Origin of the sequence: Aminobacter anthyllidis, assembly GCF_018555685.1 — a bacterium.
GTDB lineage: Bacteria > Pseudomonadota > Alphaproteobacteria > Rhizobiales > Rhizobiaceae > Aminobacter > Aminobacter anthyllidis.
Genome location: NZ_JAFLWW010000009.1, coordinates 53371 through 108473 on the forward strand (window position 1 = coordinate 53371; position 55103 = coordinate 108473).

Sequence of the window (55103 nt, forward strand, 5' to 3'; positions counted from 1 at the left end):
GCCGGTCGACAGGAATGCGCGGAAATGCCCGTCCGGCCACGGCAGCGGCCCGCCAAGCGCTGCCAGTTTCAGCTCGCCATAACACTGGCGGCTCCCGGCGATGTCGAGCATCTCCTGCGACAGGTCGAGGCCAGTGAGGTCGTCATAACCGAGCGCCTTGAGCGAAGGTCCCGAAAGCCCGGTGCCGCAACCGGCGTCGAGCAGTGGCCCTTCTCCCTTGGGCACATGTCGCGCCACCCAGGCCGCGATCAGGAAGGGCAGCAGGTAGCCAAGTGCCGCCGTCTCGCTGTCATAGGCCGCCGCCCATGCCGCATAGGCGTCGGCCAGCTCCGTTTCCGTCTCCGCCGCATAGACCATGTCGAGGGCGGTCTTGCCGGCGTCGTGGGTCATGGCGTGAAGTCCCTGCGCAGTCGCCTCTCCAGCGCGCGCAGGACCAGCGACAGCCCCAGCGTCAGGATCAGGTAGACATAGGCCACGATGGAATAGGTCTCGAAGAAGCGGAACGAGCCCGAGGCATAGACCTTGGCCATCTGGGTGATGTCGGCGACGCCGAGCACCGAGACCAGCGAGGAATCCTTCACCATGGCGATGAAGTCGTTGCTGTAGGGCGGCAGGATGGTCCTGAACGCCTGCGGCCAGACGATAAGTCGGAACCGCTGGGTGCGGGAAAGCCCCAGCGCCTTCGCCGCCTCGATCTGGCCGACGTCGACGGCCTGGATGCCGGCCCGGAAGATCTCGGCGATGAAGGACGAATAGGCGATCATCAAGGCGATGATCGCCCGCCACAGCAGCGAGAAGTCGCGCACCTGCATCGGCTCGACCAGTCCGGCGGACTGCAACGGGATGGTTGCCCAGTTCCATGCCACGACGAAGGCCGGCGCGCCGACGAAGGCGATCCAGAACAGCAGTACCAGGATCGGCAGCCCGCGAATGATCTCGACATAGAAGCGCGAGACCTGGCGCAGCACTTTTGAATTCGACAGCCCGAGCAGTGCGATGAACAGGCCGAGTGCCGACGCCATGGCGAAGGCGACGATGGTGACGAAAAGCGTCACCCAAAGCCCTTTGGCCAGCGTCGACAGGATCTGGCCGTAGACGTCGCTGGCCGCGATCGTCACCGCCGAAACAACCCCGATCGCCACGGCGGCCACCAGCCACCACGGAAAATCGTCCTTCTTGACCCGGGGGCTCATGCTGCGGCTGGCATCTGTCGCGCGAAAACCGAGCGGCCGGCCTGATCTCCCCCCTTGTGGGGGAGATGGGCGGCAGCCCAGAGCGGGGCAACGTGGAGCACGGACACCGAAGAGTATCCCAGGCTACTGGCCCATCTTGTAGTCGAGGAACCACTTCTTGTTCAGCTTGTCGAAGGTGCCGTCCGCCTTCAGCGCAGCGATCGCCGCGTTGATCGGGTCGACGAGGTCCGAGCCCTTCTTGAAGATGAAGCCGAAATCCTCGCTGCCCAGCGGCTCGCCCACCACCTTGAGCTTGCCTTCAGAGGCGTCGACATAGCCTTGCGCGGCAACGCTGTCGGTCAGCACCAGGTCGACGTCGCCGGCCTTGAGCGCCTGCACGGTGGCGCCGAACGTCTCGAAAAGCTTGATGCGCGGGTTCTGCTCGTTGCCGTCGAGGATCTCGTAGACGGCGGTGTAGAAGGGCGAGGTACCCGGCTGCGCCGCGATCAGGCCGTCCTTGAGTGCACCGAAGCTCTTGGCGTCAGTGAAGCGGCTCTCGTCGGCGCGCACCAGCATGAACTGCTGCGAACGCATGTAGGGATCGGAGAAGTCGACCTTCTCCTTGCGCTCGTCCTTGATGGTGATGCCGGTCATGCCGACCTGATACTGGCCGTCCGAGACCGCCTGGATCATCGCGTCCCAGCTGGTGTTCTGGTACTCGATCTTGAAGTTCAGCCGCTTGGCGATCTCATCCATGGCGTCATATTCCCAGCCGATCTGCTTGCCGGTCTTGGGGTCGATGAACTGCAATGGCGGATAGGCGTTCTCGGTCACCACGACGACCGACTTGCCGCCGAGATCCGGCAGGCTCTGGGCCATGGCGGCAAAGGGCAGAAGCACGACAGCCAGCGCGCCGGCCAGCGACAGTTTGAAATTCGACATGATGCGTTCCCCGAAAACACAAGACCGGCGGCGCCGGTCGATTTGCGCCAGACTTTAGCCGTCCCAAGCGTGCTTGCAAGCATGGACGATGCGCCAGCACAGCTGAATGCACTGTATCTGTTTCGCTTTTGGCGCGTTTGCGAAACAAACTCGGGCGTCAGCCGCCCCGCTGGTAGATCAGCAGCTGCTCATCGTAAAACACCCCGTCGACCAGCAGCGCTCTCGGCTCCACGCCATAGCTGACGAAGCCGAGACTGAGATAAAGCCTGAGGGCCGGCGCATTGTCGGCGATCACATGGGCATGCACCGCAAGGCCATGCTCGCTGGCGTGGTCGATGACCTGCCGCACCAGCGCTTGGGCGGCACCCGTGCCACGCCATTCGGGATCGACATAAACGCCATACATCGCGCCCTTGTGCCGCGTCTTGCGCCGCTTTTCAGCAATGAACGTCGCCACGCCGACGAGTTCGGCGCCGCCAAACACGCCAAACACCGCATCGGGCTCTGCCAGGCTTATCCGCGCCTCGAAATCGGCATCGCCCAGATGCGCCTCGTCTTCCGGGCTCGAGCTGAAAGCGAGCGGCGCGTTTTCAAGTGCCGCAAGCCGCAGCCTGCGATAGGCAGCGCCCTCGCCCGGCACCAGCTTGCGAACGACGAAATCCCGCATGAAAACCCTCCCCCAAAACGCAAAAGGGCGGCCGAAGCCGCCCTTTCGAAAACCAGTGTGCCAGAAATTACTCGGCTGCAGTCTCAGCGGCTGCTTCAGCTGCCTTGGCGGCCTCGGCTGCTGCCTTCTTCTCGGCGGCTTCCTGGGCGGCCTTCTCGGCGGCCAGCGCCTGGGCTGCGGCAACCTTCTCGGCTTCGATACGGGCCTTCTCGGCGACCAGCGCAGCGCGCTCGGCGTCGTTCAGCTTGCGGGCGCGCACGCCGGTGTTCTCGACGATACGAGCCGACTTACCGCGACGATCGCGCAGGTAGTACAGCTTGGCGCGACGCACCTTGCCGCGACGGACGATCTCGACGCCCTCGATCATCGGCGAGTAGACCGGGAACACGCGTTCCACGCCTTCGCCATAGGAGATCTTGCGGACGGTGAAGTTTTCCTGGAAGCCCGAGCCGGCGCGGGCGATCACGACGCCTTCATAGGCCTGGACGCGGGTACGCGTGCCTTCGGTGACGCGCACCTGGACACGCACGGTGTCACCGGGCTGGAATTCAGGCAGGGTGCGCTTGGCTTCGATCTTGGCGGCCTGTTCGGCCTCGAGCTGGCGGATGATATCCATCTCAAAAATCCACTTCTTGTTCTTCCGACAGCCAGAGCGCCCAACGCTCGCCTTGCAGTTCAAATGACCGCTCGGTTATGCCTTCTTCCCTCGCGGGTCTTCTGGCAGGGGCGACTACACCGTCACTGTTGACGGGTCCGGTCGATTATTCTTCCGGTTCGGGCGGGCACATACCGCTATTTCGGCCATTTGTCACGCCTTTGCCGCTTCTTTTTTACGGCCACGGCTTGCTGGCAGGACTTTCCATGCTGCCGACAAGACCTTGGACCACATGGCGGGCAACGGCAAGCCATGGCTTGCATCGTTCGTTCGGGCTTCCTACAGACCAGACTAACGTACCAGCAAGGCAGGCAGCCATCGTGTCCCTCCTCACAGCCGGCATTCTTTTTCTCGCAGGCTTCCTGTCGGGCGTCGTCAACGCCATTGCCGGGGGCGGCACCTTCCTGACCTTCGGCGCCATGACCATGCTCGGCGTCCCGCCGATCTCGGCCAACGCCACCTCCTCCATCGCCCAGTTCCCCGGCTACATCACCTCGACCTGGGCTTACATCGACGACATCAGGCTGATGTGGCGCGGCGCCATCGCCTTCGCCGTCATCTCGGCGTTGGGCGCGCTGGCCGGCGCGCTGATCCTGCTTTCGCTCGACAACGTCGCCTTCGGCGCCCTCGTCCCCTGGCTGCTGCTGGCTGCGACAGCCCTCTTCGCCGCCAGTCCCTGGCTGCGCCCCAAAAAGCTGGCCGAACGCGCCCCGGACGCGCCGGCCTCGCTCGCCGGGCGCCTCGTCCAGCTCTTCACCTCGATCTATGGCGGCTTCTTCGGCGCCGGCATGGGCGTGATGATGCTGGCCACCCTCGGCCTCACCGAAGGCGGCGACTACCACCGCCTCAACGCGCTGAAGAACCTGCTGTCGATCGTCATCGCAGCCGTCGCCATCGTCATCTTCGCTTCCGGCGGCGTCGTCGCCTGGACCCATGCCGCGATCATGGTGCCGGGCGTAGCCCTCGGCGGTTATGCCGGCGTCTGGACCGCGCGCCGCGGGCCGCAAGCCATCGTCCGCGCGCTGGTCGTCGCGGTTGGGCTGTTTTTGGCGTTTTACTATTTCACCAAAAGTTGAGCGGCATGATCATGCCAACAGCTCGTCATGATAGATATCAAAGTCGATCGATATTCTTCGCTGTGACAGCAACTTCAGCGTTTCCTTGCCAAGGTTGAAACCTTGGTTGTAGCCGGAAAGCCAAAGGCCACATGAGACCTGCACAGTGCATCTATCGGCAAGTGCAAGCCAGTCGACATCAGGGAGCAGCTTATCAAAAAGAGCGACGATAGCATGCTCGATGTCTTCGGCTGCTTCTACCGAGATGTGCCAGTGACCGGTCTTACTTTTGGTCGGCGTGAGCTTTTCCGAAATCCTGACGTTCTCACCTTTCTTCCAAGCTACCTTAGGCTCACAACCGAGCAGTGATGTGATCTCCTTGGGATCAAAGTCGCCACGGACGGTCAAACTCACTCGTGAGTGAATGTGACCGACATAGGTGTCGGATATGCCGCGCATCAAATCCGGCCGCCGCGCCTGGGTCAGCTTCTCCGCTTCGGTCCGACGCCATTTGGCGATCTTGCCGTGGTTGCCCGAGGTCAGAACTTCGGGGATAGCGAGACCCTCGAACTCCTGCGGCCGCGTGTAGTGCGGGTGCTCCAGCAACCCGCCTTCAAAACTCTCTTCCTCGCCCGACACCTCGTTGCCCATCACCCCGGGCAGAAGCCTGACGACGGCATCGAGCAACACCAGTGCTGCCGGCTCGCCGCCCGACAGGATGAAGTCGCCGACGGAAATCTCTTCCAGCTCGCGCGTATCGATGACGCGCTGGTCGACGCCTTCGAAACGCCCGCACAAGATCACCGCGCCCGGGCCTGCCGCCAGCTCGCGCACACGCTCCTGCGTCAGCGGCTTGCCGCGCGGGCTCATCAGGATGCGCGGGCGCGTATCGCCCTCGGGCGAAGCATTGTCGATCGCCTTCGCCAAAATGTCGGCGCGCATCACCATGCCGGCGCCGCCGCCTGCCGGCGTGTCATCGACGGTGCGGTGCTTGTCGGTGGCAAAGTCGCGAATCTGCACCGCCTCCAGCGCCCAGTCGCCGCGCTCCATCGCCCGTCCCGCCAGGGATACTCCCAGCGCGCCCGGAAACATCTCCGGATAGAGCGTGAGCACGGTTGCGCGGAACATCAGCGATTGCCCCCGGCATCCTTCGGTCCGCGCGGACGCGTGTCGAATTCGCCGTCGGAGGGCGCGTCATCGTCGTCTTCGTTCTCGACAAGCCCGGCCGCGACCGTGTCGATGCCGACGAAGCCACCTGGTACATCGACAACCGGCACCGCGGCCTGCGTGAACGGGATCAGCACGCCCTTGCGCCCCTGGTACTGGATTTCCAATATGTCGCCGCCGCCGAAATTCTGCACGGCAAACACCTTGCCGACCGGCTCGCCATTTTCGTCACGCACCGCAAGGCCGACGAGATCGGCGTGATAGAACTCGCCCTCGTCGCCATCGTCGGGCAGCGCCGAGCGGTCGACGAACAGCTCGGTCCCCGTCAGCGCCTCGGCCGCGTTGCGGTCGGCAACACCCTTGAAGCGCACCACAACAACCTCGTTGGCCGGCCGGATCGCGGCGATCTCGAAGGCGCGCCCGTCCTTGGCGTAAAGCGGGCCGTAGTCGGCCAGCGCCAGCGGGTCGCCGGTAAAGGTCTTGACGCGCAATTCGCCCTTGATGCCGTGGGCGGCGCCGATCACGGCCATCTGGATAGGATTTTGGGGTTTGGCCATCGCCTGCTTCACTGCTTGCTAACTTCACTCGTTCAACACTGCCATATTCCAATCGGACACCCGCTGCCAATGCAGGAATTCCTCATCGCCGCAAAACCCGACCTGCAGTCGGCCCGCGAGGGCTGGCTGAAGTCGCTTGCCGGCGAGCGTCGCCTCTCTGCGTCGACGGTGGATGCCTATGAGCGCGACACGCGCCAGTTCCTGCAGTTCCTCACCGGCCATAACGGCGGTCCGCCCGGCATTTCGGACATACGTGACCTGCGCCCCGCCGATCTGCGTGGCTTCCTTGCTTCGCGCCGCGCCGACGGCGCCGGTGCCCGCACGCTGGGACGCGGCCTTGCCGGCGTGCGCTCGCTGCTGCGCTTTCTCGAACGCCAGGGCCTGGTCAATGCCGCCGGCTCGTCAGCGCTCAGGGCGCCAAAACAGCCGAAGTCGCTGCCCAAGCCGCTCACAGCTGTCGATGCCAAGCGTGTCGTCTCGGCGGGCGAGCAGCTCGCCGAAGAGCCATGGATCGCCGCGCGCAACGCCGCCGTCCTGACCCTGCTCTACGGCTCGGGCCTGCGCATTTCCGAAGCGCTCAACCTGTCCGGCGCGGAACTGGCGTCGCCAGGTGACACCGTACTGCGCATTTCGGGCAAGGGCGGCAAGACCCGCCTGGTGCCAGTCCTGCCGGTGGCGCTCGCCGCAGTCGCCGAATACCGCAAGCTCTGTCCCTACCATCTCGACGCCAAAGGCGCCTTGTTTCGCGGCGCCCGCGGCGGCCAGCTCGACCCGGCGATCATCCAGCGCGAGATGCGCAAGATGCGTTCGGTCCTGAACCTGCCCGACACGGCGACGCCGCACGCCCTGCGCCATTCCTTCGCCACCCACCTGCTTGGGCGTGGCGGCGACCTGCGCACCATCCAGGAATTGCTCGGCCACGCCAGCCTGTCGACGACCCAGATCTACACCGGCGTCGACACCGCGCGGCTGCTCGAGATCTACGAGGCGGCTCACCCGCGCGCCTAGCATCTGCGACCCGACAATTGTCACCACGGCATTAACCGTTTTGCCGCTTTTGGCCGCTACACCAAGGCCATGACACGTCTCGTTGCCTTTGCCGATCGCGCCTCGCTATTGTCGCTGAAGCTGCTTGCAGCGCTCAACGTGCTGTTCTTCATCCTGTTTTTCGCTGCCGCCTTCCTGCTCGCCTCCAAGGCGCATGCAGAAGCGCCTGTGTGCACCGGCTCCGACATGCTGGCCGAACTGCAAAAGAGCGATCCCACGCTGCTCGGCAAGATCGAGGCCGAGGCCAAGAACACACTCAACGGCCAGGGCCTGTTGTGGAAACTGGAGAAGGCCGGCCAGAAGCCGTTCTGGCTTTACGGCACCATGCATGTCACCGACCCGCGCGTCACCAGCCTTCAACCCGCGGCGCAAAAGGCTTTCGACGGTTCGCACACACTGGTCATCGAAACCACCGATGTGCTCGACCAGCAGGCGATGGTCGCCAGCCTGATGAAGCAGCCCGAACTGATGATGTTCACCGATGCCACCACGCTGCCATCGCTGCTGTCGCCGGAAGACGCCAAGGTCGTCAACGCCGCGCTCGAAGCGCGCGGCATCCCACCTGCCAGCGTCACCAAGATGAAGCCGTGGATGCTGTCGGCGATGGTCGCACTGCCGGCCTGCGAACTCGCCCGCAAGTCGGGCGGCGCACCGGTGCTCGACATCCTGCTTGCACAGCAGGCCAAGGCTGCAGGCAAGGAGGTCAAGGGCCTCGAAAGCGCTGCCGACCAGCTCTCGGCCATGGCTTCGCTGCCGCTCGAATTCCACATCAAGGGTCTTGTCGAAACCCTCAAGCTCGGCGACCGCATGGACGACGTCATCGAAACGATGGTGGTGCTCTACCAGCGCGGCGACACCGGCATGTTCTGGCCGCTGTTCCGCAATGCGCTGCCCAGTGCCGCGGGCGACGAATCGAGCTACGCCGCCTTTGAAGAAGCGATGGTGACGACGCGCAACAAGACCATGGTCGAGCGTGCCGAAGCGCTCGTTGGTGCCGGCGACGCCTTCATGGCCGTCGGCGCGCTGCACCTGCCCGGCCCCGCCGGGCTGGTAGAGCTGTTCCGCAAGGCCGGCTACACCGTGACAGTGGCCGACCGCTGACTGCATCTACGGCTTGGCGGCCCGCGCCAGCATCGCCGGCACGATGATCTTGTGGAACGGCATCACGGCGCAGAGATAGGCCCGCCCCAGCATATTGTGCGGCCTGACCAGCGTCGTTGCGCTCACCTCCTGCCGGCCCCCGCCAAGTTCCTTCAGTTCGACAAGCAGGCGGAAATCGAGATGGCGGTCGTCCAGCCCGAGCACCATCTGCCGCTCCGACTGGCTCAGCACCGGGAACATTCCCTTCCGCTCCAGCTCCGGCGCAAGGTCTTCGTCGCGCGTCTTCAGCCCGAACGGCCTGACCAAAAGGTTGCGCAGCGCCATCAGGGCGCCGATCCAGCTCGGCCGATGACGGAACACCCGTTCGGCCGCGGTCCCCACGTCGAGGCGTTCACCACTGACCACCACGGCGAATCTGTCGGTGAAACTCGCGCCCGGCAGAATTTGCTCGGCATTGGAAACGACAGGCACCACGGGCATGTTCTTGGCCTCGGCTCGTTGCAACCTTGCCGAGCCTATTCCTCTTTCTTGGCCTTGGCGGCGTGGCGAAACGCCGCCGCTGGACGTTCGTTTCGAAAATTTCACGTCAATGTGAAACCGAAACGCCCTTCGCGCGTTGATTGCGATGTTCACGCAATGATTGCGGAGCGCAGCTGAGGGAGATCTCAATGGTGAACAATCCAGATCCAGGACGCCCAGCCGGCCAGTCGAGCATGGGCAGCACGTGGCTGATAGCCATCATCGTCGTGCTGCTCGCAGCGGTGGCCTACTACATCTTCGGTCCCAGGACCGCGGAAGCCCCGGCACCGGCAGAACCGCCGGCAGCAACAGAACCGGCCCCGGCACCCGCTCCGGCCGAGCCTGCCCCGGCACCTTCGGGTACGATGGCGCCTGCACCTGCCGAGCCCGCGCCCGCACCAGCTCCGGCTGAGCCCGCACCCGCCACTCCGGCTCCGGCCGAACCCGCGCCTTCGGGCGGCGGCACCACGGCCCCGGCACCGGCACCTTCCGGCGGCTAACGGCGACAGCTGAAAAGCAAACGGCCCGCTCATCGAGCGGGCCGTTTCACTTTGGTTCGAAGCGAAAAGCGGATCGAAACGATCCGCTTGCTCACATGTGGATCGGCTTGAAGAAGGTGGCGAGTGCTGCTTCCTTCACCGCTTCCGACATCGTCGGGTGCGCATGGCAGGTGCGGCCGAGGTCTTCCGACGAACCGCCGAACTCCATCAGCACCGCCGCCTCGTGGATCATCTCGCCGGCGCCGAAGCCGACGATGTGCACGCCCAGCACCTTGTCGCTGTCCTTGTCGGCCAGAACCTTGACGAAGCCGTCGGTGTGCAGCATGGCGCGTGCCCGCCCGTTGGCCGTGAACGGGAACTTGCCGGCCTTGTAGGCGATGCCGGCCTTCTTGAGCTCTTCCTCGGTCTTGCCGACCGAAGCGACCTCGGGGCTGGTGTAGACCACGCCGGGGATGACGTCGTAATTCACATGTCCGGCCTGGCCGGCGATGATCTCGGCAACCGCCACGCCCTCGTCCTCGGCCTTGTGCGCCAGCATCGGACCGACGACGACGTCGCCGATGGCATAGATACCGGCAACGTTGGTGCGCAGGTGGCCGTCGGTTTTGACCCGGCCGCGCTCGTCCATCTCGACGCCAGCTTCCTTGAGGCCGAGGCCGTCAGTGTAGGGCCTGCGGCCGGTGGCGACCAAAACGACGTCAGCCTCGATGGTCTCGGCGGCACCGCCCTTCACCGGCTCGAAGGTCACTGTCGCGCCCTTCTTGGCCTTGGCGACGCCCGTCACCTTGGAGCCGAGCTTGAACTCGAAGCCTTGCTTGGCCAGCATGCGCTGGAACTGCTTGGCGACGTCGCCATCCATGCCGCCCAGGATGGTGTCGAGATACTCGACGACGGTCACCTTGGCGCCGAGGCGCGCCCACACCGAGCCAAGCTCGAGGCCGATGACGCCGCCGCCGACAACCACCAGGTGGCCCGGCACCTTCTCCAGCGACAGGCCGCCGGTCGACGAGATGATCACCTTCTCGTCGAAGGCGACGTCGACTCCCGGAATGCCGGCAACGTCCGAGCCGGTGGCGATGACAATGTTCTTGGACTCGATTTCCTGCGTCTTGCCATCCGCGCCCACGACGCCGACCTTGCCGGCGCCGAGCACCTTGCCGGTGCCCTGGAAGCTGTCGATCTTGTTCTTCTTGAACAGGAACGACACGCCGTTGACGTTGGCGGCAACCGTCGCGTCCTTGTGCGCCATCATCTTCTTCAGGTTCATCTTCGGCGTGCCGACCTCGACGCCGAGCGCGTCGAACGAATGCTGCGCCTCGGCCAGCATTTCGGACGCATGAAGCAGCGCCTTGGAGGGAATGCAGCCGATGTTAAGGCAGGTGCCGCCGAAGGTCGCGTTCTTCTCGACCACGGCGACCTTCAATCCGAGCTGCGCTGCCTTGATGGCGCACACATAGCCGCCTGGGCCCGATCCGATTACGACGACGTCATATGCCATTGTCCTGTCCTTCTCCTGGGGCGCGCGCTCAGCGGCCGCCGCTCACGTTCAAAATCGAGCCCGTCGTATATGATGCCTCGGCCGACAAAAGCCAGATGACGGCATGGGCAACTTCTTCAGCCTTGCCTTCGCGCTTCATCGGCACGAGGCCGCGAATGGCGGAGATCCGGTCCGGCTGGCCGCCGGAGGCGTGGATTTCGGTGTCGATGATGCCGGGCCGCACCGCATTCACCCGCACGCCCTCGGTCGCAACTTCCTTGGCAAGTCCGATGGTGAAAGTGTCGATCGCGCCCTTGGAGGCGGCATAGTCGACATATTCGCCGGGCGAACCGAGCGTCGCGGCCGCCGAAGAGATGTTGACGATGGCGCCACCCTTGCCGCCATGCAGGGTCGACATGCGCTTCACCGCCTCGCGGGCGCACAGGATCGAACCCACGACATTGATGCGCATCATGCGCTCGAGCCGCGCAACACTCATCTCGTCGACCCGCGCTTTCATGTCGACAACGCCGGCATTGTTGACGAAGGCGTCGAGCCGGCCATAGGCGCGGTCGACCTCGGCGAACATGGCAAGCACATCGGCCTCGTTGCCGACATCGCCCTTGATGGCAATCGCCGCGCCACCTGATACCTTCAGTTCCGCCACCAGCGTCTTGGCCGCGGCATCGTTCGACACGTAGCTGAACGCCACGCGATAACCGGCCCTGGCCGCCAGCCGGCAGATGGCGGCGCCAATGCCACGGCTGCCGCCGGTCACCAGAAGAACTTTTCCCTGAGCGCTCATTCCTGGCACCCCTTCAGCTCGAACACGTCCCACGGCACTTTGGAAAAGCCTTGGGGACCATAGGCGGCGGATGTCCTGAGCCCGTGGCCCAGGTCGGAGAAGATCAGCTTCTTCGGTGCTGCCGCCGCGATGCGCTCACGTGGAAGCAGCCCGACATTGCCCTGCTCGTCGACGCTGTAGACCACGCCCTGCCACACCGTGCAGGCCTCGATCTCCTCGCCGGTCACGTCGCCCTCGGGGCATTGGTGCATCAGCATGCCGTTCGGCCGCGCCACGTCCTGCGACCACATCACCACGCCGTCGAGCACGACGGAATTGTCCAGCACCATCTTGAAGCTGTTGGTCACGGTTGCCGATTCCAGCGTCGGCCGGAAGTCGATCTCGGCGGCACCATCACGGTCGCCATAGACGGCAAGTTCGATCGGGCACGCCGCTTCGGCCGTCGTCGCCGACAGCACCGCAACCACCGCGATCAGCGCCTCAATTCGCATCAGCCGGCCTGCACCGTGGCGAGCTTCACGCCAAGCCCGATGAAGATCATGCCGGTTGCCTTGTTGAACCAGCGGCCCCAGGCAACGAAGCGCTCGCGCACCGAGGCCATGGTGAAGAACATCGACACGCCGACGAACCAGGTGATCAGCACCACGGCCATCAGCAGGCCATAGACGCCCTTCACAGCGGCCGGTGTCTCGTGGCTGACCATCGCCGTGAACAGCGGCAGGAAAAACAGCACCGCCTTGGGGTTGAGCGCGTTGGTCACGAACCCCGTCAGGAAGCAGCGCATGGCCGAGATCTTCTTGGCCTCGCCGCCATCCTGCACGTCGACAGGTGCCAGCTCCATCGGCCCGGCGCGCAGCGCCATGACACCGAGATAGAGCAGGTATGCGGCACCCGCCCACTTGATCAGCGAAAACAGCAGCAGCGACTTCGACACGATCAGCCCGATGCCCAGGATCGTGTAGCTGACGTGGAACAGCAGTGACACGCCGATGCCGAAGCTGGTGATGATCGCGGCGCGGCGGCCATGCACAACGCTCTGGCGCACCACCATCACGAAGTCGGCGCCCGGCACGACCATCAGCACCGAAAACACGGCCAGCAGGCCGGCAAATTCGAATGCATATTGCGTCATGCCTTGTCACTCCCCACCGACACGTTGCCCAAAGGCGCATTGAAAGCCCAGACATGGCCGAACGGGTCCTGGATCTTGGCGTAGCGGGCGCCCCAGAACATGTCGTCGGGCTGCATGGTGATCTTGGCGCCGGCCGCGACGGCGCGCTCGACGATTTGATCGACCTCGCCAGGCAGCTTCATGTTGATGTTGACCGTCATGCTGGCGCCGCCGCGCGTCAGCGGCGACAAGACATCGCCGCCAAACTCGGGAAACTCGTCATGCAGCATCACTTCGCTGCCGAACATGGCAAGGTTGGCATGCAGCACGCGCACCCCGTCATCGGCCATCTGCTCGAAAGTCTCGACCGCATCGAACGCCTTTTCATAAAAGGCGATAGCCTGCTTGCCGTCCTTGACGCACAGATGCACCTGGATTGCGGGAATGTCTGGTTCAAAAGCCATGCGACCGTCTCGTTTCGGTTTCTTCAGGCGGCGATGTTACGTCATCAGGCGCACGACCATCAGGACCAGCCCGATGATCGAAACGAACCAGACGATGGTGCGTAAAATGGGAACGCCGGCGACATAAAGCACGGCATAGGCCACACGCGCCAGGATCCAGGTAATGGCGCCGATGGCACCCAGCTCGCCGGTCTTGCCCGTCACCGCCAACGCTAGCGCAAGGCCGATGAAGGCGGGATAGGTCTCCAGCATGTTATTGAGCGACCGCAGCAGCCGTCCGGCTACCAGGCCTTTCGAGATGCGGCCCTCGTCACGCGGGCTGAGCAGGTATTTGATGCTGAGATCGCCTGACAGGTCGAGCGACAACGCCTGCACAAGGATGTGCACGATCAGCAGCACGACACTCCAGCCCAGGACCCAGATTTCAGTCGACGCTGCCGCGGCTTCCATCGCCCCTCGCATTTTGAGGCTCTAGACCTTGGCCGACCAGAGCAGGTGCCCGGTAGCCCGGGCACCTTTCCTCGGTTGGATCAGAGATCGAGAACCAGACGCTCCGGATCTTCCAGGCTGTCCTTGACGCGGACCAGGAAGGTCACGGCTTCCTTGCCGTCGACGATGCGGTGATCGTAGGACAGCGCGAGATACATCATCGGGCGGATGACGATCTGGCCGCCGACCACGACCGGACGGTCCTGGATCTTGTGCATGCCCAGGATGCCCGACTGCGGCGCATTCAGGATCGGCGTCGACATCAGCGAACCGTAGACACCACCATTGGAGATGGTGAAGGTGCCGCCCTGCATGTCGGCGACCGACAGCTTGCCGTCGCGCGCGGCGAGGCCGAGGCGGCCGATTTCCTTCTCGATCTCGGCGATCGACATCTGGTCGGCATCGCGCACGACCGGAACCACCAGGCCCTTTTCGGTGCCAACGGCAACGCCGACATGGGCGAAGTTCTTGTAGATGATGTCGGTGCCATCGATCTCGGCGTTGACGGCCGGGATTTCCTTCAGCGCATGCGTCACCGCCTTGGTGAAGAAGCCCATGAAGCCGAGCTTCACGCCGTGCTTCTTTTCGAAGATGTCCTTGTACTTGGTGCGCAGCGCCATCACGGCGCTCATGTCGACCTCGTTGAAGGTGGTCAGCATGGCAGCGGTCGACTGCGCTTCCTTGAGGCGACGCGCGATGGTCTGGCGCAGCTTGGTCATGCGCACGCGCTCTTCGCGCGGGGCATCGACGACACTGGACGGAACGCGGGCGACAGCCGGAGCGGCAATCGGAGCTGGAGCTGCCGTTGGCGCGGAAATGCCCTTGGTGATGGCGTCGAGCACGTCGCCCTTCAGCACCTGGCCGCGCTTGCCCGAGCCGGCGACCTGGTCGACCGACAAATTGGTCTCGGCGAGCAGCTTGGCGGCAGCCGGTGCCGGCGGCATCTTGCGTTCTTCGATCGCCGGGGCGCCGGCAACCGAGGCGGTCTGCGCCACGGCTTCCTTGACGGTCGAGGCCGTCGCCTGGGCGACAGCTGCGGGCTTTGCAGCAGCAACGGCGCCGTCGCCGGCACCGATCGTGCCGAGCAATGCGCCGACGCCGACGGTCTCGCCTTCCTTGACGGTCAGCTCGACCAGCACGCCTGCGGAAGGTGCCGGTACTTCGATGGTGACCTTGTCGGTCTCGAGTTCAACCAGGGGCTCGTCGGCGACGATCACGTCGCCAGCCTTCTTGAACCACTTGCCGATGGTTGCCTCGGACACGGATTCGCCGAGGGTAGGGACACGGATTTCGGTAGCCATTTTTTGCCTGTCCGTTCTTTGTTTATTCGCCGAGGGCGTCGTCGAGGAAGGCCTGGAGTTGCGCCAGGTGCTTGGACATCAGGCCCGTCGCCGGAGAGGCGGCAGCCGGACGGCCGGTGTAGCGTACGCGCTGGTGCTTGGCGTCGATATGAGCGAGCACCCATTCCAGATACGGGTCAATGAACGACCACGCACCCATGTTCTTGGGCTCTTCCTGGCACCACACCATCTCCGCGTTGCGGAAACGGCTGAGTTCGGTGATCAGCGCCTTGGCCGGGAACGGATAGAGCTGCTCGACGCGCAACAAATAGATGTCGTCGATGCCGCGCTTCTCGCGCTCCTCATAGAGGTCGTAATAGACCTTGCCGGTGCACAGCACGACGCGGCGGATCTTCGAATCCTTGACCAGCTTGATCGGCTCGTTGCCGAGATACTGGGCGTCGTCCCACAGCAGGCGGTGGAACGAGCTTTCGCCCGAGATCTCCGACAGCGAAGACACCGCCCGCTTGTGGCGCAGCAGCGACTTCGGCGTCATCAGGATCAGCGGCTTGCGGAAATCGCGCTTCAACTGCCGGCGCAAGATGTGGAAGTAGTTGGCCGGCGTCGTGACGTTGGCCACCTGCATGTTGTCTTCGGCGCAGAGCTGCAGGAAGCGTTCGAGTCGCGCCGACGAATGCTCCGGACCCTGGCCCTCATAGCCGTGTGGCAAGAGGCAGACGAGACCCGACATGCGCAGCCACTTGCGTTCGCCCGACGAGATGAACTGGTCGAACACCACCTGGGCGCCGTTGGCGAAGTCGCCGAACTGCGCTTCCCAAAGCGTCAGCGCCTTGGGCTCGGCCAGCGAGTAGCCGTATTCGAAGCCGAGCACGGCTTCTTCCGAGAGCATCGAGTTGATGACCTCGTAACCGGCCTGCGCCGCCGACAGGTTGTTGAGCGGAATGTAGCGCGTCTCGTCCTTCTGGTCGTACAGCACCGAATGGCGCTGCGAGAACGTGCCGCGCTCGGAATCCTGGCCCGAAAGACGGATCGGATTGCCATCGAGCAGGATCGAGCCGAACGCCAGCGCTTCCGCCGTCGACCAGTCGATGCCTTCGCCCGATTCGATCATCTTGCGGCGCGTTTCGAGGAAACGGCTGATCGTCTTGTGCGCCTCGAAATCGGCCGGCACCTCGGTCAGCTTCTTGCCGATTTCCTTCAGCGTCTTGACCGGCATCGCGGTCTTGCCGCGACGCTGTTCGTCCTGGTTGTCAGCCGTGCGCAGGCCCGACCAGGCGCCGTCCAGCCAGTCGGCCTTGTTGGGCTTGTAGGCCTGTCCGATCTCCCACTCGGTTTCGAGATGCGCACGCCAGTCGGCGCGCATCTTGTCGAGCTCGGCCTGGGCCATCTGGCCTTCCGCGATCAGCTTGTCGGCATAGATCTGCACCGTGGTCTTATGGGTGCGGATGTTGCGGTACATGATCGGCTGCGTGAATGCAGGCTCATCGCCTTCATTGTGGCCGAAGCGGCGGTAGCAGAACATGTCCACGACCACCGGCTTGTGGAACTTCATGCGGAACTCGGTCGCAACCTTGGCCGCGAACACCACCGCTTCCGGATCGTCGCCGTTGACGTGGAAGATCGGCGCTTCGATCATCTTGGCAACGTCCGACGGGTACGGCGACGAGCGCGAGAAGCGCGGGTTCGTCGTGAAGCCGATCTGGTTGTTGATGATGAAATGCAGCGTGCCGGCGACGCGATGGCCACGCAGGCCCGACAGGCCGAGGATTTCGGCGATCACGCCCTGGCCGGCAAATGCCGCATCGCCATGCAGCAGAAGCGGCATCACCTTGGCGCGCTCTTCCTGCGGCACGATCTCGCCACGCGCACGGCCGAACAGCTGGTCCTGCTTGGCGCGCGCCTTGCCCATCACCACGGGATCGACGATCTCGAGATGCGAGGGGTTGGCGGTCAGCGACAGGTGCACCTTGTTGCCGTCGAATTCGCGGTCCGAGGAGGCGCCGAGGTGGTACTTCACGTCGCCCGAGCCTTCGACGTCGTCAGGCGCGTAGGAGCCGCCCTTGAACTCGTGGAAGATGGCGCGGTGCGGCTTGGCCATCACCTGGCTCAGCACGTTGAGGCGGCCGCGGTGGGCCATGCCGAAGACGACCTCCTGCAGGCCGAGCGCGCCACCGCGCTTGAGGATCTGCTCGAGTGCCGGGATAAGCGCTTCGCCGCCGTCGAGGCCGAAACGCTTGGTGCCCTTGTACTTGACGTCGATGAATTGCTCGAAGCCTTCGGCCTCGATCAGCTTCTGCAAGATCGCCTTCTTGCCGACGGGGGTGAATTCGATCGCCTTGTCCGGGCCCTCGATGCGAGCCTGGATCCACGCCTTCTCCTCGGGATCGGAGATGTGCATGAACTCGACGCCGAGCGTCGAGCAATAGGTGCGCTTCAGGATTTCGAGCATGTCGCGGATGGTCGCGTATTCGAGCCCGAGCACATGGTCGATGAAGATCGGCCGGTCGTAGTCGGCCGCGGTGAAGCCATAGGCCTCGGGCGACAGCTCGTTATAGTCTTCGAGCGGCTTGGCGATGCCGAGCGGGTCGAGATTGGCGTGCAGATGGCCGCGCATGCGATAGGCGCGGATCATCATGATGGCGCGGACGGAGTCGCGCGTCGCCTGCAGCACATCGGCCGGAGACGGGGTGGCGCCGACGGCGACAGCCTTGTCCTTGACCTTCTTTTCGATGAGCTTTTCGACCATGCCCCAGTTGCCGTCGAGCGCGGAAACCAGTTCGCCATTGGCCTGCAGCGGCCAGCTCGGCGTCGACCACGAGGCGCCCTTGGCGTTCTTGCGGATGTCGACGGCGTCGTCCTTCAGCGCGCCAAAGAAGTCGCGCCACTCCGGATCGACCGATTCAGGGTCGTCGAGATAGGCGGCGTGCAGCGCCTCGATATAGTCGGCATTGCCGCCATAGAGGAACGAAGTGAGGGAAAATTGGTCGTTGGCCTGATCTGATCGTGCCATCTTTGTCCTGCGGAGCCTCTGGCTCCTCTCCTGTTTTGAAGGGAGTAGGGCAGTAAGGCAGTAGGGCAATGATCTGGAATTCCCTGCTGCCTTACTGCCCTACTCCCTATTCACTTGGCCTTAGCCCTTGATCGCCTCGACCAGCGTGGTGCCGAGACGTGCCGGCGACGGCGACACGCGGATGCCCGCTGCCTCCATTGCCGCGATCTTGTCTTCCGCGCCGCCCTTGCCGCCCGAGATCACGGCGCCTGCGTGACCCATGGTGCGTCCTTCCGGTGCGGTGCGCCCGGCGATGAAGCCGGCCATCGGCTTCCTGCGGCCGCGCTTGGCTTCGTCGATGAGGAACTGCGCTGCGTCCTCTTCGGCCGAGCCGCCGATTTCGCCGATCATGATGATCGACTTGGTCTCGTCGTCGGCCAGGAACATCTCGAGCATGTCGATGAATTCCGTGCCCTTGACCGGGTCGCCGCCGATGCCGACGGCGGTCGACTGGCCGAGACCGGCATTCGTCGTCTGGAACACTGCTTCATAGGTAAGCGTGCCGGAGCGCGAAACAACGCCCACCGAACCCTTGCGGAAGATGTTGCCCGGCATGATGCCGATCTTGCACTGGTCGGGCGTGACGATACCCGGGCAGTTCGGGCCGATCAGGCGCGAGGTCGACCGGTCGAGACGCGCCTTGACCTTGATCATGTCGGAGACCGGGATGCCTTCGGTGATGCACACGATCAGCGGGATCTCGGCGTCGATCGCCTCGATGATCGCGGCGGCAGCGCCCGCCGGCGGCACGTAGACCACCGACGCGTTGGCGCCGGTCTTTTCCTTGCCCTCGGCAACCGTCGAGAAGATCGGCAGCGGCACGGAGCCGTCCCACTTCTCGCCGCCCTTCTTGGGATGGATGCCGCCGACCATCTTGGTGCCGTGATAGGCCAAAGCCTGCTCGGTGTGGAACGAACCGGTGTTGCCGGTCAGGCCCTGCACCAGGATCTTGGTGTTCTTGTCGATGAGAATGGACATCTAAAGTCCTCTATACGAGTAAGTTTGAATTTTGTTCGATCAGGCTGGCTCAAAATCGTCAGCTAACCGGTTTCCTGCTGGGTACGTAGTTGAACTTGCGAAAGAACGGTGCTGATGACGCCCCTTCTGGTCTTTCGTCGCCAAGGAACTGAATCAGCTCGCAAGAGCCAAAAAACTCAGACGCCTCTGCACATTCGCGGCTGACGAAAGTCCGGACTACCAAGCCCTCGGAGATCTGCCCCACGGCCTTTTCCTTGGGAACCTCAACCAGTCCCTTTGACAAGGCAACGTCGGCAATCGCCCCTTCAGCGACGGTTTCGCCAGCGACTGCGCACCGGTCATGCATGTTGCCATCGCCTGTAGGCGTGAGCATGACAATTGGCCATCCCTTCGATCCTGCAATTCGGCCATAGCTGCCATCGAATTCGAAGCCGCGCCCCTGCGCTCGTTCCTTCGCAACGACCAGATCACCCTCACTCGCGATGCATATGTCGCGAAAGAGGGCTGCCGCGTCTGTCGCCTCGCCCGCAAACGAAGGCGACGTCAGCGCGAAGGCTGACAGCACCGACATTTGCGCGGCCCGAAGCATGCTCGTTGTTACCCCTTCACCGCGGCGACGATCTTCTTCGCCGCATCGTCGAGGTCGTCGGCGGAAACGACGTTCAGCCCGCTCTCGTTGATGATCTTCTTGCCGAGTTCCGCATTGGTGCCTTCGAGGCGAACCACCAGCGGCACCTTGAGCCCGACTTCCTTGACGGCCGCGATCACGCCTTCGGCGATGATGTCGCACTTCATGATGCCGCCGAAGATGTTGATCAGGATGCCCTTCACGGCCGGATCGGCGGTGATGATCTTGAACGCCGCCGTCACCTTCTCCTTGGAAGCGCCGCCGCCAACGTCGAGGAAGTTGGCGGGCTCGGCACCGTAGAGCTTGATGATGTCCATCGTCGCCATGGCGAGACCGGCACCGTTGACCATGCAGCCGATGTTGCCGTCGAGCGCGACATAAGCGAGGTCATACTTCGACGCCTCGATTTCCTTGGCGTCTTCTTCGGTGGTGTCGCGCAGCTCGAGCACGTCGGGGTGGCGGAACAGCGCGTTGTTGTCGAACGACACCTTGGCGTCGAGCACGCGCAGGCGGCCGTCCTTCATGACGATCAGCGGGTTGACCTCGAGCAGGCTCATGTCCTTGTCGACAAACGCCTTGTAGAGGATCGGAAACAGGCTCTCGCCGTCCTTGGCCGCGTCGCCCGAAAGCTTCAGCGCGCCATTCAGCGCCTTGAGGTCCTCAGCCGTCACGCCCTTTTCCGGGTCGATCGCAACGGTGATGATCTTTTCCGGCGTGTCGTGCGCAACCGCCTCGATGTCCATGCCGCCTTCGGTCGAAACCACGAAGGCAACGCGGCCGACGGAGCGATCGACGAGGATCGACAGGTACAGCTCGCGGTCGATGTCGGCGCCGTCCTCGATATAGAGGCGGTTGACCTGCTTGCCGGCCGGACCGGTCTGCTTGGTCACCAGCGTGTTGCCGAGCATTTCCTTGGAAAACGCCACGACCTCTTCGATCGACTTGGCCAGGCGCACGCCGCCCTTGGCGTCGGGCGAAAGCTCCTTGAACTTGCCCTTGCCGCGGCCGCCGGCGTGGATCTGGCTCTTCACGACATAGAGCGGACCCGGCAGCGCCTTGGCCGCTGCTTCCGCTTCCTCGATCTTGAACACCGGCACGCCGTCAGCGACGGGAGCACCGAAACCCTTGAGCAATTGCTTGCCCTGATATTCGTGGATGTTCATGCGCGTGTCCCTTACTTCTTGCCGAGGTTCGGCGCGATCGCGACGCAGGCTTCGCACAGGCCCTTGACGGCTTCGACCGACTTTTCGAACATCTTCTGCTCGGCCTTGTTGAAGTCGATCTCGATGATGCGCTCGACGCCACCGGCACCAATCACCACCGGAACGCCGACATACATGTCCTTGACGCCATACTGGCCCGACAGGTGCGTTGCGCAAGGCAGCACGCGCTTCTTGTCCTTGAGATAGGCCTCGGCCATGGAAATCGCCGAGGATGCCGGCGCGTAGTAGGCCGAACCGGTCTTGAGCAGGCCGACGATCTCGCCGCCACCCTTGCGGGTGCGCTCGACGATGGCGTCGAGCTTGTCCTGGCTGGTCCAGCCCATCTTGATCAGGTCCGGCAGCGGAATGCCGGCAACCGTCGAATAGCGCACCATCGGCACCATGTCGTCGCCGTGGCCGCCGAGCGTCATGGCGCTGACGTCCTCGACCGAAACCTTGAACTCTTCGGCCAGGAAGTGGCGGAAGCGCGCCGAGTCGAGCACGCCGGCCATGCCGACGACGTGGCTCTTGGGCAGGCCCGAAAACTTCTGCAGCGCCCAGACCATGGCGTCGAGCGGGTTGGTGATGCAGATGACGAAGGCCTTGGGGGCATACTTCTTGATGCCGGCGCCGACCTGTTCCATGACCTTGAGGTTGATGCCCAAGAGGTCGTCGCGGCTCATGCCGGGCTTGCGCGGCACGCCTGCGGTGACGATGCAGACATCGGCGCCTTCGATGCCGGCATAGTCGTTGACGCCGGTGAAGCGCGAGTCGAAGCCGTCGACCGGCGAAGACTGGGCGATATCGAGGCCTTTACCCTGCGGGGTGCCTTCGGCAATATCGAACAGGACCACGTCGCCGAGGTCCTTGAGGCCGATCATATGGGCGAGCGTGCCGCCAATCATGCCGGAGCCGATGAGGGCTATCTTGTTACGTGCCATGAAGGAATTTCCCTTTGCCTTTAACGACGCCGTGGCGGCGGGGTGGAGTAGGTTTGGGCCAGAGAGGCCGCGAGAATGCAGCCAGAAATAGCGGCTCGCAATAGCTCCGTGGCCAGAAAAATTCAACCGATTATTTCAACCTCAACTTTTTCAATCGGTTAGAAACAATGGGATTTACGTAAACGTCAAAATTTTGTGACGGCTTTACGAAGAAAAGGTGAAGACCACGATGCCATCCATCGAGATCCGCAGGCTCCGGTCGGGCGACGAGCACCTGCTCGACACCGTCGCCGACGATGTCTTCGACGAGCCGGTCGATCATGCCCGCCTGACGGCCTGTCTCGCTTCCCCTGGCCACCTTCTCTTCGTCGCCCTCGATGAGGGCCAGGTTGTGGCGCAGGCGGCCGCCATGGTTCACCGCCATCCTGACAAGCCGAGCGAACTGTATGTCGATGAGGTCGGCGTCTCGCCCGCCTGGCAGCGCCGCGGCATCGCCAACCGGCTTGTCGACGCGCTCTTCGCCGCCGGCCGCGAACTGGGCTGCGCCGAAGCCTGGCTCGGCACCGAACCCGACAACCTCCCCGCCCGTGCCCTCTATGAGAGGCGCAAGGAACCAGCCGGTCCGGCGGAGACGTTTGTCATGTATGTCTATGATCTCGGCGAGGGCTCTAGATAGGGGAGCATCGATGCCGGCCTGATCTCCCCGCATGCGGGGGTTGAGATGCGGTCCGCGCAGCGGACCAAAAGCCGACTGCTTGGCTTTTCGAGCATCGAACGCCGGTACGGCAGAGGGGCGAGAGGGAACGAGACGTTCAAAAGTTGCAGTTCAACCCATCCACGCCCGGGACGGTTCGGCGCCTTGGCGTGAAGAGTTTCTCGAAGCCGCGGCATTTCTTTCGTGCAACCTGCCAAGGCACTCAGCAACCCTGATCAAGCAAAACCCCGGCGCGAGGCCGGGGCTTTGGTTCGCGGCGGAGCCGCGCTCAGAACTTGTAGGCGACGCCGAGGCGAATGTCGTGTGTCTTCAGCTCCGCCGTCGCAAACGACGACAGGTCGAAGTCGCCGAAGTCGGTGTAACGGTACTCCACGCGGCCGATGAGATTGTCGGTGAATGCGTATTCGACACCGGCACCGAGCGTCCATCCGACCATCGTGTCGCCAACGATCGGGCTGATCCGGACACCGTCGTCGGTGGCGTGGACGTTGACATCAGCGAACGCCACGCCGCCGGCAAGGTAAGGCAGCAGCCGGTCCATCGCATAGCCGACCTTCACACGCGCCGCGCCGGACCAGTTGAGCTCGTACACGTCGCCGATCACGGGTGGCGGCAAGGGCGTGCCTGATCCATCATACGCCTGCCCGAAACCATCGGCATTGCTCCAGGCAAGGTCGGCTTCGATACCGATCACGACCTGGTTTGCCAGCTGATGGTTGTAGCCCGCATAAACGCCGCCAAGCCAACCAGCGACATCCGGCTCGGAATTCCAGCCGGTTTCAGCCGAAGTCCGCCCGTTGCCCCAGAGATGGCCAGCCTGCACGCCAACATAGCCGCCGGTCCAGACAAAGCCATCGACCGGCTGCACCGACGTCGCATCCGCAGCCATTGCCACACCGCTGGACAGGGCAAGCAGCCCCGCCGCCCCAAGCGTCATCAACCTCATTGAACCTGCTCCCCGTCAATCTCGACCCGCCACAACGGGGTCCTTCAGTTCGGCAGATGTCCCGGCGGCAGCCGTCAGGACAATACGGCATATGGCGTATTTCGACGTGTCGTTGACCGTGTCGGCTTGCGTTCGGTGACTTGCTAACCGCACCCGCTTCCGCCTGAGCGCAAGACTTCACAGCGGCTGTTTCTGCTTCGCTGGTTCGGTTGAATCGCATTGGGCAGGCAGAGCGTGGAGAGATTATCCACGTTGCGTGGATTTCTTGGCGTCTTTGGGCTCCCAATTTCACCATCGCGATCCTTCACACCCTCTCTGGCCTGGCGGCTCCGGTGGGTGGCGGAACCTCAACGGCATGGATCCCCGGGTCTCCGCACGTCGCTTCGCTCCTGCTCCGCCCGAGGATGACGAAGGCATGTTGGCTTTCGGCTAACCTCCAAGGTTGGCACTTGGCGGGAATTTCCGGGCAACTAGCAAGGCAGTGCCGTAGCAATGGACGGAAACGTTCTGCGAGCCGCCGCCGTCGGTGATTGGCCGCGGACCCCAATGCCTTCGTCATCCTCGGGCGGAGCAGGAGCGAAGCGACGTGCGGAGACCCGGGGATCCATGCCGTGAAATGGCAACTGCTGCTGCGGTCCAATGCTACCCAATCTTCCGCGCGCTTGTCACCATCTGTCACCAACCCGCGTGGATAGCCGCCCCCATTTCTCCACGCCCTGAAAACCTGCCGTACAATTCCCCCATCGCCCTTACGGGATCTGGTGCGCACCGGGTATCAGGGAGGGCGGCGGTGACCTCCCGCCACTGCTACGGTAGCCGTGGCTCCGAGGGCCCGACGACAGGTCGGCGTTTTCCGGTGTGAGCCTCACAAGGCCAGCGCGGCGGGAAGATGCGGAGAAGCAGCGGCGATTGTCCATGGAATGTACATGGAGCGGCGCTGTGACCGGCCAACCTCGGGACAGACACCGAGCGGGGCGCGAGTTCGCGCCACTAACATACTATCGGAAGGCACGGCCTCGCGCCCCGCTTCCCGACTGCTCCCCTAAACCGGGAGTGCTCTTTGACAATGGCCAGACCGGAAACGGGGCGGGGCAGTGAACAAGTGCGCTTCCTTCTCCCCGTCACTATACGGAGAGAAGGTCCCGGCAGGGGGATGAGGGGCAGCGCCAACGCCACTGCACGGGACGCCCGCAACCCGTCCGCCGTCATCCCGACCGAGCGAAGCGAGCGCCTGAAACCATGACGGACTATCGTGAAGCACGGCCGGCTCCTCGCCCAGACAGCCCTTCACGAGCGCAGCCCTCATCCTGAGCCTGTCGAAGGATGACAAAATCAGTCCGAAACAGGCGCCGCTACCCTACCCCGGACCTCGGCGCCTGCCGGCAGCTCATAGCCTCGGCTGTATGATCAGGGTTTTCAGCCTGTCGTTCAGTGTATCGATTTGCCTGTCCCGCAAGATTTCGGCGGGGCTCGTCGCGTCAGCACCGGTCCTGCCTCCACCCGCGCCCTTGCGACCGCCGCTTCGAATGATCTCGGCAAGTGCCTCGAGGCTTTTCGGATCGATCTTCGTCGTCCTCTCCGAAGGCATGTCCGCGAATACAATCGTGATTTCAGCGCTTTGGGCGGCGGTGAAGCCGAGTCCCGGAGATATCGTTCCGGGTGTCAGGAACGAAAAGGCAAGTCCGTTGCGGCCAAAAACGACAGACCCATTCCTGTAGTAGGTCATCTCGGAAAGATACGAACTTGCTGCCTTATCCTCCACCCGCGCAGACACCGACTTGTACCAGGCGAGCAGACTCAGCCTGCTGAGGTCGTAGGCACCGGTGCGGCCCCGGTCGCATTTGGATTCGTCCGGGACAACGGTATCGCCCATGACGACCGTTCCAGTTTCGTCGATGCGGCCAGACAAACCAGCCGATGCGGAAACTAGATCCGCCCTGCCGATCCCATATTTTTCAAGCCCCAATGAAAAACCGGCATCTCTGTTGAACTGTCCATTTATCTTCACGACAATATTGGCTTGTCGCTTCATCGCGACATTGCCGTCATAAAAGAACTTGGCAGATGTTGTTTCACGCCGATCATATGCGATCACATCTTCGACTTCACATCGAAGCCCCCCGACAAGCGCGCCATAGTTGACAGAACCAGTGGAAACAAAGGCGCCGCCATTGGCACATCCGGACAACAGAAGTCCGCTCGCGAAAACGCGCAGATAAGCTCTCATTGTACTCTCCCCTCTCCCAGGGAAAATACAACGCCTAATTGTATACTTGTGCAACAAAAAAAACCGCCGGAGCTTGCGCCCCGGCGGTTTGTTTCACGTGAGTCCGGCGAAGCGCTTACGCGGCGAGGTCGCGCAGCACGTACTGCAGGATGCCGCCGTTCTTGTAGTAGTCGAGCTCGTCCAGCGTATCTATGCGGCACAGGATCGGGACATCCTTCACCGAACCGTCGGCGAAGGTGATCTTGGCCACCATCTTCTGGCGCGGCTTGATCGTCTCGAGGCCTTCGATCGTCACCTGCTCGTCACCCTTGAGGCCGAGCGTCTTCCAGCTCGTGCCCTCTTCGAAGGTGAAGGGGATAACGCCCATGCCGACAAGGTTCGAGCGATGGATACGCTCGAACGACTGGGCGATGACAGCGCGGACGCCAAGCAGGTTGGTGCCCTTCGCCGCCCAGTCGCGCGACGAACCGTTGCCGTATTCGACGCCGGCGAAGATCACCAGCGGTGTGCCTTCGCTGCGGTACTGCATGGCCGCGTCGTAGATCGGCAGCTCTTCCTTGCTCGGGTAGTGGAAGGTGTAGCCACCTTCGCGGCCGTTCTCGCCCAGCATGTGGTTGCGGATGCGGATGTTGGCGAAGGTGCCGCGCATCATCACTTCATGGTTGCCGCGACGCGTGCCGTACTGGTTGAAGTCGGCAACGCCGACGCCGTTGTCGGTCAGGTACTTGCCGGCTGGCGAAGCCGCCTTGATCGAACCGGCCGGCGAGATGTGGTCGGTGGTGATCTTGTCGCCGAACAGGCCGAGCACGCGCGCGCCCTCGATCTTGCCGATCTGGGCCGGCTTCGAGCCCATGCCGACGAAGTAGGGCGGGTTCTGCACATAGGTCGACTTGTCGTCCCAGGCATAGGTCTGGCCTTCAGGTGCCTTAACGTTCTGCCAGTTCTCGTCGCCCTTGAAGACGTCGGCATATTTGCGGGCAAACAGCTCGCGGGTGACGTTTTCGGCGATGAACTGGTCGATCTCCACATTGGTCGGCCAGATGTCCTTGAGGAACACCGGATTGCCGTCGCGATCCTCGCCCAGCGGCTCGGTGGTCAGGTCCTTGGTCACCGAACCGGCGAGCGCGTAGGCGACGACCAGCGGCGGCGAAGCAAGATAGTTCGCCTGCACGTCTGGCGACACCCGGCCTTCGAAGTTGCGGTTGCCCGAAAGCACGGCCGCACCGATCAGGCCCTTGTCGTTGATGGTCTTGGAGATCGGAGCCGGCAGCGGGCCGGAGTTGCCGATGCAGGTCGTGCAGCCGAAGCCGACGAGGTTGAAGCCGATCTGGTCGAGCTCCTTCTGCAGGCCGGCCTTCTCGAGATACTCGGCCACAACCTGCGAGCCGGGCGCCAGCGAGGTCTTGACCCACGGCTTCTGCTTCAGGCCGAGACGGTTGGCGTTGCGGGCCAGCAGGCCGGCACCGATCAGCACGCTCGGGTTCGAGGTGTTGGTGCAGGACGTGATCGCCGCGATCACCACGTCGCCATGGCCGAGATCGAAGTTTTCGCCTTCGACGGCGTAGCGCTTCGACTGGTCGACGGTCTTCTTGTACTCGGCTTCGAGAGCGGTCGCGAAGCCCGAGGCGATGCCTTCGAGCGGGATGCGGCCTTCGGGACGCTTCGGGCCGGCCATCGACGGCACGACGCTTTCAAGGTCGAGCTCGAGCAGGTCGGTGAAGACGGGGTCGGCCGACGAGGTGTCGCGCCACATGCCCTGCGCCTTGGAATATTCCTCGACGAGCGCGATGCGGTTTTCGGCGCGGCCCGACATGTTGAGGTAGCGGATGGTCTCGGAATCGACCGGGAAGAAGCCGCAGGTCGCGCCGTACTCAGGCGCCATGTTGCCGATGGTGGCGCGGTCGGCCAGCGTCATGTTCGACAGGCCGGGGCCGAAGAACTCGACGAACTTGCCGACGACGCCCTTCTTGCGCAGCATCTGGGTGACGGTCAGCACCAGGTCAGTGGCGGTGACGCCTTCCTTCAGCCTGCCGGTCAGGCGGAAGCCGATGACTTCCGGCAGCAGCATGGAAACGGGCTGGCCAAGCATCGCTGCTTCGGCCTCGATGCCGCCGACGCCCCAGCCGAGCACGCCCAGGCCGTTAACCATGGTGGTGTGCGAATCGGTGCCGACGCAGGTGTCGGGATAGGCGGTCGTCACGCCGTCCTCGGTGTTCGTCCAGACGGTCTGGGCGAGGTATTCGAGGTTGACCTGGTGGCAGATGCCGGTGCCGGGCGGCACGACGCGGAAGTTGCGGAACGCCTGCTGGCCCCACTTCAGGAACTTGTAGCGCTCTTCGTTGCGCTCGTATTCGAGCTCGACGTTGCGGGCAAAGGCCAGCGGCGTGCCGAATTCATCGACGATGACCGAGTGGTCGATGACGAGATCGACAGGCACCAGCGGATTGATCTTCTGCGGGTCGCCGCCGAGCGCGGCAAGGCCGTCACGCATCGCGGCAAGGTCGACAACGGCGGGAACGCCGGTGAAGTCCTGCATCAGGACGCGGGCCGGGCGGTAGGCGATCTCGACGCCGGCGGTGCCCTTGTCGGTCAGCCAGCCGGCAACCGCCTGGATGGCTTCCTTGGTGACGGTGCGCCCGTCTTCGTTGCGCAGCAGGTTTTCGAGCAGCACCTTCATCGAATAGGGCAGCTGCGAAATGCCGGTCAGGCCGTTCTTCTCGGCCTCGATGAGGCTGTAATAGACATAGTCGGTACCAGCCGCAGTAAGGGTGCGGCGGCAATTGAAACTGTCGATTGATTTGGACACGTGCGATCCATCCTTGTCTGTTCAGCCTGAAAGGGAACGGACTCCGATGGGCATGCAATCACGCGCAAAGGTGCGGGTACGGCCATTTCCGCTGTCCGGTCCCAAGCAACCCGAGCCGTTCAAGGCGGCGCGTGCGCTGGTTCGGCGCAAATTCTGTTTCCATGCCGACCGCTGGCATGGTCGAGTGGCATATAGAGAATTTATTGGAATAGTTCTAGACCGAGATTCGCCTATTTTGCTGCGACGCAAAGTGGCGGCGACAAGACTTTCGGCGATGGGGAACGAATGCGGCTGATCGCCGAAAATCTCAGCGGAGAACGCGGCGGCGAGGCGGTTTTCGACGGCATCGGCTTCGTGCTTGCTGACGGCGAAGCACTTGTGGTCACCGGTCCCAACGGCTCGGGCAAGTCGACCCTGCTGCGCGTCATAGCCGGGCTCCTGCCACACAGCCACGGCCGAATCGCTTTCGAGGGCGACAGCGAGGACTTTCCGACAGTCGCCTCGGCCTGCCACTATCTCGGCCACCAGAACGCGATGAAGGCTGCGCTGACCGTGCAGGAGAACCTGCAGTTCTGGCGCGACTTCTCCGGCAACGGCAGGCTCGGCATCTCGGATGCGCTCGAAGAGGTCGGTCTCGGCGGCCTCGGCCACCTGCCCTTCGGCTACCTCTCGACCGGCCAGAAGCGTCGCGCCGCCATCGCCAAGCTGCTCATCAGCCACCGCCCGGTCTGGCTGCTCGACGAGCCGACCTCGGGCCTCGACAAGGCATCCGACGCGCGCTTCGCAGCGCTGATGCAGGACCATTGTGCCGCTGGCGGCATCATCATAGCAGCCACCCATCTGCCGCTCGGGCTGGAGGGGGTGAAGACGCTGGAGATGGGGCGGGTGCATGCTTTATAGCTCCGCGATCCTTCGCACCCCCCTCTGTCCTGCCGGACATCTCCCCCGCATGGGGGGAGATTGGCAGCTCCAGCCTCGTCGTCACTTCTGCAACGTTGGCGATTGGCGATGGCCGGCCCACAGCGTGATCTCCCCCCTTGCGGGGGAGATGTCCGGCAGGACAGAGGGGGGTGGGAAGAAGCGCCACCTGTCCGCGCAGATCGCCGGAGCCGCAACATGCTAGCCCTCTACCTTCGCGATCTACGCATGGGCGTCCGCGCCGGCGGTGGGGCGCTGACGGGCGTGCTGTTCTTCCTGGCCGTGATCGTCACCATCCCCTTCGGCGTCGGCCCCGACCTCAACCTGCTCGCCCGCATCGGCCCGGCGATTCTGTGGATCGGCGCCCTGCTCGCCAGCCTGCTCGGCCTCGACCGGCTGTTCCAGGCCGACCGCGAGGACGGCTCGCTCGATCTTCTCGTGCTCAATGCCGACCGGCACATGCTGGCGCTGACTGTGTTCGTCAAATGCCTGGCACACTGGACCGCAAGCGTGCTGCCGCTTGTCATCGCTGCTCCGCTGCTTGGGCTGTTCATGAACATGTCACCGCTCGGCATCGGCGCGGCGGCGCTCACTTTGCTCGTCGGCACCCCGGCCATCGTCTTCATTGGCGCAGCCGGGGCTGCCGTCACCGTCGCCCTGCCGCGTGGCGGGCTCTTAATCTCGGTGCTGGTGCTGCCGCTGGTCATCCCGGTGCTGATCTTCGGCGTGACCGCCGCCTATGGCGCGGTCAACGATCCCGACCCGTTCACCCCGCCTTTCATGATTCTCTGCGCGCTGACCATGTTCCTGGCCGTCATCGGTCCGCTGGCCGCGGCGGTCGCCTTGCGCTCGGGCACCGACTGATCACGATCACTTCAACCGTGGCGGTGCGGCGCGGCGTCCGATTGCATCGCCGCTGGCCCGCCGCTAAGTGAAGGGAATGCTCGGAAACAGCGACATGACCACGTCTTGCCAGGGTGCCCGATGAGCGCACACGCCCTCTATGTCACCGCCGCCTACGGCGTCTCGGCACTTGCCATCGCCGGGCTGATCATCTGGATCCTGGCCGACCAGCGCGCCCGCAAGCGCGAAATGGCCGAACTCGAAGCCGCCGGCCATCGCCGCCGCTCGGACAAGGCCAAGGCATGAGCATCGACAGCCAGAAGCCGGCCCGGCCGCGCAGGATCTTCGTGATTTTGCCGCTGCTGATCTTCCTGGCGCTTGCCGGCGTGTTCCTGGCGCAGCTGTTGTCTGGCCGCGACCTGACCGCGGTGCCATCGGCGCTGATCGGCCAGACGGCACCCAAGACCGAGTTGCCGCCGCTCGAAGGCCTCTCGTTGCCGGGTCTCAACTCGGCTGATTTCGCCGGCAAGGTAACGCTGGTCAATGTCTGGGCGTCGTGGTGCGCGCCGTGCCGCGAGGAGCATCCGGTGCTGGTCGAATTGTCCAGGGACCAGCGCTTCTCCATCGCCGGGCTGAACTACAAGGACAAGCCGGAGAATGCCCGGCGCTTCCTTGGCGATCTCGGCAATCCGTTCAAGGCAATCGGCGTCGACCAGAATGGCCGCACGGCGATCGACTGGGGCGTCTATGGCGTGCCCGAGACGTTCCTCGTCGGCAAGGACGGCAAAGTCGCCTTCAAGCATGTCGGGCCGCTGTCGCCCGAGGCCGTCGCCGCCACGCTGATGCCGGCCATCGAAAAGGCGCTCGCAGCGCAGTAATCGCCCAATATCGGCAGACTTTTCGCGACACGTGCGAATCGTCTGGATTTGCACTACATTTTCATACAGCCGCTGGGGAGAGGCACGCCGCGACGACGCGGCAAGCGGCTGCCGGGGAGGCGTAAATGCAAGACAGTTCCGCGCTCATCATTTTTCTGCCGCTGGCGCTCGGCGTCATCATGCTCGGCCTTGGCCTGTCGCTGACAACAGACGATTTCCGCAACGTCCTGCAAAAACCCAAGGCAGTATTCGTCGCATTGCTCTGCCAGACCGTCATCCTGCCGCTGGCCTGCCTGGGCATCGTCTATGTCTTTGGTCTCGAGCCGGCGCTGGCGGTCGGCATGATGCTTTTGGCGGCCAGTCCGGGCGGCACCTCGGCCAATCTCTACAGCCATCTGGCCGACGGCGATGTGGCGCTGAACATCACGCTGACGGCGATCAATTCGGCCCTGTCGATCCTCACACTGCCATTGATCGTCAACTGGTCGCTGGCGCATTTCATGTCGGGCGACCAGGCGATTCCACTGCAATTCGCCAAGGTGGTGCAGGTGTTCGTCATCGTGCTCGGCCCCGTGCTGATCGGCATGTGGCTGCGCAGCCGTTTCCCCGCCTTTGCCGAACGCATGGCCCGGCCGGTGAAGATCTTCTCGATGCTGTTCCTGTTCGCTGTGGTTGCCGTAGCACTGATCCAGGAATGGGAGACGCTGAAAAGCTGGGGTCCGATCGTTGGCCTCGCCGCGCTCGCCTTCAACCTTGTCAGCCTCGGGGTGGGCTACTTCGTGCCACGCGCGGCGGGCGTTGAAAGACGCCAGGCAACCGCGATCGGCATGGAGATCGGCATCCACAACGGCACGCTGGCAATCGCCATCGCGCTGAGCCCGCTGCTGCTGAACAACGCGACGATGGCGGTTCCGGCGGCGATCTACGGGCTGATCGCCTTCATCACCGCTGCGATCTTCGGTTATTGGCTGAAGCGGGCTCATGCCAGCGTGACGGCGGCAAACCCGGCGCATTGAGCCGACAAGCGACGCGAGCGCCGGAAACAGAAAAGGCGCTTGCGGCATGCCCATGGGGTGCCCCTCGCGCCTTGTCGCAACGGCCGGTCAGATACCGGCCGGCCTGATAATGGTTAGGTCTTAGCCGTAAACGTGCTTGTAGGCCTGGTACAGCATCTCGCTGCGGTCGGCGCGCATGTCGGCCAGGTCACGGCCGGAGAAGCCGTCGATCTCGGCGACGAGGCGCTTGTAGTGCTTGCGCTTGGAAGCGCTTTCGCGGGCACGGCTCAGAAGGTTGTCAAAAAACATGGCAGGTTCCTTTCATCGCGCCGCAAGATGCGGCGAAAACTGACCTCCCTGATCAATCTGATGATGACATAGGAACTGCCGCGCAGCAAAATAAGATGCTGCAATGCAGCAATGCGCTCGACGCATGACAGGTTAACGAGGCTTAACGCCGCTGCATGGATTGCGCGCGGACCTACCACATGGTCTTGCGGTAGGCCTCGTCGAGCGAACGGTCCAGCGTCTCGGCATTGTCGGCGAGCGCCAGCTGGTCGCGCAGGATCTGCCCGAGCGTCGGCAGGCTGCCCCGGTCGCGCCAGGTGCCGGGCGCCCACAGCTCCGAGCGCATGAACGCCTTGGCGCAGTGCATGTAGGCAGCCTTGACCGAGACGACCATGACCGTGACCGGCGGCTTGCCCTCGGCGGCGAGCTGCTCGCGCAAGGCCGGATCGGCTGTCAGGCGCGCATCGCCATTGATGCGCAGCGTCTCGTTCATGCCGGGAATGAGGAACAGCAAGCCGACAGCCGGATTGACCAGAACGTTTTCGAGCGTGTCGAGCCGGTTGTTGCCCGGCCGGTCGGGAATGGCGATGGTGCTGTCGTCGAGCACCGCCACGAAGCCCGGCTTGTCGCCCTTCGGCGTGACGTCGGCATTGCCCTTGTCGTCGGATGAGCCGATCAGCACGAACGGGCTGCGCGCCAGAAAACTGCGGGCGTGATGATCAAGGCGGCGAAGTTCCTTCTTCACCGCGCCGTCGCCCGGCGCCCGGTAGTGCTGGCGCAGCGCCTCGCGGTCGGTGATGAACTCCATGATGTCCCCTATTTCGAAGAATGCTCGTCCAGCGAATGGCGCATGATGAGCGGCATCTGGCTGAAAGTGAAGAGCAAGGTTATCGGCATGATGCCCCAGACCTTGAACGCCACCCAAGTGTCGGTCGAAAAGGACCGCCAAACAACTTCGTTGACCACGGCAAGGAACAGGAAGAACAGGCCCCAGCGGAAGGTCAGCTTGCGCCAGCCTTCGGCATCGAGGCGGAAGGCCGATGCGAAGACGTATCCGAGCAACGACTTGCCGAACCACAGCCCGCCAAGCAGGATCACGCCGAACAGCGTGTTGACGATCGTCGGCTTCATCTTGATGAAGACGTCGTCCTGGAGATAGAGCGTCAGCGCGCCGAAGACGAAGACCACCACGCCCGAGACCAGCGGCATGATCGGCAGCGAGCGGGTCAGCAGCCACGACGCGATCAGGGCAGCAGCCGTTGCCGCCATGAACAGGCCGGTGGCGATGAAGATCGGCCCGCCGAGTTCGGCCAGCGTGGGAAATTTCTGCGCCAGCCATTCGCCACGCGCATTGGCGAAGAAGAATACGACCAGCGGCCCGAGTTCCAGCACCAGCTTGAGCAGCGGGCTAACGTCTTCCTTCTTGGTCGTCGGGTCCGAGGGATCGCGTTCGAGGATAGGTGCATTCATAGGTCAGGCGACTCCTGCGATCGCCTTGGCGAAATCGCTTGCCGAAAAGGGTTCGAGATCGTCGACCTGTTCGCCGACGCCGATGAAATAGACCGGCAGCTTATGTTTGGCGGCGATTGCGACCAAAATACCGCCGCGCGCCGTGCCGTCGAGCTTTGTCATCACAAGGCCGTTGACGCCGGCGATGTTGCGGAAGATCTCGACCTGGTTGAGCGCGTTCTGGCCGGTAGTGGCGTCGACCGTCTGCAGCACCGTGTGCGGCGCCTCGGGGTCGAGCTTGCCAAGCACGCGCACGATCTTTTCGAGCTCGGCCATCAGCTCTGTCTTGTTCTGCAGGCGCCCGGCCGTGTCGATGATCAAGACATCCGAGCCAGCTTCCTTGGCCTTCTCGAACGCGTCATAGGCGAGGCCCGCGGCATCAGCGCCGAGCTTCGAGGCGATTACCGGCGACTTGGTGCGTTCGCCCCAGATCTTGAGCTGCTCGATGGCCGCGGCACGGAAGGTGTCGCCGGCAGCGAGCATGACCGAGAGCCCGCCTTCGGTGAGCTTGGCAGCGAGCTTGCCGATGGTGGTGGTCTTGCCGGTGCCGTTGACGCCGACGACCAGAATGACATGCGGCTTGTGCGACAGGTCGAGCTCCAGCGGCACCGCGACATGCGTCAAGACCTTTTCGATCTCGACGGCCATGATCGAACGGACTTCGTGGTCGGATACGTCCTTGCCGTAGCGGGTGGAAGCGAGTGCATCGGTGACGCGCAATGCAGTCTCGACGCCGAGATCGGCGCGGATCAGCACGTCTTCGAGGTCCTGCAGCGTGTCTTCGTCGAGCTTCCGCTTGGTGAAGATGCCGGCGATGTTGCCCGACAGCTCCTTCGACGAGCGCGACAGGCCCTGGCGCAGGCGCTGGAACCAGCTCTGCCTCGGCGCAGGCGCGGCCACTTCCACGACCTCGGCCTTTTGCTCGACCTTCTTCTGGACCGTGACCTTGCCGGCGGAGGGCTTTGGAGCAGGAGCTTCGGCAACGGGCGATGGCTGGGCGTCCTCTCCCCCCTTGAGGGGGAGATGGTCCGAAGGACCAGGGGGGATCGTCTCCGCCACGCTCGGCGTCGCGTCAGACGATCCAACGACCCCACCCGGCCGTTGCGCGGCCACCTTCCCCTCAAGGTGGAGGGGAATCGCAGGCGCAACCGGCTCAGGCTCGGGAGCGCGCATCGTCGGCTCGGGTGCCAAAGGTGCTGGTTGGGCGGGAACCTCCTCGGGCACCTCCGGAACTGACGGTTCTTCCGGCAGGACCGGAACCTCCGCCGGCGCAGGCTCGGGCTCGACCGGGCTCGGTGCAGGCGCTGGCTGCTCGGCAGGCTTCTCGGGCTCGGGCGCAGGAACTTCCGGCGCTGGCTCGGGTTTTGGCTCTTCCGGCGGGGCGGGCTGTGGCGCAGGCTCGACCGGGACTGGCTGCTCGGCGGGCTTCGGTTCCGGCACAACAGGCTGCGGCGTTTGAGGCGCGGTCTCTTCCCCCTCCTTGAGGGGGAGATGGTCCGCAGGACCAGAGGGGGTCACCTCCAACTCGGCGACGACACCACCCCGATCGACTTCGTCGATCGACCCTCCCCTCAAGGGGGAGGGAGTCTCGGCTGGCGCCTCTTCCGCCGGCCTCAATGCTTTCAGCGCGTCGAAATTCAGCGGCGGCAGGACTTCGTCTTCGGCCGGCTGCTCGACAGCTTCCTTCTTGCCGAAGGAAAAGACTTTCTTGATGAACCCGAATGCCATGCGGTCGCTTTCGTCAGGCCGCGCGTGCGGCGGCTGGTGCCGCTGTGAGCCGCTCGCCGTCATGTCCGACGATGTCGACCTCTATGATTTCGCCTGACACACCCTGATCGAGTGCGACGAGCGTGAAGCCTTCCGTCCGCCCGAGCCCCTCGCGCTCGACAAGCACCTGCTGGCGCGAGCCCTTGAGGCTTTCGAGATGGCGCTTGTAGGCGGCATCGCCGGTGGCGCGCAGGCGCGCGGCGCGCTGCTTGACGATGTCGCGGCGGACCTGCGGCATGCGCGCGGCGGGCGTGCCCTCGCGCGGGCTGAAAGGGAAGACGTGGAGATGAGTCAGCCCGCACTCCTCGACGATCCTGATCGAATTTTCGAACATCTCGTCGGTTTCGGTCGGGAAGCCGGCGATGATGTCGGCACCGAAGACGATGTCGGGGCGCAGCTTGCGCACATCGGCGCAGAACTGGATCGACTGGTCGCGCAGGTGCCTTCGCTTCATGCGCTTCAAAATCATGTCGTCGCCCGACTGCAGCGACAGATGCAGATGCGGCATCAGCCGGCTTTCGGTGGCAACCGCTTCGAGCAGGTCGTCGTCGGCCTCGATCGAATCGATGGAGGACAGGCGCAGGCGGCGCACGTCAGGCACCTGGCGCAGGATCGTTTTGACCAGCTTGCCCAGACGCGGCGCGCCGGGAAGGTCGGCGCCGTAGCTGGTCATGTCGACGCCCGACAGCACCACTTCGGCATAGCCGTTGCCGGCGAGGCGCTTGATCTGCTCGACGACAGCGCCCATCGGCACCGAGCGCGAATTACCCCGGCCATAAGGAATGATGCAGAAGGTGCAGCGGTGGTCGCAGCCGTTTTGGACCTGGACGAAGGCGCGCGCCCTGCCCTCGATGGCGTCGACCAGATGCCCCGCCGTCTCGCGCACGGAAAAGATGTCGTTGACGCGGGCCTTCTCGAAATCGTTGACGCCGAAATCGGGCAGCGCCCGGTAGTTGTGCGACTTGAGCTTTTCCTCGTTGCCGAGCACGAGGTCGACCTCGGCCATGTCGGCGAAGGCGGTGGGATCCGTCTGGGCGGCACAGCCGGTGACGATGATGCGCGCGTCCGGGTTCTCGCGCCGCGCCTTGCGGATCGACTGCTTGGCCTGGCGCACGGCTTCGCTGGTGACCGCGCAGGTGTTGAAGATGACGGCGCCGCCCTTGAGCTCTTCCAGCCCGGCGGCCTTGGCCTCGCGCTTCATCACCTCTGACTCGTAGGTGTTGAGGCGGCAGCCGAAGGTGACGACATCCACCGCCATCAGGCGACGTCCTGCTGGTCGCGGCGCCAGGCGCCGGTGGCCGGGTTGAAGCTGCCGGAGAATTCCCACTCGGCCGGGCCGGTCATGACAACGTGGTCGTCGGCGCGCCAGTCGATCTGAAGCGTCCCGCCACTCGGCACGGTCACGGTTACGCTACGGCCAGTGCGGCCGGTACGCGCGGCGGAGACGGCAGCGGCACAGGTGGCCGAACCGCAGGCCAGCGTCAGGCCGGCGCCGCGCTCCCAGGTGCGCAGGTTGAGCGTCTCGCTTGATGTCACCTGGGCGATCGAGATGTTGGCACGCTCGGGGAAGATCGGATGGTTTTCGAGCAGCGGGCCGAAGCGGTCGAGGTCGTAGGACCAGACGTCGTTGTCGACCCAGAAAATGGCGTGCGGATTGCCCATCGAGGCGACCGAAGGCGAATGCAGCACCGGCGCGTCGATCGGCCCGATCTGCAACTCGATGGCACGCGTGTCGCGAAACTCCTCGGCCAGCGGAATGTCCTGCCAGCCGAAGCGCGGAATGCCCATGTCGACTGAGATCAGGCCGTCCTCATGCTCTTCTGCATTGAGGATGCCGGCGACGGTCTCAAACGTGAACACCTTCTGCCGCGTCTCGGCGGCAAGCGCCTGCACGACGCAGCGCGTGCCGTTGCCGCAGGCCTGGGCATGGGTGCCGTCGGAATTGATGATCTCGATGTAGTTGATTGTGCCCGGCGTGCGCGGGTCGTGGATCGCCATGATCTGGTCGAACTTGGTCGCCGGATCGGCAGCCAGCGCAATCGCCGCGGCAGGCGTGACGCGGTCGGCGCGGCCGCGCATGTCGGCAACGATGATCTCGTTGCCGAGCCCGTTCATCTTGGCGAAAGGGGCCTCAATGGCCATGGTCGGTAAGTCTCGCGGCTGTTTGGGGCCTATATGGCGGAAACATCGTCGAATTACCAGTCTCGCGGCACGCTGGCTTATTGAGACAATTTTGCAACAATTTCATACGCAAACCCTATTTTAACCATATCAGGTTGAAATTCTGCCAACTTCGCCGCTTTAGAGGCGAACTGTCGATCGCGCGGGGGCGCCCCCAGAACTGCCCCACGGAGGGAATGCAATGGCTTTTTCGAAAACCGGCCTGCTGGCCGCATCGCTGGTGGCGCTTCTGGCTGCCGCCGGCTGTAACAGCACGCGCCTTTCGTCGATGGACACCCAGCCGGCTCCGCTGCCCGCGGCGCCCGCCGGCACGGTGACCAGCGGCCAGTTGCCGCCGCCCTCGGCACCGGGTGCTGCCGGCGCCTCGCAATTCCCGGCTGCTCCGCAGCAGCAGACCCAGGTCGCCGCCCTGCCCGCCGACGGTGGCGCCGCCGCCGCCAACGCGCCCGACATCACCGCAACCAGCGTGGCAGGCGTGTGGAGCGCTTCGGTTTCCGGCCAGAGCTGCAAGGTGGCAACGCCGCAGACCAAGTTCGGCCAGGGCTTCCGCGCCGGTCCGCTGCGCTGCCCGGCCCCGATCGATGGCGTCAAGTCGTGGAACGTCGCCGGCAAGCAGCTGACCCTGTTCGATGAAGCCGGCTCGCCGCTGGCCAGGCTCTATCAGTCGGGCGAAGGCCGCTTCGACGGTCAGACCTCCAACGGCCTGCCGATCTCGCTCAACCGCTGATGCATGACCTCCGAAAATCGACATCGATTTTCGGACAGGATCATGCGTAGACTTTTGGCGACACAGCGTCCGTTGCGCGTCCGACTGGGCGCGCAACGCTGCAAAGGCTTTCGAATTCCAGAGTGAACCATGCACGTCCGTGACGGCCTACAGACCCATGTGACCGTCCGGCAGCGTTATGACCATCTGGTCGAGACCGGCAGTATCCGCCGCGATCCGGCGCAGCTTGCGATCGTTGCCGCGCTCGACAGGCTGATCGACGAGATTTCCGACAAAAGGCTGGCACGCAAATCAAGTGCGCTCGGCTGGCTGTTCGCCAAGCGCAAGCCGCAGCATGAGCCGGTGAAGGGCCTCTACGTCCATGGTGGCGTCGGCCGCGGCAAGACCATGCTGATGGACATGTTCTTCGAGCTGGTGCCGGTCAAGCACAAGCGCCGCGTCCATTTCAACGACTTCATGGCCGACGTGCACGACCGCATCCAAAAGCAGCGGGCGGCGCGCAAGAACGGCACCTCGCGCGACGACGACCCGATCCCGCCGGTGGCGGCAGCCCTTGCCGAAGAGGCGTGGGTGCTGTGTTTCGACGAATTCTCGGTCACCGACATCGCCGACGCGATGATCCTGTCTAGGCTGTTTTCGGCGCTGTTTTCGCTCGGCGTCGTGCTTGTCGCCACCTCCAACGTCGCGCCCCGCGATCTCTACCGCGACGGCCTCAACCGCCAGCTGTTCCTGCCGTTCATCGGCATGCTCGAACAGAACACCGCAGTACTCAATCTCGACGCCGACACCGACTACCGGCTCGAAAAGCTCGACCGCGTCCCGGTCTATCTCAGCCCGCTGGACGAGGCAGCCGACAAGGCGATGGACAAGACCTGGGCAAAGGTGACCCAGGGCGCAACCGCCGAACCGGCCACCGTCGCGGTCAAGGGCCGCAAGGTCGCCGTGCCGGCCGCCGTCGCCGGCTGCGCGCGCTTCGCATTCGCTGATCTGTGCGAAAAGCCGCTCGCGGCGCGCGACTATCTCGCGATCACCGCGCACTACAAGACCATCTTCGTCGACCACGTGCCTGTCCTGGCGGAAGCCAACCGCAACGAGGCCAAGCGTTTCATCCTTTTGGTCGACACGCTCTACGACCAGCATGTGCGCCTTGTGATCAGTGCCGCCGCGACGCCCGACAAGCTTTATGCCGGCAAACGCGGCCACGAGGCGTTCGAGTTCGACCGGACGTCGTCGCGGCTTATCGAGATGCAGGGCGCCGAATGGCTCGACGGCTGGGCCGAAAGGCACGCCGAGCCAGCGGCTTCACTGGCCGGATAAGGCACCGCCGGCCGTCATGCGTGCACGATTTTCATCGCCTGCCTGCCCGGTACGCGGCTTGCCATAGCGCGTCGTCGCGGCAAGCAACACGCCGAGCATCAGCCCGTTGAGGACGTGCCACATGAAATGCGAGCCAAGCGGGAAGGCATCGCAGACAATCGGATCGATGACCCTGAAGGTGACGGAACCGAGGAAGATCCCCGCGGCGACGATGTTGTACCAGCCGGCACGACTGCCCGTGGCGATGACCAGGCCGCCGAAAAAGACCAGCGCCAGGAACGGCGGCAGGTAGCCGGTGGTGCCATTGGAGGCCACGCGCAACCAGTCCGGCACCATATAGGTGAGGAAGCCGACGGCAACGTAGAAGCCAAGGAAGATGGCAAGCGCCCTTGGCCAGCCCATGCCGGCAAAACGGCGGAGATTGAACAGCGTATAGGCGAGCGTGAAGCCGGCGATGGGGATGATGTCGGCCCATTTCGTGCCTTCGGTGGCAAAGGTGTGGAACAGCGTCGAGCCTATGCCGATCGCCACCACCCACCAACCGAGCAGCTCGGCGAAAGTGCCGGCTTTGCGCCGCCGCGCCTCGTAGACACCCCACAAGCCGGCAGCGAAAAAGGCGAGATTGCTGACGGCATTGAGCGGCTCGGCCCACAGACCGATGTCAGTGCGCTCGCAATAGAGATCGAGATGTTGGCTGAATTGTTCCAGCATCACCTTGCCTTACAAGGACTCAATTCTACCGCCACGAGGCAATTTTCATAACGGTAATTTGTCCCGACAGCCTGACGCAACGGAAACTCCACTTGTTGAAAATTTCACCGCAACGTGACTTCCCGTTGAATGGCGCTTCTGCCACATATTTCAGCAATCACGAAAAAGCCGGTGACGCCGGCTGAGGATCTGGATCGGTCATGGAGTTTCGCAGATATTTTCGGCTGGCGGCCGTGGCGCTGGCCTTTGCCGGGTTTGCCGGCGCAACGCATGCCGACACGACAATCAAAGCCAAGGCAGCGGCGCGCCCGCTCGGCGTCATTGAGCTCTTCACCAGCCAGGGCTGCAACTCGTGCCCGCCGGCCGACGAACTGTTTGCCAAGTTCGCCGCACAGGACGACATGGTCGCGCTCGCCTATCACGTCACCTACTGGGACTATCTGGGCTGGCAGGACAAGCTCGGCAGCAACGACAACACCGAACGGCAATATGCCTATATGCGCGCCTTCGGCGCACGATCGGTCTACACCCCCCAGGCCGTCATCAATGGCCGTACACATGTCAACGGCGCCAAGAGTGAGGATGTGACCGGTGCGCTCGACAAGCTCGCCGAGACCGGCCAGGGCATGAATGTCGACCTCAATGTCACCGATAATGGCGACACCTTCACCATCGAGGTCGGCGCCGCGAAGGGCCCGGCCAGCCCCGCCCATGTGGTGGTCGTGCATTACCAGCCGCCGCAGGTCGTCGACCTGCAGAAGGGCGAAAACAAGGGCCGCAGCGTCACCTACTGGAATGCCGTGACCGACCTGCACACCGCCGGCATGTGGCACGGCCAGACGCAGCGGTTCGAGCTGCCCAAGAGCGAAGTGGAAAAGAAGGGCGGCTGCGCCGTGCTGTTGCAGGCTGTCGGCAAGGACGGCGTGCCCGGCCCGATCCTCGGCGCTGCGGTGGTGCGCAAGCCGGCGCCGGCGCTGTAAAGCAAAAAAGCCGACGCAGGCTTGTGGCCAGACGTCGGCTTCAGATTTTGGGATCGTCGCACCTGGTCCTGAAAAGGAACCGAGGTTGGTTCGATCCGACTCTAGCCCGTGGGCGGGGGGCTTGGGGTTTACGAGCCGGTGCCGGACCGAACCGTCTCAGGCAACGAGGGTAAATTCGTCGGACAATGGGGCGTCAGCGCGGATAAAAAACGGCAGGAATGTGGCGAGTCATCACCAATTCCGACAGTCTGTCTCGCAAACGTTACCGCAACGGCAAGCCAGCCTACACTGTTCATACAAGCGTTGCTTCGCCGTTCCGGGTTGCAATTCGGGTGCGAATGCGCGATTCTTTAGCCGAAGTCATGTTCTGCAAGGGAACGATGGATGACTGATCGCGCTGCCGGAGCGGAGGATGGCGAGACATCCGCGGTCTTGATCCCGCTCCATGAAGCCCGTAGGGAGCGCCAAGACCTCCCCGTGGCATTCGAGAGACGGGAACTCGACCAGATTCTCAGGCTGTACGGACGCATGGTTGCCGCCAATGAGTGGCGCGACTACGCCATCGACCATCTCAGCGACCGCGCCGTGTTTTCAGTCTTTCGCCGCACCAGCGAAACCCCGCTGTTCCAGATCGTCAAGGATCCCAAACTCGCCCGCAAGCAGGGCGCCTTCTCGGTCATTGCGGCCGGCGGCCTGATCCTCAAGCGCGGCCATGAACTTGCCCGCGTGCTCGGTGTCTTCGACAAGCGGCTGAAGGTAGTGGAAGCCTAGAGCCTCAACGCATCGGGCCATGGCGGCGCAATGCTTGCGGCCAGACGCTGAATCCCCTCGCCACCACTGGCTCGGATGCTATCAATTCCGCTTCCCGAAGCGGAACCGCGCGAATGAATACCACAGCATCCGAGGCGCAAACCGTCACCATCCGTCCGGCGACATCGGACGATGCGCCGTTGCTGATGAGGGCGATCATCGGCCTTGCCGCGCATGTCGGCGAGGCTGACGGCGTAGCCTGCACCGAAGACGACCTCAGGCGTTTCGGATTTGGCGAAAACCCGGCCTTCGAGGCAGTGATTGCCGCAGTAGACGGCACATTTGCCGGCATGTGCCTGTTCTTTCCTGTTTTCTCGACCTGGTACGGCCGCCCCGGCGTCTTTGTGCAGGACCTGTTCGTCGACAGGCAGTTCCGCAGCCTTGGCATCGGCGAACGGCTTTTGCGCCATGTCGCCGGGCTTTGCCGCGACAAGGGCGGCGTCTACATGCGGCTGGCGGTCGATGACGACAACGCGCGGGCGCATCCCTTCTACACCAGGCTCGGCTTTGCCTGGACGAGCGACCAGAGATCCTACATTGCCAGCGGACAGACATTCGCGGCGCTGAGCGAAACGACGGGGGGGCCCAAATGAAGACCTTCTATGCCGAGGAGCAGAAGCGCCACGATCCCAAGGCTTTCCTGTCGATGGGGGCGCAAAAGCCCAATCCGGAACAGCCCGAGCGCGTCGAGCGCCTGCTTTTGGGCGCGCGTGCCGCGGGTTCGGCGATCCACCGCCCCGCCAATTACGGCCTCGGCCCGATCGCGGCCGTCCACACGCCCGAATACATCGAGTTCCTGACCCATATCTTCGAGCGCTGGCAGCGCATGGAGGGTGCGTCGGCCGAAGTCATTCCCAACATCCATCCCTTTGCCCGCAACGGCAGCTATCCGGCGGGTGCCGCAGGCCAGGCCGGATACCACATGGCCGACACCGCCTGCCCGATCTCGGCCGAAACCTTCGACAGTGCCTGCTGGAGCGCCTGGAGCGCGGTTGCCGCGACCGAGGCCGTGCTGTCAGGCGAACCGGCGGCCTATGCACTATGCCGTCCGCCCGGCCATCACGCCTTTGCCGACGTTGCCGGCGGCTTCTGCTTCTTCAACAATTCGGCCATCGCCGCGCAGCGGCTGCGGGCGACGGCCTCGCGCGTGGCCATCCTCGACGTCGACCTGCATCACGGCAACGGCACGCAAGGCATCTTTTACGCGAGATCGGACGTGTTGACCGTGTCGCTGCATGCCGACCCGAGCCGCTTCTACCCATTCTTCTGGGGCCATGCCGACGAGCGCGGCGAAGGTGCCGGCCTTGGCTACAACTACAACCTGCCATTGCCGCGCAAATCGGGCGACGCCGAGTTCCTCGAAGCGCTCGACCACGCTATCAGCCGCATCCAGGCCTTTGCGCCTGACGCACTTGTCGTGGCGCTCGGGCTCGATGCCTTCGAAGGCGACCCGTTCGGCGGCCTGTCGGTCACGACGCCGGGTTTTTCGCTCATCGCCCAAGCGATCGCCAGGCTGGGCCTGCCGACGGTCATCGTCCAGGAGGGCGGCTATCTCTGCGACGCGCTCGGCGATAATTTGACCGCCTTCCTCACTGGTTTTGCCAGTTAGAACTGATCACCGCGCCGCACGAATGCTCCAGGCGCGGTAGAACAGCAGCAGCGCGTAGGCGAGCATCAGGATCATGGCGATGCGCAGCAGCGTTTCCGCGCTTGAGAGCGGCACGAACATCAATGCCAGGCCGAAGGCGGCATAGACCGCGCCACCGACGAGCGTTGGCCACAGCCGCGCCTGCCGCTCGCTATCGAGGAAGCTCGATGCCATCTCGATCAGGCCGACAAGCAGAGCCAGGAGGCCGACGATCCATGTCAGCGCCGACAAGGTGAAGATGCTGGTCAAAAGGCCGCTGGCGATGACGATAACGCCTGCGGCAATCGACAGCAGGTTGCGGACCAGCCCAAGCGTCTGGCCGGTCGTGCGTGGTGGCGAGCGGTCGAGCGTGACCAGGCCCAGAACGCCATCGACAAGCAGCAGGCCGCCGCCGACCATCACCAGCAATTGCACCGCCTGGGTCGGATAGAAGAAGGCGACCAATGCCGCCGCCGCAATCAGAACTCCCCGTAACGCGGTCAGCGTTGCGTCGAACCGCTTGCTCTTGCCCTCGGCCATGCCCTGCTCCTTAAACTGAGACAACCATTTGTCGAAGAAAAGAGCGCGGTTCGCAACCACGTTGCAGCGATCCGGCCATCGGCGGCGAACACCTCAGGCCGGTACGCAGACCATCGCGCAATTCGCGCACCGCGTGAACAAAACCATCCCTAAATTAGGAATTTCTTTCATCTTTCAGGAGGAGACTTGCCCAGGGCCCGACCGGACAGTCTCGGCGGGCATGGGGGCGTGGCAATGTTCAAGGTCATTTCCTGTCTTGCTTACGAGCATGACTATTCGTTCGTCGTGGTCGCCGCGATTGTCTGTATTGCCGGCGCGGCCATGACTATTCGGCTTTTCGAGCGCGCCTCTCGTCTCTCAGCCAACGCCCGCTCCTCTTGGATCATGCTTTCCGGCATCGCCTGCGGGGCTGCGATCTGGACCACCCATTTCGTTGCCATGCTTGGCTTCGAGCTGCCTTTCGAGGCGGCGTTCGATCCGCTTTTGACCATCGCCTCGCTTGTCATCGCCATCGCCTTCACCGCCGCCGGACTGCATCTTTCGGCGAGCCCGCCCAACGGACTGCCGGTGGAGGCAGGCGGCGCGGTGATCGGCCTCGGCGTCGTTGCCATGCATTTCACCGGCATGCGCGGTTTCGAGATCGCCGGCCGCATCGAATGGGATGCCAATCTTGTCGAGGCCTCGATCCTGTTTGCCGTGGCGTTCGGCGCGCTCGCCATGCATCTGGCGGCGCGGCAGCGCATCCGCCACGCCAAGCCGCTGTCGGTCTTGGCCCTGGTGCTCGCCATCTGCGCCATGCACTTCACCGCCATGGGTGCCGCCACCGTCGTGCCCGATCCTTCGGTGCCGGTGCCGACGAAAGTGTTTTCGAGCGAATTCCTGGCCGTGCTGGTGCTCGCCACCATGGCGATCATTGCCGGGCTGACGCTTTATGTGATGGATGCCAAGTCACAGCGCGAACTGGTCGACAGCTTCCGCCATGCCGCGCAGCACGACCCGCTGACCGGCCTGCCCAACCGCGCCTTCCTGTCCGAAAATCTGCCCGGCATGCTCAGGCGCAGCGCCGCTGCCGGCAAGGAAGCCGCTGTGATCGTCGTCGATCTCGACCGCTTCAAGGAGATCAACGATGTCCACGGCCACAACGCCGGCGACATGCTGCTGCAGACGGTGGCCAACCGGCTGAAGATCCTGACCGGTCCCGGCGAGCTGGTGGCGCGCGTCGGCGGCGACGAGTTCATCGCGGTCAAGCAGGGTATCTCGAGCAAGGAAGAGGTCGACCGCTTCGTGATCCGGCTGATTTCCGGCGTGCTCGACCCGGTGCAGAACAAATCCAAGACGCTGTCGGTCGGCGCCAGCATCGGCATCAGCCTGTTCCCGCACCATGCAAGCGATGCCGACGAGCTGATCGGCGCGGCCGACCTTGCCATGTACCGCGCCAAGCGCGCGGTGACCGACAAGGTCTGCTACTACGACCGCTCGATGGACGAAGGCCGCCGCGAGCGCAGCGCGCTGGCGATGGAGCTGCGGCACGCGCTGGAGCGCGACGAGTTCGAACTCTACTACCAGCCACAGCTCGACATGAAGAGCGGCGAGGTCACCGCCTATGAGGCGCTACTGCGCTGGCACCATCGCGAACGCGGCCTCGTGGCGCCGGAAGAATTCATCCCGATCGCCGAGGAAAACGGGCTGATCATCCCGATCGGGGAATGGGTGCTGACGACCGCTTGTGCCGAGGTTGCCGGCTGGCGCAAGCCCTACAAGGTCGCCGTCAACATCGCCGCGGCCCAGCTGGTCCAGGCCGACCTGGTCAAGGTCGTGCACGAGACCTTGCTTTCAACCGGCCTCTCCGCCTCGCGCCTCGAGCTCGAGATCACGGAAGCCAGCATCATCGAGGACCGCGACCGCGCTTTGCACGTGGTGCGCCAGCTGAAGGCGCTGGGAGTCACCATTGCCATGGACGATTACGGCGTCGGCTATTCGTCGCTGTCGACGCTGCAGATCTTCCCCTTCGACAGGGTCAAGATCGACCGCTCCTTCGTCGAGGACGTCGCCAATGACAGCGCGGCGGCGGCGATCGTCAGGGCGACGATCCTGCTCGCCAACGACCTGCGCATCCCCGTGCTGGCTGAAGGCGTGGAGAAGCGGGAGAACTTCGAGTTCCTGCGCGCCGAAGGCTGCACCGAGATGCAGGGCTTCCTGTTTGGCCGGCCGTTGCCGCTGTCGGAGATCGCAAGCCTCGTCGGCCGCAACGAAGCTCCAGGCAACATGCGCTCGGAGTTGACCCAGCGGTCGAGTGCGGCCTGAAACCCCGGAAGCCTCAGCGCGCCTCCGGCCGCGGCGTGTAGCCATCGGCCTGGATGACAGGCAGATGCGTCCAGGCGTCGTTGGCCATGCGCATCCAGGCACCGGCCGCCAGCACGCCGCCATCGACATGGATCGTCGTGCCCGAAACCCAGCCTGAAAGCGTGTCCGACGCCAGGAACAGCGCGGCACCGGCGGAATCCGACCCTTCGCCGAAGCGGCCGATTGGAAACCAGCGCTTGAGGTGTTCGAGATTCTCGGGTGGCACGCGCGGCGTCGCCACGATCTGCGCCGAATTGGTGGTTTCGGGCGCAATCGCGTTGACGCGGATGCCGTGCTGGCCGAGTTCGACGGCGAGGCTCTGGGTGAAGCCGGTTACCGCTGCCTTGAACGCCGAATAGACGACGGTCATCGGGATGCCGCGGAAGGCTTCGATGGTCGAGACATTGATGATGCTGCCGCCCGGGCCGCTCGCGCGCATCAGCGGAATCGCCGCCTTGCTGACGTGGAACATGTGCAGCAAATTGACGTGGTAGAGCGCGTGCCATTCGTCCTCGTTCGACTGCTCGAACGGCGTCTTGAAGCCGAGATAATCGCCGACATTGTTGACCACCACGTCGAGCCGGCCGAAGCGGCCGCGCACCGCCTCGATCAGGCGTGCGACGTCGTCTGCCTTGCGCACGTCGGCCTCGACGACGAGATGGTCGGAACCCAATGCCTCGCGCACCGAAGCCGCACGAACGGGTTCGATCTCGGCGACCGCGACCTTCATGCCGGCACGGGCATAGAGTTCGGCCGTGGCGCGGCCGATGCCGGCGCCACCGCCGGTGACCAGCGCCACTTTTCCGGCAAGGCCAAGGATGGAGATTTCGTCGGGCATGTTGTCCTCCGCAGTCTGTGTCTATGCTTGGCGCGATCCGGATTCAGGTCAGGCCGAGCCGAAAATGGTGAACTTCAAGAACGGAGCGGAGCGGACATTCAGTCCGTGAGCACCGGAAGCGAACAAGGCCGCCATTTGCAGGCCTGCCTCACCTGAATCCACGCTCAGCTCGCCGTGTCCTGCGCCTCGTATGTGTGGGTGCCGACGACCACCAGCTCGCGACGCGCAAGGCGCCAGCCGTCCGGGGTACGGACGAAGCGATCCTGGTAGCGGATGGTCATCTCGTAGCAGAGGTAGCGACCGGCCGGATCGCGGAAATAGTGGCGGGCGATGCAGTAGGTCTCGCCTTCAGCGCCGCCCTCGACCGGCCTGACCGCCTGGTTGAGCACCGCATGGAAGGTCTTGAGGTAGCGGCTCGCGACCATCGCCGGAATGCCGCGCAGCTGCGCGAGGCCTTCGAAGGTTCCGCGCGGCGCGATGACGGCGCCGTCCGCGGTGAACTGCGCGGCGAGCAGGTCGCCATCGCCGGTGTCGACAGCATAGGCGTAGCGCTCCGACACCCGTCGCAGCGCCACCTCCATCAGCAGGTCCGCCTGATTGTCCACCATGGCTTCCTCCCCCGAGAAGGCGTTGCGCTACTGGCCCGAGACCTGGGCAAAGACCTCGCGCAGCGCCCGCTGCACGTCGTTGCGGCGATAGCCCAGGAGCTTGGTCTCTTCGGCATCGGGCTCGTAGGCGAGGACGTTGCCACGGCCCGGCACGATGAACATGTCAGGCAACAGCGGATGCTCCTCGTTGCGCTCCTCGACCCGGTGCGGATTGCCGACGGCGTCGAACAGCGACTGGAAATACTGCTGGAAGGTCAGGTTTTCGTCGCCGACAAGATAGGCCTTGCCGCTCTCGGCGCGCTGGAACGCGCCCCAGATCGCTTCGGCCAGCGACTGCACCGACATGTAGTTGGTGCCGCCCGGCGGGGCGAAGATCGGCAGCTGCGTCTCGCCGCGCGCATAGGCCATCAGCGTCTCGTAGCGCTTGGTCGGCAGGCCCCCGACATAACCGACGATCGACGGCGGGTTGAGCGTCGACACGTTGAAATCGTCGGTCGCAAGCGCGCGCACGCCTTCGTCGGCGAGGCTGCGGCCACGCACATAGGCGTTGGTCTCAACGAGGTTAGGCATGACCTGGTGATAATAGCTGCCGATATGGACAACGCGGCGCACGCCGGCCTTGCGGGCCAGCTCGACAAAGGTCGGCACGCCTTCGATCTGCATTTTGGTCCAGAATTCGTTCTCGTCCACGCCCTTGGGCAAATGGCGGATGTCGTTGCCGGCGGCAAACAGGATACCGTCGAAGGGCGCCAGGTCGGCGGCCGAGAAATCGCCCTTGGTGTAGTCGCCATAAATGGTCGGATAGCCGGCCATCGGTGTCGCTTCGGGCGCCGGCTTGCGCGCCGCCAGCACCACCTCGTTGCCCTGCGCCTTGAGATAGCCGGCGGTGTGGCCGCCGATCATGCCCGTTCCGCCAATGATGAGGATTTTCATGCGCGCACTCCCGGGCATTTCGCAAATAATGCCGGGAAGATAGGCGGCGTTATAGGCGCGGCATCGTCCGTATCGACTACCAGCCGGTGGCCGGGCGGATGGCAACCTCGCCGCCCAACGTCACCGCCTGCCCTTCCGATATGTCGACGTCGATGGCGACGCTCCATGTGCCCGCTGCCGGCAGGTCGAGGCTGTCGATCCGCCAGGTGCCGTCGCCGGGCTTGTGGGCTTTTGCCTCGATCTCGTCGGAACCGGGCTGGCTCAATCTCAGCGTCACGCCACGCGCATCGAGCGGGCCGAAATCGCCCGTCATCACCATGATGGAGGCGCTGACCTTGCCGGCATGGCCGGGACTGATGGCGAGATCGGCCATCGCCTCCGCCGTGTGGATGTGGATCGCGGCGGGCTCCGCCGCCTCGATGGCCAGCACGCGCGGCGGCGGCGTGAAGCGGAAACCGGCGATGACGCCAAGGATCGCCACCATCAGCAGCGTCTCCACCACGATGCTGCGCACCAGCCAGCGCGTTGCGCCGGCCTGCTCGGCAAGAACAGGCTTCGTCAGCCGCCAGCGGTTGAAGCCGGCGAGCACCAGCAGGAGTACCGCAAGCCCGAGCTTCAGGCTGAGCAGCCGGCCATACCATGTGTGCCAAAGCGCCAGCGGCGTCTCGACCTGGATGATTGCCAGCACCAGACCGGCGGCGACCAGCGCTGCCACGACATAGGGGATCGCCGTGGAGAACCGCCGCAACGACGCCTCGGCACCTTCGCCGCCCGCGCGCCAGGCAAATGCCAACGGCAACAACGCCCCGGCCCAGTAGGCGATGCCTGCTCCATGTACGAACACCATCGGCCGCGTCAGCCATTGCGGCCCGGCGGCGCTGGCGTGACCACTGGCGGCGAGTGCCGCCCCGACGCCGACAAGCCCAGTGAGCGACAGCCAGCGCGACAGCCCGGCATCGCTGGCGAGTGCCAGCAACGCCAGGGCCAGCGCCATGAAGGCGAGCGCCGCGGTGAAGCCGTAGCTGGTCGCCGCCGCTGTCTGCCAGGCCATGGCGCTGCCGAACAGATTGAGCGGCGCGCCGAGCGCATCGAGCCCTTGCAGCCCGAACGACACTGGAGCTGCGGCGAGGCCGACCGCCAGCAGCGCGCCAACGGGTCCGACGCCGTAGTGCTTGCCGGGCGCAAGCCATGCGAGCGCGAAAGCGCCGCCGACGCCGAAGAACAGGCTGAGATAAAGCACAAGCTTTGCGCTCCAGATGGCGAGGCGCAGCGCGCCATCGTTCAGCTCGGGCGCCATGGGTGGCGTCGCACTGGGGCTGCCGATGGAAAATGTCAGAACACCAGAAACAGGGTGGCCGTCGGAGGAAACGACGCGCCACGACAGCAGGTAGGTGCCTTCGGTCTTCGACGCGGGCCAGTCGATCGCCAGGTCTGCGCCGGCGACCCGTGCCATCAGTCGCGCCGCGCTGCCATCGGGCGCCCTCAGCTCGATGACGAGCGGCGTCACCGTCTCGCTGAAACCGAGCCGCACCTCTGCCGGCCCGGCCTGGACGACGCTGCCCTCGACAGGTGTCGAACGCAGCAGTGAGGCATGGGCGTGCGCCGCAGCCGTCGCCCCGAAAAGGGCGACAGCCGATACCAAGAGGCCGCAAATCAGGACGAGCAGGCGCGCGCCGTAACTGCCGTTACTTCTGGACAGGAAAGGATGGCGCGCGCCCACGATGTTAGTGACCCGAATGGTCCTGGCTCTGGCCACCCATCTTGTCGGCCTGGAACTCGACGGTCACGGTGCCGGCTTTTTCGAAAGTCAGCGTGCCCGGGAACTTTTCGCCCTCTTTCACCGGCGCCTTCAGGCCGATGAACATGATGTGGTAGGCGCCGGGCTTGAGGGCAACCTCGCCGCCGGCCGGGATTTCGACGCCGCCGGTCACCTGGCGCATGGTCATCACGCCCTTGGCGTCGACGGCCATCTCATGGATCTCGGCCTTCTCAGAAACATCCGACTGGACCGATACCAGGCGATCGGGCTGGCTGCCGTTGTTCTTGACGGTCAGGTAGCCGGCGGCGACCTTGGCGCCCGCCGGCGTGGCACGCGACCAGGGATGGCCGATCTCGAGATCGCCAAGCTTGAAGCCGTGGGCCAGCAGCTGGTGGGTCGAGGCAAACAGCAGCAGCAGCGCAAAGACGGCGACGCCGAAACGCTCCTCGAAGCTGCGCAAAAGCGGGCGCGAAGAAGCGCGAACGGAACGGGTCATGGAAAACTCCGGAAACAATGGGCGCCGACACATGCGGCACAGGGTCTGTTGAAATGGGCGATTTAGTCCGGCTGCCGCAAGCGGCAGGCCGTCTCAGACCCGTGGCGGCGCGCGCGGATTCCCGGGGTCGTACTCCGGCGCGATCGACGCGTCGGGCCTGGGCGCCATGAAGACGATGCTGGTCTCGATCTGGCGACCGAGCAGAAGACCGGCGCCATCGGGCGGCGTCACCGCAACCACCGAGACCATGTTGCAGCCAAGCGTGCAGCATTCGTTCACGGCGGGATGTTCGCTCTTGGCCGGCGCGGTGTGGCCGCTTGCCGAGGTGACGCAGAGCGGATTGCCGAACATGTCGAGCGGCGGCGTGCCCTGGCCGAGCGCCACGGCACCCGCCACCGTCTGCAGGACGAGCATCAGCGCCACGGCAAGCGCGACCCCCAACCCAAATCCCTTGCGGCGAAATCCGACCAAGCGTCGCGACCTTTTCTTCGAGCGGCCACTGATAGCATCGATGGTACGAAAGCGAAAATAGACCGCGCTGCGACAAATTCTTTGATCCGGCATTGCCCAGCTGCCGACGCCATGTCCCCGCCGCGCCTCGTCCGATGCGACGATGAGCCGGTACGCGGCAGCCGCTACGCCTGATCCCAAAGCATGAGGAGAAGGGCATGACGGCTGGCATTTCGGGGCTGCGCGATGTGTGGCGCGGCGGCGTCGCCACCTGGGAATGCGACGAGATGGGCCACATGAACACGCGCTTCTATGTGGCGCGCTGCATGGAGGCCGTCGCCATGCTGTTCGGCCTTGCCGGCCTGCCGCGCCTGTTTGCGCCCGCATCAGAGACGACGGTGGCCGCCAGCTCCATGCACATCCGCTTCCTGCGCGAGGCGCGGGCAGGCACGTCGATGCATATTTCGGCCGGCTTCACCGCCATCGGCGAGGGCACGGCCGAGCTCGTCGCCATGATGTTCGACAGCGCCTCGGGCGATTGCGCCGCGACCTTCCGCATCAGCATGCGCCATCTCGCCGTCGCGGACGGCGGCAGCATGCGGCCATGGCCAGAGGCGTTCGCTAGCCGTGTTGTCGCCGAACTCACCGAAACGCCGAAGCTGGCGTTGCCACGAGGCGTCGGCGATCTTCCTGCAACGACATCGGCATCAGGCGCCCGGGCAGAGCAGTTCGCCCTGCGCCAGCTCGGCCAAGGTGCGGTGCCGCAACAGGCCTGCGACCCCTGGGACAAGATGCTGCCGCAAGCCTTCGTCGCTGCCATGGCCGACAGCGTCCGCAACATCATCACGCCACTGCGCGAGCTTTGCGCCCATCACAGCGAACGCAACGGACCGCATTTCGGCGCCGCCGCGCTCGAATTCCTGATCCGGCTCGACGACATGCCCGAAAGCGGCGACTGCTGGGAGGTGCGCTCCGGCCTCGCCCGCGCCGACAGCCGCACGATGAACATCGTCAACTGGATGCTCGACCCGTTCTCCGGCTGCGCCTTCGGTACCATGGAGGTGGTCGCCATCTGTTTCGATCTCGAAACGCGCCGGCTGCTGCCTATCGCATCCGCCGCGCAGGCTGAAATGGCGGGCTGGATCGTTCCGAATCTTGAGCTCTGACCCATAAACGAAAACGCCGCCCGCTTTCGCGGACGGCGCCTGACGTCATGCATGCTGCGGCGTGGTCGGTGCCAGCGCCGCAGCCGGTGTCGTCTTGGTCAGTCGATATCGAACGACACGCCCTGGGCGAGCGGCAGCGCCTTGGAGTAGTTCACCGTGTTGGTGGCGCGGCGCATGTAGGCGCGCCAGGCGTCCGAACCGCTCTCGCGGCCGCCGCCGGTCTCCTTCTCGCCGCCGAACGCGCCGCCGATCTCGGCGCCAGAGGTGCCGATATTGACGTTGGCGATGCCGCAGTCGGAGCCTTCGACCGACAGGAAGCGCTCGGCCTCCTGCAGGTCGAGCGTGAAGATCGACGACGACAGGCCGGCACCGACGGCGTTGTGTTGTTCCAGCACCTGGTCGAAGTCGGAATATTTCATGACATAGAGGATCGGCGCGAAGGTCTCTTCGAGCACCGGGCCGACCTGGCCCGGCATCTCGACAAGTGCCGGCTTGACGTAATAGGCGCCGTCATGACCCTGGTCGACGCGGGCGCCGCCGGTGATCTGGCCGCCGCTTTCGGCCGCGTGCTTCAGCGCCTTCTGCATGCCGTCGAAGGCAGCCTTGTCGATCAGCGGGCCGACCAGCGCCGCGCTTTCCAAGGGGCTTCCGACCGAGACGCTGTCATAGGCCTTCTTCAGCCGCGGCACGAGCTGGTCGTAGACGCTCTCATGGACGAACAGGCGGCGCATGGTGGTGCAGCGCTGGCCGGCGGTGCCCATGGCGCCGAAGGCAATGGCGCGCAGCGCCATGTCGAGATTGGCCGAGGGGCAGACGATGCCGGCATTGTTGCCGCCGAGCTCGAGGATGGCGCGGGCAAAACGTTTTGCCAGGCGCGGGCCCACGTCGCGGCCCATGCGGGTCGAGCCGGTGGCCGAGACCAGCGGCACCTTGGGGTGGTCGACAAGCACTTCGCCGATGGCGCGGTCGCCGATCAGCAGCTGCGACAGGCCTTCCGGCGCGTCAGCACCGAAGCGTTTTGCCGCGCGCTCGAAGATCGCCTGGCAGGCGAGTGCGGTCAGCGGCGTCTTTTCCGACGGCTTCCAGACCACCGAGTTGCCGCAGACAAAGGCCAGTGCCGCATTCCACGACCACACCGCGACGGGGAAGTTGAAGGCCGAGATGACGCCGACGACGCCGAGCGGATGCCAGGTTTCCATCATGCGATGGCCGGGACGTTCGGTGGCGATGGTCAGGCCATAGAGCTGGCGCGACAGGCCGACGGCGAAGTCGCAGATGTCGATCATTTCCTGGACTTCGCCGAGACCCTCGGATGGGATCTTGCCGACCTCGATCGAGACCAGGCGGCCGAGATCGGTCTTGGAAGCGCGCAGTTCCTCGCCGAGCAGGCGTACCAGTTCGCCGCGCTTGGGCGCCGGCACGTTGCGCCAGGCCTTGAAGGCAGCATCGGCGCGCGCGATCGTGGCACCGGCTTCATCCGATGAAATCGACTTCAGTGCGCCGATCTGTTCGCCCGTCACCGGGCTGCGCACGATCAGGTCGCCGCCGCTGAAAGCAGCTGTGGCAACGCCGAGCCGTTCGAGAAGGGCAGCGGTTTCGCTGGTCACGTTCATGCTGAATTCCTTTCCTCGTTCCTCACCCGCCCTCGGTCGACTGCGCTTTTTGGGTCGCGGGCCGAGGGCATTGTTTCGTTTCTCCACGCCGGGAGACGCTTGGCACTGCCTATAGCCTGTTCAGCCACCTGAGCGCCACACCGGTCGCAGCAGAGGTCCGGCGATTGGCGAGCTGTGGTCCACAGGCGGCGCAAGGCGGCGTGAGGGAGAAACTGTCGATGTGTGGGGAGAAGCTGAAAAAACAACACCCGCCGGGGGAGGAGGTCCGGCGGGTGTCGTATTTGT

General features: G+C 64.2%; 55 protein-coding genes and 2 pseudogenes (1 of these 57 running past the window's edge). 18 read left to right on the forward strand and 39 right to left on the reverse strand.

Translation table 11 applies throughout. The annotated features are described in order from the left end of the window. The 5 genes from J1C56_RS25350 to rplS all read right to left on the reverse strand — a co-directional run. Window positions 1-390, reverse strand: the 5' portion of a protein-coding gene (locus tag J1C56_RS25350; protein WP_214392773.1) for a class I SAM-dependent DNA methyltransferase. It extends 246 nt beyond the left edge of the window; only the first 390 of its 636 coding nucleotides appear in the window; its start codon is at window positions 388-390; its stop codon lies beyond the left edge, outside the window. Beyond that, the gene (locus J1C56_RS25355; protein WP_214392774.1) at window positions 387-1193 is read right to left on the reverse strand and encodes an amino acid ABC transporter permease; all 807 of its coding nucleotides are present in this window, start codon (window positions 1191-1193) and stop codon (window positions 387-389) included. The genes J1C56_RS25350 and J1C56_RS25355 overlap by 4 nt, the downstream gene beginning before the upstream one ends. A gap of 123 nt (window positions 1194-1316) precedes the next feature. After that, a complete protein-coding gene (locus J1C56_RS25360; protein ID WP_214392775.1) occupies window positions 1317-2114 on the reverse strand; it encodes a basic amino acid ABC transporter substrate-binding protein in 798 nt (265 codons plus the stop codon). A 157-nt stretch (window positions 2115-2271) separates the two neighbouring features. Further along, complete coding sequence (locus J1C56_RS25365; protein ID WP_214392776.1) at window positions 2272-2781, reverse strand: GNAT family N-acetyltransferase; 510 nt, start codon at window positions 2779-2781, stop codon at window positions 2272-2274. 67 nt (window positions 2782-2848) lie between these two features. Next, window positions 2849-3397, reverse strand: a complete 549-nt coding sequence (rplS, locus tag J1C56_RS25370) for a 50S ribosomal protein L19 (RefSeq protein ID WP_115730189.1) — start codon at window positions 3395-3397, stop codon at window positions 2849-2851. A gap of 359 nt (window positions 3398-3756) precedes the next feature. On the opposite strand from rplS, the gene J1C56_RS25375 reads away from it, so the two are divergent. Continuing rightward, window positions 3757-4512, forward strand: a complete 756-nt coding sequence (locus tag J1C56_RS25375; protein WP_214392777.1) for a sulfite exporter TauE/SafE family protein — start codon at window positions 3757-3759, stop codon at window positions 4510-4512. Window positions 4513-4521: 9 nt separating this feature from the next. On the opposite strand, the gene J1C56_RS33070 is transcribed toward J1C56_RS25375, so the two are convergent. The 3 genes and pseudogenes from J1C56_RS33070 to rimM form a co-directional block, all read right to left on the reverse strand. Continuing rightward, window positions 4522-4950 carry a DUF4279 domain-containing protein gene (locus tag J1C56_RS33070; protein ID WP_246591960.1) on the reverse strand — a complete coding sequence of 143 codons (429 nt, stop codon included), beginning with the start codon at window positions 4948-4950 and terminating at the stop codon, window positions 4522-4524. After that, a pseudogene (trmD, locus tag J1C56_RS25380) lies at window positions 4948-5622 on the reverse strand (tRNA (guanosine(37)-N1)-methyltransferase TrmD); the annotation flags it as partial. The gene J1C56_RS33070 and the pseudogene trmD, both read right to left, overlap by 3 nt. Continuing rightward, entirely contained in the window at window positions 5619-6215 is a 597-nt protein-coding gene (gene rimM / locus J1C56_RS25385) for a ribosome maturation factor RimM (protein ID WP_214392778.1), read from the reverse strand. The pseudogene trmD and the gene rimM, both read right to left, overlap by 4 nt. Before the next feature lie 69 nt (window positions 6216-6284). Between rimM and J1C56_RS25390 the strand changes: the two genes are divergently transcribed. Beyond that, window positions 6285-7223 carry a tyrosine recombinase XerC gene (locus tag J1C56_RS25390; RefSeq protein WP_214392779.1) on the forward strand — a complete coding sequence of 313 codons (939 nt, stop codon included), beginning with the start codon at window positions 6285-6287 and terminating at the stop codon, window positions 7221-7223. A 69-nt stretch (window positions 7224-7292) separates the two neighbouring features. Further along, window positions 7293-8363, forward strand: a complete 1071-nt coding sequence (locus J1C56_RS25395) for a TraB/GumN family protein (protein WP_214392780.1) — start codon at window positions 7293-7295, stop codon at window positions 8361-8363. A 6-nt stretch (window positions 8364-8369) separates the two neighbouring features. Here J1C56_RS25395 and J1C56_RS25400 read toward each other — a convergent pair whose 3' ends face one another. After that, a complete protein-coding gene (locus J1C56_RS25400) occupies window positions 8370-8843 on the reverse strand; it encodes a DUF2867 domain-containing protein (protein ID WP_214392781.1) in 474 nt (157 codons plus the stop codon). Between the two features lie 188 nt (window positions 8844-9031). On the opposite strand from J1C56_RS25400, the gene J1C56_RS25405 reads away from it, so the two are divergent. After that, the gene (locus tag J1C56_RS25405; RefSeq protein ID WP_214392782.1) at window positions 9032-9382 is read left to right on the forward strand and encodes a hypothetical protein; all 351 of its coding nucleotides are present in this window, start codon (window positions 9032-9034) and stop codon (window positions 9380-9382) included. Between the two features lie 91 nt (window positions 9383-9473). Here the strand turns inward: J1C56_RS25405 and lpdA are convergent. From lpdA to mdh, 12 genes and pseudogenes are all read right to left on the reverse strand, one after another. Beyond that, a pseudogene (lpdA, locus tag J1C56_RS25410) lies at window positions 9474-10898 on the reverse strand (dihydrolipoyl dehydrogenase); the annotation flags it as partial. Window positions 10899-10908: 10 nt separating this feature from the next. After that, window positions 10909-11664, reverse strand: coding sequence for an SDR family oxidoreductase (locus J1C56_RS25415; protein WP_214392784.1), 756 nt, complete (start codon window positions 11662-11664; stop codon window positions 10909-10911). Then, entirely contained in the window at window positions 11661-12155 is a 495-nt protein-coding gene (locus J1C56_RS25420; RefSeq protein ID WP_214392785.1) for a hypothetical protein, read from the reverse strand. Before J1C56_RS25420 ends, J1C56_RS25415 begins: the two co-directional genes overlap by 4 nt. Continuing rightward, a complete protein-coding gene (locus J1C56_RS25425) occupies window positions 12155-12796 on the reverse strand; it encodes a LysE family transporter (protein ID WP_214392786.1) in 642 nt (213 codons plus the stop codon). Before J1C56_RS25425 ends, J1C56_RS25420 begins: the two co-directional genes overlap by 1 nt. Further along, window positions 12793-13239 carry a VOC family protein gene (locus J1C56_RS25430; RefSeq protein ID WP_214392787.1) on the reverse strand — a complete coding sequence of 149 codons (447 nt, stop codon included), beginning with the start codon at window positions 13237-13239 and terminating at the stop codon, window positions 12793-12795. Before J1C56_RS25430 ends, J1C56_RS25425 begins: the two co-directional genes overlap by 4 nt. A 36-nt stretch (window positions 13240-13275) precedes the next feature. After that, window positions 13276-13689 carry an MAPEG family protein gene (locus J1C56_RS25435; protein ID WP_214392788.1) on the reverse strand — a complete coding sequence of 138 codons (414 nt, stop codon included), beginning with the start codon at window positions 13687-13689 and terminating at the stop codon, window positions 13276-13278. Window positions 13690-13769: 80 nt separating this feature from the next. Next, entirely contained in the window at window positions 13770-15029 is a 1260-nt protein-coding gene (gene odhB / locus J1C56_RS25440) for a 2-oxoglutarate dehydrogenase complex dihydrolipoyllysine-residue succinyltransferase (protein ID WP_214392789.1), read from the reverse strand. A gap of 22 nt (window positions 15030-15051) precedes the next feature. After that, window positions 15052-18039 carry a 2-oxoglutarate dehydrogenase E1 component gene (locus J1C56_RS25445; protein ID WP_214392790.1) on the reverse strand — a complete coding sequence of 996 codons (2988 nt, stop codon included), beginning with the start codon at window positions 18037-18039 and terminating at the stop codon, window positions 15052-15054. Window positions 18040-18159: 120 nt separating this feature from the next. Beyond that, window positions 18160-19056 carry a succinate--CoA ligase subunit alpha gene (gene sucD / locus J1C56_RS25450; protein ID WP_214392791.1) on the reverse strand — a complete coding sequence of 299 codons (897 nt, stop codon included), beginning with the start codon at window positions 19054-19056 and terminating at the stop codon, window positions 18160-18162. Window positions 19057-19114: 58 nt separating this feature from the next. After that, window positions 19115-19627, reverse strand: coding sequence for a hypothetical protein (locus tag J1C56_RS25455; RefSeq protein WP_214392792.1), 513 nt, complete (start codon window positions 19625-19627; stop codon window positions 19115-19117). A 26-nt stretch (window positions 19628-19653) separates the two neighbouring features. Continuing rightward, complete coding sequence (gene sucC / locus J1C56_RS25460) at window positions 19654-20847, reverse strand: ADP-forming succinate--CoA ligase subunit beta (RefSeq protein WP_214392793.1); 1194 nt, start codon at window positions 20845-20847, stop codon at window positions 19654-19656. 11 nt (window positions 20848-20858) lie between these two features. Further along, window positions 20859-21827 carry a malate dehydrogenase gene (gene mdh, locus J1C56_RS25465; protein ID WP_214392794.1) on the reverse strand — a complete coding sequence of 323 codons (969 nt, stop codon included), beginning with the start codon at window positions 21825-21827 and terminating at the stop codon, window positions 20859-20861. A gap of 217 nt (window positions 21828-22044) precedes the next feature. Between mdh and J1C56_RS25470 the strand changes: the two genes are divergently transcribed. Continuing rightward, on the forward strand, window positions 22045-22503 hold the full coding sequence (locus tag J1C56_RS25470; RefSeq protein ID WP_338001504.1) for a GNAT family N-acetyltransferase: 459 nt from the start codon (window positions 22045-22047) through the stop codon (window positions 22501-22503). Between the two features lie 307 nt (window positions 22504-22810). Here J1C56_RS25470 and J1C56_RS25475 read toward each other — a convergent pair whose 3' ends face one another. The 3 genes from J1C56_RS25475 to acnA form a co-directional block, all read right to left on the reverse strand. Continuing rightward, window positions 22811-23488: an outer membrane protein gene (locus J1C56_RS25475; RefSeq protein ID WP_214392795.1), complete on the reverse strand. Its 678-nt coding sequence runs from the start codon at window positions 23486-23488 to the stop codon at window positions 22811-22813. Between the two features lie 1387 nt (window positions 23489-24875). Then, window positions 24876-25715 carry a hypothetical protein gene (locus J1C56_RS25480; RefSeq protein ID WP_214392796.1) on the reverse strand — a complete coding sequence of 280 codons (840 nt, stop codon included), beginning with the start codon at window positions 25713-25715 and terminating at the stop codon, window positions 24876-24878. A gap of 115 nt (window positions 25716-25830) precedes the next feature. Continuing rightward, complete coding sequence (gene acnA, locus J1C56_RS25485; RefSeq protein WP_214392797.1) at window positions 25831-28521, reverse strand: aconitate hydratase AcnA; 2691 nt, start codon at window positions 28519-28521, stop codon at window positions 25831-25833. Between the two features lie 285 nt (window positions 28522-28806). On the opposite strand from acnA, the gene ccmA reads away from it, so the two are divergent. The 5 genes from ccmA to J1C56_RS25510 all read left to right on the forward strand — a co-directional run bounded on the left by ccmA (window position 28807) and on the right by J1C56_RS25510 (window position 32176). Next, a complete protein-coding gene (gene ccmA, locus J1C56_RS25490) occupies window positions 28807-29421 on the forward strand; it encodes a heme ABC exporter ATP-binding protein CcmA (RefSeq protein ID WP_214392798.1) in 615 nt (204 codons plus the stop codon). Window positions 29422-29637: 216 nt separating this feature from the next. After that, entirely contained in the window at window positions 29638-30303 is a 666-nt protein-coding gene (gene ccmB / locus J1C56_RS25495) for a heme exporter protein CcmB (protein WP_214392799.1), read from the forward strand. A 120-nt stretch (window positions 30304-30423) separates the two neighbouring features. Next, complete coding sequence (gene ccmD, locus J1C56_RS25500; RefSeq protein ID WP_214392800.1) at window positions 30424-30588, forward strand: heme exporter protein CcmD; 165 nt, start codon at window positions 30424-30426, stop codon at window positions 30586-30588. Next, entirely contained in the window at window positions 30585-31160 is a 576-nt protein-coding gene (locus tag J1C56_RS25505) for a DsbE family thiol:disulfide interchange protein (protein WP_214392801.1), read from the forward strand. The genes ccmD and J1C56_RS25505 overlap by 4 nt, the downstream gene beginning before the upstream one ends. A 125-nt stretch (window positions 31161-31285) precedes the next feature. Next, complete coding sequence (locus J1C56_RS25510; RefSeq protein ID WP_214392802.1) at window positions 31286-32176, forward strand: bile acid:sodium symporter family protein; 891 nt, start codon at window positions 31286-31288, stop codon at window positions 32174-32176. 120 nt (window positions 32177-32296) lie between these two features. Here J1C56_RS25510 and J1C56_RS25515 read toward each other — a convergent pair whose 3' ends face one another. The 6 genes from J1C56_RS25515 to dapF all read right to left on the reverse strand — a co-directional run bounded on the left by J1C56_RS25515 (window position 32297) and on the right by dapF (window position 37861). Next, window positions 32297-32464 carry a hypothetical protein gene (locus tag J1C56_RS25515; protein WP_184768241.1) on the reverse strand — a complete coding sequence of 56 codons (168 nt, stop codon included), beginning with the start codon at window positions 32462-32464 and terminating at the stop codon, window positions 32297-32299. 172 nt (window positions 32465-32636) lie between these two features. Further along, window positions 32637-33251 (reverse strand): pyridoxamine 5'-phosphate oxidase family protein, encoded by a 615-nt coding sequence (locus tag J1C56_RS25520; protein WP_214392803.1) that lies wholly within the window; start codon window positions 33249-33251, stop codon window positions 32637-32639. Between the two features lie 8 nt (window positions 33252-33259). After that, window positions 33260-33913 carry a septation protein A gene (locus J1C56_RS25525; protein WP_214392804.1) on the reverse strand — a complete coding sequence of 218 codons (654 nt, stop codon included), beginning with the start codon at window positions 33911-33913 and terminating at the stop codon, window positions 33260-33262. A 3-nt stretch (window positions 33914-33916) separates the two neighbouring features. Beyond that, entirely contained in the window at window positions 33917-35680 is a 1764-nt protein-coding gene (ftsY, locus tag J1C56_RS25530; protein ID WP_214392805.1) for a signal recognition particle-docking protein FtsY, read from the reverse strand. A 13-nt stretch (window positions 35681-35693) separates the two neighbouring features. Next, on the reverse strand, window positions 35694-36977 hold the full coding sequence (gene mtaB / locus J1C56_RS25535; RefSeq protein ID WP_214392806.1) for a tRNA (N(6)-L-threonylcarbamoyladenosine(37)-C(2))-methylthiotransferase MtaB: 1284 nt from the start codon (window positions 36975-36977) through the stop codon (window positions 35694-35696). Next, window positions 36977-37861 carry a diaminopimelate epimerase gene (gene dapF / locus J1C56_RS25540; protein WP_214392807.1) on the reverse strand — a complete coding sequence of 295 codons (885 nt, stop codon included), beginning with the start codon at window positions 37859-37861 and terminating at the stop codon, window positions 36977-36979. Before dapF ends, mtaB begins: the two co-directional genes overlap by 1 nt. A gap of 220 nt (window positions 37862-38081) precedes the next feature. Here dapF and J1C56_RS25545 point away from each other — a divergent pair, with 220 nt between their 5' ends. Next, a complete protein-coding gene (locus tag J1C56_RS25545) occupies window positions 38082-38627 on the forward strand; it encodes a protease inhibitor Inh/omp19 family protein (RefSeq protein WP_214392808.1) in 546 nt (181 codons plus the stop codon). Window positions 38628-38756: 129 nt separating this feature from the next. Then, complete coding sequence (gene zapE, locus J1C56_RS25550; protein WP_214392809.1) at window positions 38757-39944, forward strand: cell division protein ZapE; 1188 nt, start codon at window positions 38757-38759, stop codon at window positions 39942-39944. Here zapE and J1C56_RS25555 read toward each other — a convergent pair. Next, a complete protein-coding gene (locus J1C56_RS25555; protein ID WP_214392810.1) occupies window positions 39930-40655 on the reverse strand; it encodes a ceramidase domain-containing protein in 726 nt (241 codons plus the stop codon). The two genes, zapE and J1C56_RS25555, sit on opposite strands and share 15 nt — an antisense overlap. 200 nt (window positions 40656-40855) lie before the next feature. Between J1C56_RS25555 and J1C56_RS25560 the strand changes: the two genes are divergently transcribed. The 4 genes from J1C56_RS25560 (at window position 40856) to J1C56_RS25575 (ending at window position 44054) form a co-directional block, all read left to right on the forward strand. Continuing rightward, a complete protein-coding gene (locus J1C56_RS25560; RefSeq protein WP_214392811.1) occupies window positions 40856-41635 on the forward strand; it encodes a DUF1223 domain-containing protein in 780 nt (259 codons plus the stop codon). A 384-nt stretch (window positions 41636-42019) separates the two neighbouring features. Then, the gene (locus tag J1C56_RS25565; protein ID WP_115730154.1) at window positions 42020-42406 is read left to right on the forward strand and encodes a DUF2794 domain-containing protein; all 387 of its coding nucleotides are present in this window, start codon (window positions 42020-42022) and stop codon (window positions 42404-42406) included. A gap of 113 nt (window positions 42407-42519) precedes the next feature. Further along, window positions 42520-43038: a GNAT family N-acetyltransferase gene (locus tag J1C56_RS25570; RefSeq protein ID WP_214392812.1), complete on the forward strand. Its 519-nt coding sequence runs from the start codon at window positions 42520-42522 to the stop codon at window positions 43036-43038. Continuing rightward, on the forward strand, window positions 43035-44054 hold the full coding sequence (locus tag J1C56_RS25575) for a histone deacetylase family protein (protein ID WP_214392813.1): 1020 nt from the start codon (window positions 43035-43037) through the stop codon (window positions 44052-44054). The genes J1C56_RS25570 and J1C56_RS25575 overlap by 4 nt, the downstream gene beginning before the upstream one ends. A 6-nt stretch (window positions 44055-44060) precedes the next feature. Here the strand turns inward: J1C56_RS25575 and J1C56_RS25580 are convergent, their stop codons facing one another. Then, a complete protein-coding gene (locus J1C56_RS25580; RefSeq protein ID WP_214392814.1) occupies window positions 44061-44612 on the reverse strand; it encodes a DUF308 domain-containing protein in 552 nt (183 codons plus the stop codon). 234 nt (window positions 44613-44846) lie between these two features. Between J1C56_RS25580 and J1C56_RS25585 the strand changes: the two genes are divergently transcribed. Next, window positions 44847-46916 (forward strand): putative bifunctional diguanylate cyclase/phosphodiesterase, encoded by a 2070-nt coding sequence (locus tag J1C56_RS25585; protein ID WP_214392815.1) that lies wholly within the window; start codon window positions 44847-44849, stop codon window positions 46914-46916. Between the two features lie 13 nt (window positions 46917-46929). On the opposite strand, the gene J1C56_RS25590 is transcribed toward J1C56_RS25585, so the two are convergent. From J1C56_RS25590 to J1C56_RS25615, 6 genes are all read right to left on the reverse strand, one after another. Beyond that, window positions 46930-47793 carry an SDR family NAD(P)-dependent oxidoreductase gene (locus tag J1C56_RS25590; RefSeq protein WP_214392816.1) on the reverse strand — a complete coding sequence of 288 codons (864 nt, stop codon included), beginning with the start codon at window positions 47791-47793 and terminating at the stop codon, window positions 46930-46932. A gap of 164 nt (window positions 47794-47957) precedes the next feature. After that, window positions 47958-48401 carry a nuclear transport factor 2 family protein gene (locus J1C56_RS25595; RefSeq protein WP_214392817.1) on the reverse strand — a complete coding sequence of 148 codons (444 nt, stop codon included), beginning with the start codon at window positions 48399-48401 and terminating at the stop codon, window positions 47958-47960. 27 nt (window positions 48402-48428) lie between these two features. Beyond that, complete coding sequence (locus J1C56_RS25600; protein WP_214392818.1) at window positions 48429-49334, reverse strand: NAD-dependent epimerase/dehydratase family protein; 906 nt, start codon at window positions 49332-49334, stop codon at window positions 48429-48431. Between the two features lie 76 nt (window positions 49335-49410). Then, window positions 49411-51054: a copper resistance CopC/CopD family protein gene (locus tag J1C56_RS25605; RefSeq protein WP_338001505.1), complete on the reverse strand. Its 1644-nt coding sequence runs from the start codon at window positions 51052-51054 to the stop codon at window positions 49411-49413. Between the two features lie 4 nt (window positions 51055-51058). After that, window positions 51059-51589 carry a copper chaperone PCu(A)C gene (locus tag J1C56_RS25610; protein ID WP_214392819.1) on the reverse strand — a complete coding sequence of 177 codons (531 nt, stop codon included), beginning with the start codon at window positions 51587-51589 and terminating at the stop codon, window positions 51059-51061. Window positions 51590-51682: 93 nt separating this feature from the next. Next, entirely contained in the window at window positions 51683-52060 is a 378-nt protein-coding gene (locus J1C56_RS25615; RefSeq protein ID WP_214392820.1) for a hypothetical protein, read from the reverse strand. A 197-nt stretch (window positions 52061-52257) separates the two neighbouring features. On the opposite strand from J1C56_RS25615, the gene J1C56_RS25620 reads away from it, so the two are divergent. After that, complete coding sequence (locus J1C56_RS25620) at window positions 52258-53205, forward strand: thioesterase family protein (RefSeq protein ID WP_214392821.1); 948 nt, start codon at window positions 52258-52260, stop codon at window positions 53203-53205. A 98-nt stretch (window positions 53206-53303) separates the two neighbouring features. Here J1C56_RS25620 and amaB read toward each other — a convergent pair whose 3' ends face one another. Beyond that, window positions 53304-54818 carry an L-piperidine-6-carboxylate dehydrogenase gene (gene amaB, locus J1C56_RS25625; protein ID WP_214392822.1) on the reverse strand — a complete coding sequence of 505 codons (1515 nt, stop codon included), beginning with the start codon at window positions 54816-54818 and terminating at the stop codon, window positions 53304-53306. Between the last annotated feature and the right edge of the window lie 285 nt (window positions 54819-55103).

Bases quoted from the DNA above. Each gene is read 5' to 3' on its own strand.
- J1C56_RS25425 (WP_214392786.1), bottom strand. From the start codon at position 12,796: ATGACGCAATATGCATTCGAATTTGCCGGCCTGCTGGCCGTGTTTTCG.
- J1C56_RS25435 (WP_214392788.1), bottom strand. From the start codon at position 13,689: ATGGAAGCCGCGGCAGCGTCGACTGAAATCTGGGTCCTGGGCTGGAGT.
- ccmD (WP_214392800.1), top strand. From the start codon at position 30,424: ATGAGCGCACACGCCCTCTATGTCACCGCCGCCTACGGCGTCTCGGCA.
- J1C56_RS25355 (WP_214392774.1), bottom strand. From the start codon at position 1,193: ATGAGCCCCCGGGTCAAGAAGGACGATTTTCCGTGGTGGCTGGTGGCC.
- J1C56_RS25455 (WP_214392792.1), bottom strand. From the start codon at position 19,627: ATGTCGGTGCTGTCAGCCTTCGCGCTGACGTCGCCTTCGTTTGCGGGC.
- J1C56_RS25570 (WP_214392812.1), top strand. From the start codon at position 42,520: ATGAATACCACAGCATCCGAGGCGCAAACCGTCACCATCCGTCCGGCG.
- J1C56_RS25475 (WP_214392795.1), bottom strand. From the start codon at position 23,488: ATGAGGTTGATGACGCTTGGGGCGGCGGGGCTGCTTGCCCTGTCCAGC.
- ccmB (WP_214392799.1), top strand. From the start codon at position 29,638: ATGCTAGCCCTCTACCTTCGCGATCTACGCATGGGCGTCCGCGCCGGC.
- J1C56_RS25415 (WP_214392784.1), bottom strand. From the start codon at position 11,664: ATGAGCGCTCAGGGAAAAGTTCTTCTGGTGACCGGCGGCAGCCGTGGC.
- J1C56_RS25430 (WP_214392787.1), bottom strand. From the start codon at position 13,239: ATGGCTTTTGAACCAGACATTCCCGCAATCCAGGTGCATCTGTGCGTC.
- amaB (WP_214392822.1), bottom strand. From the start codon at position 54,818: ATGAACGTGACCAGCGAAACCGCTGCCCTTCTCGAACGGCTCGGCGTT.
- J1C56_RS25365 (WP_214392776.1), bottom strand. From the start codon at position 2,781: ATGCGGGATTTCGTCGTTCGCAAGCTGGTGCCGGGCGAGGGCGCTGCC.
- ftsY (WP_214392805.1), bottom strand. From the start codon at position 35,680: ATGGCATTCGGGTTCATCAAGAAAGTCTTTTCCTTCGGCAAGAAGGAA.
- J1C56_RS25505 (WP_214392801.1), top strand. From the start codon at position 30,585: ATGAGCATCGACAGCCAGAAGCCGGCCCGGCCGCGCAGGATCTTCGTG.
- sucC (WP_214392793.1), bottom strand. From the start codon at position 20,847: ATGAACATCCACGAATATCAGGGCAAGCAATTGCTCAAGGGTTTCGGT.
- J1C56_RS25525 (WP_214392804.1), bottom strand. From the start codon at position 33,913: ATGAATGCACCTATCCTCGAACGCGATCCCTCGGACCCGACGACCAAG.
- sucD (WP_214392791.1), bottom strand. From the start codon at position 19,056: ATGTCCATTCTCATCGACAAGAACACCAAGATCCTGGTGCAGGGCCTG.
- ccmA (WP_214392798.1), top strand. From the start codon at position 28,807: ATGCGGCTGATCGCCGAAAATCTCAGCGGAGAACGCGGCGGCGAGGCG.
- J1C56_RS25580 (WP_214392814.1), bottom strand. From the start codon at position 44,612: ATGGCCGAGGGCAAGAGCAAGCGGTTCGACGCAACGCTGACCGCGTTA.
- J1C56_RS25590 (WP_214392816.1), bottom strand. From the start codon at position 47,793: ATGCCCGACGAAATCTCCATCCTTGGCCTTGCCGGAAAAGTGGCGCTG.
- rplS (WP_115730189.1), bottom strand. From the start codon at position 3,397: ATGGATATCATCCGCCAGCTCGAGGCCGAACAGGCCGCCAAGATCGAA.
- rimM (WP_214392778.1), bottom strand. From the start codon at position 6,215: ATGGCCAAACCCCAAAATCCTATCCAGATGGCCGTGATCGGCGCCGCC.
- J1C56_RS25620 (WP_214392821.1), top strand. From the start codon at position 52,258: ATGACGGCTGGCATTTCGGGGCTGCGCGATGTGTGGCGCGGCGGCGTC.
- J1C56_RS25585 (WP_214392815.1), top strand. From the start codon at position 44,847: ATGTTCAAGGTCATTTCCTGTCTTGCTTACGAGCATGACTATTCGTTC.
- J1C56_RS25560 (WP_214392811.1), top strand. From the start codon at position 40,856: ATGGAGTTTCGCAGATATTTTCGGCTGGCGGCCGTGGCGCTGGCCTTT.
- J1C56_RS25595 (WP_214392817.1), bottom strand. From the start codon at position 48,401: ATGGTGGACAATCAGGCGGACCTGCTGATGGAGGTGGCGCTGCGACGG.
- J1C56_RS25390 (WP_214392779.1), top strand. From the start codon at position 6,285: ATGCAGGAATTCCTCATCGCCGCAAAACCCGACCTGCAGTCGGCCCGC.
- mtaB (WP_214392806.1), bottom strand. From the start codon at position 36,977: ATGGCGGTGGATGTCGTCACCTTCGGCTGCCGCCTCAACACCTACGAG.
- J1C56_RS25565 (WP_115730154.1), top strand. From the start codon at position 42,020: ATGACTGATCGCGCTGCCGGAGCGGAGGATGGCGAGACATCCGCGGTC.
- dapF (WP_214392807.1), bottom strand. From the start codon at position 37,861: ATGGCCATTGAGGCCCCTTTCGCCAAGATGAACGGGCTCGGCAACGAG.
- J1C56_RS25555 (WP_214392810.1), bottom strand. From the start codon at position 40,655: ATGCTGGAACAATTCAGCCAACATCTCGATCTCTATTGCGAGCGCACT.
- odhB (WP_214392789.1), bottom strand. From the start codon at position 15,029: ATGGCTACCGAAATCCGTGTCCCTACCCTCGGCGAATCCGTGTCCGAG.
- J1C56_RS25400 (WP_214392781.1), bottom strand. From the start codon at position 8,843: ATGCCCGTGGTGCCTGTCGTTTCCAATGCCGAGCAAATTCTGCCGGGC.
- J1C56_RS33070 (WP_246591960.1), bottom strand. From the start codon at position 4,950: ATGCGCGGCATATCCGACACCTATGTCGGTCACATTCACTCACGAGTG.
- J1C56_RS25610 (WP_214392819.1), bottom strand. From the start codon at position 51,589: ATGACCCGTTCCGTTCGCGCTTCTTCGCGCCCGCTTTTGCGCAGCTTC.
- J1C56_RS25480 (WP_214392796.1), bottom strand. From the start codon at position 25,715: ATGAGAGCTTATCTGCGCGTTTTCGCGAGCGGACTTCTGTTGTCCGGA.
- J1C56_RS25510 (WP_214392802.1), top strand. From the start codon at position 31,286: ATGCAAGACAGTTCCGCGCTCATCATTTTTCTGCCGCTGGCGCTCGGC.
- J1C56_RS25600 (WP_214392818.1), bottom strand. From the start codon at position 49,334: ATGAAAATCCTCATCATTGGCGGAACGGGCATGATCGGCGGCCACACC.
- J1C56_RS25445 (WP_214392790.1), bottom strand. From the start codon at position 18,039: ATGGCACGATCAGATCAGGCCAACGACCAATTTTCCCTCACTTCGTTC.
- mdh (WP_214392794.1), bottom strand. From the start codon at position 21,827: ATGGCACGTAACAAGATAGCCCTCATCGGCTCCGGCATGATTGGCGGC.
- J1C56_RS25575 (WP_214392813.1), top strand. From the start codon at position 43,035: ATGAAGACCTTCTATGCCGAGGAGCAGAAGCGCCACGATCCCAAGGCT.
- J1C56_RS25420 (WP_214392785.1), bottom strand. From the start codon at position 12,155: ATGCGAATTGAGGCGCTGATCGCGGTGGTTGCGGTGCTGTCGGCGACG.
- J1C56_RS25360 (WP_214392775.1), bottom strand. From the start codon at position 2,114: ATGTCGAATTTCAAACTGTCGCTGGCCGGCGCGCTGGCTGTCGTGCTT.
- zapE (WP_214392809.1), top strand. From the start codon at position 38,757: ATGCACGTCCGTGACGGCCTACAGACCCATGTGACCGTCCGGCAGCGT.
- J1C56_RS25520 (WP_214392803.1), bottom strand. From the start codon at position 33,251: ATGGAGTTCATCACCGACCGCGAGGCGCTGCGCCAGCACTACCGGGCG.
- J1C56_RS25395 (WP_214392780.1), top strand. From the start codon at position 7,293: ATGACACGTCTCGTTGCCTTTGCCGATCGCGCCTCGCTATTGTCGCTG.
- J1C56_RS25515 (WP_184768241.1), bottom strand. From the start codon at position 32,464: ATGTTTTTTGACAACCTTCTGAGCCGTGCCCGCGAAAGCGCTTCCAAG.
- J1C56_RS25405 (WP_214392782.1), top strand. From the start codon at position 9,032: ATGGTGAACAATCCAGATCCAGGACGCCCAGCCGGCCAGTCGAGCATG.
- J1C56_RS25545 (WP_214392808.1), top strand. From the start codon at position 38,082: ATGGCTTTTTCGAAAACCGGCCTGCTGGCCGCATCGCTGGTGGCGCTT.